The 54,160-nt window shown below is 66.8% G+C and carries 57 protein-coding genes and 1 tRNA gene (2 of these 58 running past the window's edge); 16 read left to right on the forward strand and 42 right to left on the reverse strand.

Annotated features, from left to right (window positions below; all coding sequences use genetic code 11):
* Positions 1-342, forward strand: partial view of an ATP-binding protein gene (locus AC3A5N_RS13270; RefSeq protein ID WP_487737795.1) — the 3' end only. It extends 1,278 nt beyond the left edge of the window; 342 of the gene's 1,620 nt are visible here — the last part of the coding sequence; its start codon lies off the left edge, out of view; its stop codon occupies positions 340-342.
* A 10-nt stretch (positions 343-352) separates the two neighbouring features.
* On the opposite strand, the gene lepA is transcribed toward AC3A5N_RS13270, so the two are convergent.
* Both lepA and AC3A5N_RS13280 read right to left on the reverse strand, forming a co-directional pair.
* Positions 353-2,170, reverse strand: a complete 1,818-nt coding sequence (lepA, locus tag AC3A5N_RS13275) for a translation elongation factor 4 (protein ID WP_487737796.1) — start codon at positions 2,168-2,170, stop codon at positions 353-355.
* 96 nt (positions 2,171-2,266) lie between these two features.
* Positions 2,267-4,774, reverse strand: a complete 2,508-nt coding sequence (locus AC3A5N_RS13280) for an EAL domain-containing protein (RefSeq protein WP_487737797.1) — start codon at positions 4,772-4,774, stop codon at positions 2,267-2,269.
* Positions 4,775-5,232: 458 nt separating this feature from the next.
* On the opposite strand from AC3A5N_RS13280, the gene AC3A5N_RS13285 reads away from it, so the two are divergent.
* Together AC3A5N_RS13285 and AC3A5N_RS13290 are read left to right on the forward strand one after the other, a co-directional pair.
* The gene (locus AC3A5N_RS13285; RefSeq protein WP_487737798.1) at positions 5,233-6,549 is read left to right on the forward strand and encodes an FAD-dependent oxidoreductase; all 1,317 of its coding nucleotides are present in this window, start codon (positions 5,233-5,235) and stop codon (positions 6,547-6,549) included.
* Positions 6,550-6,611: 62 nt separating this feature from the next.
* On the forward strand, positions 6,612-8,366 hold the full coding sequence (locus AC3A5N_RS13290) for an N-acyl-D-amino-acid deacylase family protein (protein ID WP_487737799.1): 1,755 nt from the start codon (positions 6,612-6,614) through the stop codon (positions 8,364-8,366).
* Positions 8,367-8,416: 50 nt separating this feature from the next.
* Here AC3A5N_RS13290 and dnaN read toward each other — a convergent pair whose 3' ends face one another.
* The 4 genes from dnaN to AC3A5N_RS13310 all read right to left on the reverse strand — a co-directional run bounded on the left by dnaN (position 8,417) and on the right by AC3A5N_RS13310 (position 12,267).
* On the reverse strand, positions 8,417-9,544 hold the full coding sequence (gene dnaN / locus AC3A5N_RS13295) for a DNA polymerase III subunit beta (RefSeq protein WP_487737800.1): 1,128 nt from the start codon (positions 9,542-9,544) through the stop codon (positions 8,417-8,419).
* Positions 9,545-9,727: 183 nt separating this feature from the next.
* Complete coding sequence (fabG, locus tag AC3A5N_RS13300; protein ID WP_487737801.1) at positions 9,728-10,480, reverse strand: 3-oxoacyl-[acyl-carrier-protein] reductase; 753 nt, start codon at positions 10,478-10,480, stop codon at positions 9,728-9,730.
* Complete coding sequence (gene fabD, locus AC3A5N_RS13305) at positions 10,480-11,418, reverse strand: ACP S-malonyltransferase (RefSeq protein WP_487737802.1); 939 nt, start codon at positions 11,416-11,418, stop codon at positions 10,480-10,482. The genes fabG and fabD overlap by 1 nt, the downstream gene beginning before the upstream one ends.
* Before the next feature lie 24 nt (positions 11,419-11,442).
* Entirely contained in the window at positions 11,443-12,267 is an 825-nt protein-coding gene (locus AC3A5N_RS13310; protein ID WP_487737803.1) for an LD-carboxypeptidase, read from the reverse strand.
* A 54-nt stretch (positions 12,268-12,321) separates the two neighbouring features.
* Between AC3A5N_RS13310 and AC3A5N_RS13315 the strand changes: the two genes are divergently transcribed.
* On the forward strand, positions 12,322-13,749 hold the full coding sequence (locus tag AC3A5N_RS13315; protein WP_487737804.1) for a glutamate ligase domain-containing protein: 1,428 nt from the start codon (positions 12,322-12,324) through the stop codon (positions 13,747-13,749).
* Positions 13,750-13,771: 22 nt separating this feature from the next.
* Here AC3A5N_RS13315 and AC3A5N_RS13320 read toward each other — a convergent pair whose 3' ends face one another.
* The 5 genes from AC3A5N_RS13320 to rpsF all read right to left on the reverse strand — a co-directional run bounded on the left by AC3A5N_RS13320 (position 13,772) and on the right by rpsF (position 17,148).
* Entirely contained in the window at positions 13,772-14,296 is a 525-nt protein-coding gene (locus AC3A5N_RS13320; protein ID WP_487737805.1) for an N-acetyltransferase family protein, read from the reverse strand.
* Positions 14,293-15,732 carry an AMP nucleosidase gene (locus AC3A5N_RS13325; protein ID WP_487737806.1) on the reverse strand — a complete coding sequence of 480 codons (1,440 nt, stop codon included), beginning with the start codon at positions 15,730-15,732 and terminating at the stop codon, positions 14,293-14,295. Before AC3A5N_RS13325 ends, AC3A5N_RS13320 begins: the two co-directional genes overlap by 4 nt.
* Positions 15,733-15,915: 183 nt before the next feature.
* Entirely contained in the window at positions 15,916-16,545 is a 630-nt protein-coding gene (gene rplI / locus AC3A5N_RS13330) for a 50S ribosomal protein L9 (protein ID WP_487737807.1), read from the reverse strand.
* A 13-nt stretch (positions 16,546-16,558) separates the two neighbouring features.
* Positions 16,559-16,783, reverse strand: coding sequence for a 30S ribosomal protein S18 (gene rpsR / locus AC3A5N_RS13335; RefSeq protein ID WP_487737808.1), 225 nt, complete (start codon positions 16,781-16,783; stop codon positions 16,559-16,561).
* Positions 16,783-17,148 (reverse strand): 30S ribosomal protein S6, encoded by a 366-nt coding sequence (gene rpsF / locus AC3A5N_RS13340; RefSeq protein ID WP_487737809.1) that lies wholly within the window; start codon positions 17,146-17,148, stop codon positions 16,783-16,785. The genes rpsR and rpsF overlap by 1 nt, the downstream gene beginning before the upstream one ends.
* A gap of 216 nt (positions 17,149-17,364) precedes the next feature.
* Here rpsF and AC3A5N_RS13345 point away from each other — a divergent pair, with 216 nt between their 5' ends.
* Positions 17,365-18,309: a DUF808 domain-containing protein gene (locus tag AC3A5N_RS13345; RefSeq protein WP_487737810.1), complete on the forward strand. Its 945-nt coding sequence runs from the start codon at positions 17,365-17,367 to the stop codon at positions 18,307-18,309.
* Between the two features lie 74 nt (positions 18,310-18,383).
* Here the strand turns inward: AC3A5N_RS13345 and rimK are convergent, their stop codons facing one another.
* The 10 genes from rimK to trmD form a co-directional block, all read right to left on the reverse strand.
* Positions 18,384-19,289: a 30S ribosomal protein S6--L-glutamate ligase gene (gene rimK, locus AC3A5N_RS13350; RefSeq protein WP_487737811.1), complete on the reverse strand. Its 906-nt coding sequence runs from the start codon at positions 19,287-19,289 to the stop codon at positions 18,384-18,386.
* The gene (locus AC3A5N_RS13355) at positions 19,286-19,750 is read right to left on the reverse strand and encodes an ATP-dependent zinc protease family protein (RefSeq protein WP_487737812.1); all 465 of its coding nucleotides are present in this window, start codon (positions 19,748-19,750) and stop codon (positions 19,286-19,288) included. Before AC3A5N_RS13355 ends, rimK begins: the two co-directional genes overlap by 4 nt.
* The gene (locus tag AC3A5N_RS13360; RefSeq protein WP_487737813.1) at positions 19,747-20,736 is read right to left on the reverse strand and encodes a YncE family protein; all 990 of its coding nucleotides are present in this window, start codon (positions 20,734-20,736) and stop codon (positions 19,747-19,749) included. The genes AC3A5N_RS13355 and AC3A5N_RS13360 overlap by 4 nt, the downstream gene beginning before the upstream one ends.
* A 147-nt stretch (positions 20,737-20,883) precedes the next feature.
* A complete protein-coding gene (locus AC3A5N_RS13365; protein ID WP_487737814.1) occupies positions 20,884-22,737 on the reverse strand; it encodes a M2 family metallopeptidase in 1,854 nt (617 codons plus the stop codon).
* 72 nt (positions 22,738-22,809) lie between these two features.
* Positions 22,810-23,571, reverse strand: a complete 762-nt coding sequence (locus AC3A5N_RS13370; protein WP_487737815.1) for an alpha/beta fold hydrolase — start codon at positions 23,569-23,571, stop codon at positions 22,810-22,812.
* Positions 23,572-23,682: 111 nt separating this feature from the next.
* Positions 23,683-24,414: a DUF4336 domain-containing protein gene (locus AC3A5N_RS13375; RefSeq protein WP_487737816.1), complete on the reverse strand. Its 732-nt coding sequence runs from the start codon at positions 24,412-24,414 to the stop codon at positions 23,683-23,685.
* Positions 24,411-25,061 carry a DsbA family protein gene (locus tag AC3A5N_RS13380; RefSeq protein ID WP_487737918.1) on the reverse strand — a complete coding sequence of 217 codons (651 nt, stop codon included), beginning with the start codon at positions 25,059-25,061 and terminating at the stop codon, positions 24,411-24,413. Before AC3A5N_RS13380 ends, AC3A5N_RS13375 begins: the two co-directional genes overlap by 4 nt.
* A 49-nt stretch (positions 25,062-25,110) precedes the next feature.
* Positions 25,111-26,136 (reverse strand): aspartate-semialdehyde dehydrogenase, encoded by a 1,026-nt coding sequence (locus AC3A5N_RS13385; protein ID WP_487737817.1) that lies wholly within the window; start codon positions 26,134-26,136, stop codon positions 25,111-25,113.
* Positions 26,137-26,281: 145 nt separating this feature from the next.
* A complete protein-coding gene (rplS, locus tag AC3A5N_RS13390; RefSeq protein WP_487737818.1) occupies positions 26,282-26,656 on the reverse strand; it encodes a 50S ribosomal protein L19 in 375 nt (124 codons plus the stop codon).
* An 11-nt stretch (positions 26,657-26,667) separates the two neighbouring features.
* Positions 26,668-27,492, reverse strand: coding sequence for a tRNA (guanosine(37)-N1)-methyltransferase TrmD (trmD, locus tag AC3A5N_RS13395; protein WP_487737819.1), 825 nt, complete (start codon positions 27,490-27,492; stop codon positions 26,668-26,670).
* A gap of 29 nt (positions 27,493-27,521) precedes the next feature.
* Here trmD and AC3A5N_RS13400 point away from each other — a divergent pair, with 29 nt between their 5' ends.
* Complete coding sequence (locus AC3A5N_RS13400; protein WP_487737820.1) at positions 27,522-28,457, forward strand: NAD(P)/FAD-dependent oxidoreductase; 936 nt, start codon at positions 27,522-27,524, stop codon at positions 28,455-28,457.
* A gap of 3 nt (positions 28,458-28,460) precedes the next feature.
* Here the strand turns inward: AC3A5N_RS13400 and AC3A5N_RS13405 are convergent, their stop codons facing one another.
* The 6 genes from AC3A5N_RS13405 to AC3A5N_RS13430 form a co-directional block, all read right to left on the reverse strand.
* Complete coding sequence (locus AC3A5N_RS13405; RefSeq protein ID WP_487737821.1) at positions 28,461-29,390, reverse strand: LysR substrate-binding domain-containing protein; 930 nt, start codon at positions 29,388-29,390, stop codon at positions 28,461-28,463.
* A 271-nt stretch (positions 29,391-29,661) separates the two neighbouring features.
* Entirely contained in the window at positions 29,662-30,099 is a 438-nt protein-coding gene (gene rimM, locus AC3A5N_RS13410) for a ribosome maturation factor RimM (RefSeq protein WP_487737822.1), read from the reverse strand.
* Between the two features lie 146 nt (positions 30,100-30,245).
* Positions 30,246-30,782, reverse strand: a complete 537-nt coding sequence (gene rpsP / locus AC3A5N_RS13415) for a 30S ribosomal protein S16 (protein WP_487737823.1) — start codon at positions 30,780-30,782, stop codon at positions 30,246-30,248.
* 40 nt (positions 30,783-30,822) lie between these two features.
* Complete coding sequence (gene ffh, locus AC3A5N_RS13420) at positions 30,823-32,253, reverse strand: signal recognition particle protein (protein WP_487737824.1); 1,431 nt, start codon at positions 32,251-32,253, stop codon at positions 30,823-30,825.
* Between the two features lie 185 nt (positions 32,254-32,438).
* A tRNA-Ala gene (locus AC3A5N_RS13425) sits at positions 32,439-32,514 on the reverse strand.
* A gap of 102 nt (positions 32,515-32,616) precedes the next feature.
* Positions 32,617-32,940 carry a TIGR02300 family protein gene (locus AC3A5N_RS13430; protein ID WP_487737825.1) on the reverse strand — a complete coding sequence of 108 codons (324 nt, stop codon included), beginning with the start codon at positions 32,938-32,940 and terminating at the stop codon, positions 32,617-32,619.
* A gap of 185 nt (positions 32,941-33,125) precedes the next feature.
* Here AC3A5N_RS13430 and aroA point away from each other — a divergent pair, with 185 nt between their 5' ends.
* The 5 genes from aroA to gloB all read left to right on the forward strand — a co-directional run bounded on the left by aroA (position 33,126) and on the right by gloB (position 38,815).
* Positions 33,126-34,511 (forward strand): 3-phosphoshikimate 1-carboxyvinyltransferase, encoded by a 1,386-nt coding sequence (aroA, locus tag AC3A5N_RS13435; protein ID WP_487737919.1) that lies wholly within the window; start codon positions 33,126-33,128, stop codon positions 34,509-34,511.
* Complete coding sequence (locus AC3A5N_RS13440; protein WP_487737826.1) at positions 34,508-34,822, forward strand: CBU_0592 family membrane protein; 315 nt, start codon at positions 34,508-34,510, stop codon at positions 34,820-34,822. Before aroA ends, AC3A5N_RS13440 begins: the two co-directional genes overlap by 4 nt.
* On the forward strand, positions 34,819-35,445 hold the full coding sequence (locus tag AC3A5N_RS13445; protein WP_487737827.1) for a (d)CMP kinase: 627 nt from the start codon (positions 34,819-34,821) through the stop codon (positions 35,443-35,445). The genes AC3A5N_RS13440 and AC3A5N_RS13445 overlap by 4 nt, the downstream gene beginning before the upstream one ends.
* Positions 35,446-36,248: 803 nt before the next feature.
* Complete coding sequence (gene rpsA, locus AC3A5N_RS13450) at positions 36,249-37,949, forward strand: 30S ribosomal protein S1 (RefSeq protein WP_487737828.1); 1,701 nt, start codon at positions 36,249-36,251, stop codon at positions 37,947-37,949.
* A 110-nt stretch (positions 37,950-38,059) separates the two neighbouring features.
* Positions 38,060-38,815: a hydroxyacylglutathione hydrolase gene (gene gloB / locus AC3A5N_RS13455; protein WP_487737829.1), complete on the forward strand. Its 756-nt coding sequence runs from the start codon at positions 38,060-38,062 to the stop codon at positions 38,813-38,815.
* A gap of 40 nt (positions 38,816-38,855) precedes the next feature.
* Here gloB and AC3A5N_RS13460 read toward each other — a convergent pair whose 3' ends face one another.
* The 9 genes from AC3A5N_RS13460 to AC3A5N_RS13500 all read right to left on the reverse strand — a co-directional run bounded on the left by AC3A5N_RS13460 (position 38,856) and on the right by AC3A5N_RS13500 (position 46,159).
* Positions 38,856-39,464 carry a flavodoxin family protein gene (locus tag AC3A5N_RS13460; RefSeq protein ID WP_487737830.1) on the reverse strand — a complete coding sequence of 203 codons (609 nt, stop codon included), beginning with the start codon at positions 39,462-39,464 and terminating at the stop codon, positions 38,856-38,858.
* A gap of 66 nt (positions 39,465-39,530) precedes the next feature.
* On the reverse strand, positions 39,531-40,094 hold the full coding sequence (locus AC3A5N_RS13465; RefSeq protein WP_487737831.1) for a F0F1 ATP synthase subunit B family protein: 564 nt from the start codon (positions 40,092-40,094) through the stop codon (positions 39,531-39,533).
* Complete coding sequence (locus AC3A5N_RS13470) at positions 40,087-40,581, reverse strand: F0F1 ATP synthase subunit B family protein (protein WP_487737832.1); 495 nt, start codon at positions 40,579-40,581, stop codon at positions 40,087-40,089. Before AC3A5N_RS13470 ends, AC3A5N_RS13465 begins: the two co-directional genes overlap by 8 nt.
* 92 nt (positions 40,582-40,673) lie before the next feature.
* The gene (locus tag AC3A5N_RS13475; protein ID WP_047805836.1) at positions 40,674-40,901 is read right to left on the reverse strand and encodes a F0F1 ATP synthase subunit C; all 228 of its coding nucleotides are present in this window, start codon (positions 40,899-40,901) and stop codon (positions 40,674-40,676) included.
* Positions 40,902-40,948: 47 nt separating this feature from the next.
* A complete protein-coding gene (locus tag AC3A5N_RS13480; protein ID WP_487737920.1) occupies positions 40,949-41,707 on the reverse strand; it encodes a F0F1 ATP synthase subunit A in 759 nt (252 codons plus the stop codon).
* A 71-nt stretch (positions 41,708-41,778) separates the two neighbouring features.
* Positions 41,779-42,114, reverse strand: coding sequence for an AtpZ/AtpI family protein (locus tag AC3A5N_RS13485; RefSeq protein ID WP_487737833.1), 336 nt, complete (start codon positions 42,112-42,114; stop codon positions 41,779-41,781).
* 141 nt (positions 42,115-42,255) lie between these two features.
* Positions 42,256-42,654, reverse strand: a complete 399-nt coding sequence (locus AC3A5N_RS13490) for a YdbL family probable chaperone protein (RefSeq protein ID WP_487737834.1) — start codon at positions 42,652-42,654, stop codon at positions 42,256-42,258.
* Between the two features lie 26 nt (positions 42,655-42,680).
* Positions 42,681-42,890, reverse strand: a complete 210-nt coding sequence (locus AC3A5N_RS13495) for a YnbE family lipoprotein (protein WP_487737835.1) — start codon at positions 42,888-42,890, stop codon at positions 42,681-42,683.
* A gap of 47 nt (positions 42,891-42,937) precedes the next feature.
* On the reverse strand, positions 42,938-46,159 hold the full coding sequence (locus AC3A5N_RS13500) for an intermembrane phospholipid transport YdbH family protein (protein WP_487737836.1): 3,222 nt from the start codon (positions 46,157-46,159) through the stop codon (positions 42,938-42,940).
* Between the two features lie 35 nt (positions 46,160-46,194).
* Between AC3A5N_RS13500 and radC the strand changes: the two genes are divergently transcribed.
* A complete protein-coding gene (radC, locus tag AC3A5N_RS13505; protein ID WP_487737837.1) occupies positions 46,195-46,938 on the forward strand; it encodes a RadC family protein in 744 nt (247 codons plus the stop codon).
* A gap of 25 nt (positions 46,939-46,963) precedes the next feature.
* Here radC and AC3A5N_RS13510 read toward each other — a convergent pair whose 3' ends face one another.
* The 6 genes from AC3A5N_RS13510 to AC3A5N_RS13535 all read right to left on the reverse strand — a co-directional run bounded on the left by AC3A5N_RS13510 (position 46,964) and on the right by AC3A5N_RS13535 (position 50,015).
* Complete coding sequence (locus AC3A5N_RS13510; protein ID WP_487737838.1) at positions 46,964-48,187, reverse strand: mechanosensitive ion channel family protein; 1,224 nt, start codon at positions 48,185-48,187, stop codon at positions 46,964-46,966.
* Positions 48,188-48,298: 111 nt separating this feature from the next.
* Positions 48,299-48,667 carry a DUF1801 domain-containing protein gene (locus tag AC3A5N_RS13515; protein ID WP_487737839.1) on the reverse strand — a complete coding sequence of 123 codons (369 nt, stop codon included), beginning with the start codon at positions 48,665-48,667 and terminating at the stop codon, positions 48,299-48,301.
* 13 nt (positions 48,668-48,680) lie between these two features.
* Positions 48,681-49,088 carry a DUF1801 domain-containing protein gene (locus tag AC3A5N_RS13520; protein WP_487737840.1) on the reverse strand — a complete coding sequence of 136 codons (408 nt, stop codon included), beginning with the start codon at positions 49,086-49,088 and terminating at the stop codon, positions 48,681-48,683.
* A complete protein-coding gene (locus AC3A5N_RS13525) occupies positions 49,085-49,282 on the reverse strand; it encodes a hypothetical protein (protein ID WP_487737841.1) in 198 nt (65 codons plus the stop codon). The genes AC3A5N_RS13520 and AC3A5N_RS13525 overlap by 4 nt, the downstream gene beginning before the upstream one ends.
* Positions 49,282-49,692, reverse strand: coding sequence for an SRPBCC family protein (locus AC3A5N_RS13530; RefSeq protein WP_487737842.1), 411 nt, complete (start codon positions 49,690-49,692; stop codon positions 49,282-49,284). The genes AC3A5N_RS13525 and AC3A5N_RS13530 overlap by 1 nt, the downstream gene beginning before the upstream one ends.
* Positions 49,689-50,015 carry an ArsR/SmtB family transcription factor gene (locus AC3A5N_RS13535; protein ID WP_487737843.1) on the reverse strand — a complete coding sequence of 109 codons (327 nt, stop codon included), beginning with the start codon at positions 50,013-50,015 and terminating at the stop codon, positions 49,689-49,691. Before AC3A5N_RS13535 ends, AC3A5N_RS13530 begins: the two co-directional genes overlap by 4 nt.
* A gap of 198 nt (positions 50,016-50,213) precedes the next feature.
* Here AC3A5N_RS13535 and AC3A5N_RS13540 point away from each other — a divergent pair, with 198 nt between their 5' ends.
* The 4 genes from AC3A5N_RS13540 to pyrF form a co-directional block, all read left to right on the forward strand.
* Positions 50,214-51,815: an ABC-F family ATP-binding cassette domain-containing protein gene (locus AC3A5N_RS13540; RefSeq protein WP_487737844.1), complete on the forward strand. Its 1,602-nt coding sequence runs from the start codon at positions 50,214-50,216 to the stop codon at positions 51,813-51,815.
* 32 nt (positions 51,816-51,847) lie between these two features.
* Positions 51,848-53,158: an adenylosuccinate lyase gene (gene purB, locus AC3A5N_RS13545; RefSeq protein WP_487737845.1), complete on the forward strand. Its 1,311-nt coding sequence runs from the start codon at positions 51,848-51,850 to the stop codon at positions 53,156-53,158.
* 79 nt (positions 53,159-53,237) lie between these two features.
* Positions 53,238-53,588: a DUF1049 domain-containing protein gene (locus AC3A5N_RS13550; RefSeq protein WP_487737846.1), complete on the forward strand. Its 351-nt coding sequence runs from the start codon at positions 53,238-53,240 to the stop codon at positions 53,586-53,588.
* Positions 53,585-54,160: the 5' portion of an orotidine-5'-phosphate decarboxylase gene (pyrF, locus tag AC3A5N_RS13555; protein ID WP_487737847.1), read on the forward strand. The gene runs 111 nt beyond the window's last position; only the first 576 of its 687 coding nucleotides appear in the window; the start codon lies at positions 53,585-53,587; the stop codon falls past the right edge of the window. Before AC3A5N_RS13550 ends, pyrF begins: the two co-directional genes overlap by 4 nt.

The raw sequence follows: 54,160 nt of genomic DNA on the forward strand, positions 1-54,160 counted from the left end.
ATCGATCAACACGTTCGACGCAGCGGCAAGCTTGAAGATGTCAAGGAAATGGTCTTCAATAAGCAGGAGAAGGAGGGGCGTCCTTTTACAGACGATCAGAAGGACAATTTTGATCCGACACTGAGAAATGTCATTGACTGGTTGAAGAAGAACAAGACCTATTTTCCAAGCTCTGTTCGTTCAGATTGTCATCAGAGCTTGTCGAAGTTCGCGAATAATCTTCAAACGATCAATGGGGTGATGCATCGAGCAAACCTCGTCGGCAAGCCGGAGCTTTCTACAATGCGGAATGAGCTATTTCCATTGTTGGATTTTCTGGCGTCCACTCCGCCAGGAAAGTAAGCATCCGAGCCTACTCCTCCCCCATCCGCAACGCCGCAATAAACGCCTCCTGCGGAATGCTCACATTCCCATACTCGCGCATCCGCGCCTTGCCCTTCTTCTGCTTCTCCAGCAGCTTCTTCTTGCGGGAAATGTCCCCGCCGTAGCACTTGGCGGTCACGTCCTTGCGCAGCGCGGCGATGGTCTCGCGGGCGATCACCTTGCCGCCGATCGCGGCCTGGATCGGGATCTTGAACAGGTGGCGCGGGATCAGGTCTTTCAGGCGCTCGCACATGCCGCGGCCGCGCTCTTCGGCGACATTGCGGTGGACGATCAGGCTCAGCGCGTCGACCGGCTCGTTGTTGACCAGGATGTTCATCTTCACCAGGTCCCCCTCGCGCAGGCCGATCTGCTCGTAGTCGAAGCTGGCATAGCCGCGGCTGATCGATTTCAGGCGGTCGTAGAAATCGAACACGACTTCGTTCAGCGGCAGCTCGTAAGTCACCTGCGCGCGGCCGCCGACGTAAGTCAGGTCGGTCTGGATGCCGCGCCGGTCCTGGCACAGCTTGAGGATCGAGCCGAGGTATTCGTCGGGCGTGTAGATCGTCGCCTTGATCCACGGTTCCTCGATCCACTCGATCCGGTTGGGATCGGGATAGTCGGCCGGGTTATGCAGCTCGATCGTCTTCCCCTCCTCGCTCTTCGTCTTGCCGAGGCGGATGCGGTAGACGACGCTGGGGGCGGTGGTGATGAGGTCGAGGTCGTATTCGCGGGTGAGGCGTTCCTGGATGATCTCCAGGTGCAAGAGGCCGAGGAACCCGCAGCGGAAGCCGAAGCCCAATGCGGCCGAGCTTTCCATCTCGTAGGAGAAGGACGCGTCGTTGAGGCGCAGGCGGCCGATGGATTCGCGCAGCTTCTCGAAGTCGGCGGCGTCGACCGGGAACAGGCCGCAGAACACCACCGGCTGGACTTCCTTGTAGCCGGCGAGCGCCTTGTCCGCCCCGCCCTTCACCGTGGTGATCGTGTCGCCGACGCGGGCCTGTTCGACTTCCTTGATCTGCGCGGTGATGAAGCCGATCTCGCCCGGGCCGATCTCGGGCAGGTCGACGCGCTTGGGGGTGAAGGCGCCGACGCGGTCGATCAGGTGCTGGGTGCCGCCCTGCATGAATTTGACCTGGAGGCCCTTCTTGAGCACGCCGTCGATCACGCGCACGAGGATGACCACGCCGAGGTAGGGGTCGTACCATGAGTCGACCAGCATGGCCTTGAGCGGCGCGTCGCGATCGCCCTTGGGAGGCGGGATGCGGGCGACGATGGCTTCCAGCGTGTCCTCGATGCCGATGCCGGATTTGGCGCTGGTGAGCACCGCTTCGCTGGCGTCGATGCCGATGATGTCCTCGATCTCCTTGCGGACCATTTCGGGTTCGGCCGCGGGGAGGTCGATCTTGTTGATGACGGGGACGATCTCGTGATCGTGCTCGATCGACTGGTAGACGTTGGCGAGCGTCTGCGCCTCGACCCCCTGCGCGGCGTCGACCACCAGCAGCGCGCCTTCGCACGCGGCGAGGGAGCGGCTGACCTCGTAGGCGAAGTCGACGTGGCCGGGGGTGTCCATCAGGTTGAGCTCGTAAGTTTGCCCATCCTTCGCGGTATAGTTCAGGCGCACGGTCTGGGCCTTGATGGTGATCCCGCGCTCGCGCTCAATGTCCATGTTATCAAGGACTTGCTCGCTCATCTCGCGGTCCGTCAGGCCCCCGCAATGCTGGATCAACCGATCGGCCAGCGTCGACTTGCCATGGTCGATATGCGCAATGATGCTAAAGTTCCGGATACGTGCAAGATCGGTCATCATAATTCCGCTGAGGGATACTTGGTGCAATGCAGCACCGTTCGCCTCGCCCCTTAGCCGTGGCGGAGCGGCCTGTCAGCCATCTGAATTGGCTGGCTAGCCGGCAGCGGCGCGCCGTTCGTTCATGTCGTCGGGGAGTGGGCGATCGTTGAAGGGCATGCTGGCCGGACCGCCGAGATCATCGGGAAGCGCCTGGTCGAACTCGACGCCCATGCGATTGTCGACACACCAGCGCGTAGTCGCCTCCGCGACCAGCGTGTCGGAGATCGCGATGCGGAAGCGCGTCCCCTCGGGCACGTTCCAAAGCCCCTCGATCAGCGCCCCCCGCGCCGAGACGTTACGGATGGTCCCGGCGTAGTGCTGCCCCGCGTGCTCGAGCACGATCTTGCGCAGCATGGTCCGGCGCGGAGCGCGGGCAGAGCGCGGGCCAACAGCCTCCATTGCCAGGCCGGCGGCGAGGCGTTCGTCGGCGTCCTGCGGGCTCAGGGGCTTGGAGTAGATGTAGCCCTGGACATGCGTGCACCCGTGCGCCCGAACGAGATCAAGCTCGTCGAGCGTCTCCACCCCCTCGGCCGTGACGTCCATTCCCAGCGCCTGCGCCAGGCTCGTGATCGAGGCGATGATCGCACCGTTGCGGCTGCCCGGCTGGGTCGCGCCGCGCACGAAGCTCTGGTCGATCTTGATCTTGTCGAACGGCGCCTTCTTCAGATAGCCGAGCGAGGAATAGCCGGTCCCGAAATCGTCCAGCGCCAGCCGCACTCCGATCCGCTTGAGAGCCGCGAACATGGCCTCGTTGTCGGCATCGTCGTCCAGGAACACGCTCTCGGTGATCTCCAGCTCGAGCCGCGAGGGCGCGATGCCGGCCTGGGCGACGGCGTTGGTGATGATCGCGGGCAATTGCGGGTTGGCGAACTGGAGCGGCGAGACGTTGACCGCACAGCGTACTTCCTCGGGCCATTGCGCCAGCGCGCTGCAGACCGTGCGGATCGCCCATTCGCCGATCGTTCCGATCAGGCCCGTGTCCTCCGCGATCGGGACGAACTTCTCGGGCGAGAGCCACCCCCGGCGTGCGTGGTTCCAGCGCAGCAGCGCCTCGAAGCCGGTGATCCGCGCTGTCGCGGCGTGCACGACGGGCTGATAGAACAGCTGGAGCCCGCCGTCGGCGATCGCATCCCGCAGATCCTGCTCCAGTGCACTGCGCTCTTCGGCGACGGTGTGCAGGTCGTTGGAATAGAAGTGATACCGCCCGCGCCCGGCGTCTTTGGCGGCATAGAGCGAGAGATCGGCGTTGCGGATCAGGGACTCGCTCGAAACCCCGTCGTCGGGGCAGATCGCGATCCCGACCGAGGAGCCGATCACGACCCGCTGCCCCTCGACCGAATAGGGCTGCGAGAGGGCGTGGATGATCTCCTGCGCCAGATGCGCGAGCTTCTCGCGGGCGACGCGGCCGGGCAGGATCACCTCGAACTCGTCCCCGCCGAGGCGCCCCACCCGGCCCGCCTGGCCGACGGTGCGCTCGAGCCGCTGCGCGACCTGTTTCAGCAGCGCATCGCCGGCGGGGTGGCCGAGCGTGTCGTTGACATGCTTGAAGCGGTCGAGGTCGAGCAGAAGGATGGCGCACTCCCGCTCGCGTTCCTGCGGGCTGCCGATGATCTTCTCCAGCGTCTGCGACATCTGGAATCGGTTCGCGAGGCCGGTGAGGGAGTCATAGCGCGCGAGCCGGGTGGCGTTCTCCTGACTGCGCTTCTTCTCCGTCAGATCGGTTCCGGAGCCGCGGAAGCCGCAGAAATTGCGGAACCCGTCGTAGACCGGCCGGCCGTTGATCGACCACCAGCGCTCGCCGCCCGTCACGGCCGCCTTCACGGCCAGCTCCTGAAACGAGGACCGGGCGGACAGATGGAAGGTCAGCGTCCGTTCGCCTTCGCGGTTCTCGTCGCCTAGGTCGAACAACTGCGAGAACGGGCGCCCGACCAGCTCTGCCTCGGCCCGCCCAAGCGTCACGGCGACCGACGGGGAAAGGTAGGTCAGATTGCCGCGGCGGTCGGTTTCCCAGAACCAGCCCTGCCCGGTTTCCTCGTAGTCCTTGAGGATGCTTTGCGCACGGTCGCGAACGCGGGCAAGCGCCTCGCTCTCCTCCGCCTTCGCCCGCTCGAACCGGATCTGGTAAGCCGCGACGATCGCTCCCGCGATCGCGGCTATCGCCAGGCCGGCATAGGCGAAGAACGAACCGTCGACGATCGCGGCGGGCGCCCAGCAGCCGATCTTGCTGACGAAGACCAGCACGATCCGGCCGCTCATCAGCGCAGCGAAGAGGATGTTGACGGTCACCAGCCCGGCAACGCCGATCCGCCAGTCGAGCACGCCGTAGTACATCCAGTCGGCCAGGCCGAGCCCGACCCCGGCAGCGGAAAGGCCGACGAGCGCAATGCCGAGCGTCCGCTTCAGTCCGGGTGATCGTTCGGCGGCATCGCCCCAAGCATTCAATGCCTTGCCGGCCGCAGCGCAAACGACGGCAACCACGCCGCAGATCACCGCGAGCAGCGTCGGCGGCGTCAGAGTGACTACACCGGCGAGCGCGAATGTGGACGCGATCGCGACGGCCATCCATGTCAGAGCCGGTGGAACCGCTGGAGGAGCCGCCGCCAATGCGGAAACCTTCGCGCGCTTTGTCTCGCGCCGGTCGCGCTCGACACGGCGCTCGGGGTCGGAGGAGATTTCGGGTGTTTCGCTCCGCGCCTCGCGGGGTGCCCCAAGGGGCGAGCGCCGCCGCGCGGCCCCGTTTGGTTCCGTCCCCCTCTTGACTGGCGCTCCACCCATATGGGGAAGATACCGCGAATCCCTTGAAAAATCGGTTAACCGTTCGCCTGTCGAAACCCGACGAGCGTACGGCCGAGTCTCCTTGCCAAGGCAATTGTGGCCGGGCATGAGTCTGCCGGCGAACATTGCTGCAGCGGAGAAGAGGATGGCAGGATCCAGAACCGCGCCCGGTCCCGGCTCGCCGCCGCTCGGGAACGCGGTCCGACGACAGCGGCTCCCCTTTCTTGCCGGAGTGCGACGCTGACATGCACCACATCGCGATTATCGGTTCGGGCCCCGCCGGGTACTACACCGCGGAAGCAGCGCAGAAGCATTGGGGCGATGACGTCCGCATCGACATTTTCGACACTCTGCCCGTCCCTTACGGGCTGATCCGCACCGGCGTCGCGCCCGATCACCAGTCGATCAAGGGCGTCAGCCGCCGCTACGAAGCGACCGCGCTCAACGAGAACGTGCGCTTCGTCGGCAACGTCACCGTGGGCAGCGACGTCAGCATGGACGAGCTGCGCGAGCTCTACGATGCGGTCGTTCTCGCTACCGGCGCGCCCAACGATCGGCCGCTCGGGCTCGAGGGCGAGGATCTCGGCAACATCTTCGGCAGCGCGGCGTTCGTGGGCTGGTACAACGGCCATCCGCAGTTCGCCGGGCTCGACCCCGACCTGTCCGGCAGGAACGCCGTCGTCATCGGCATGGGCAACGTCGCGCTCGACGTCGCGCGCATTCTCGCCAAGACCGAAGCCGAGTTCGCGGGGGCCGACATCGTCGCGCATGCGCTCGATGCGCTGCGGGTCTCGAGCCTGCGCACGATTACGATCGTGGGACGGCGCGGCCCCCACCAGATCATGATGACGCCCAAGGAACTGGGCGAGCTCATGCACCTCGACCGCGCCACGCCGCGCGTCGATCCCGGCGACCTTCCGGACGAGGCGGAAGATGCGATCCTCGAACCGGGGCTGCGCAAGTCGGTCACGCATCTGCGGAGCTTCGCCGCAATCCCCGAGAGCGAGCGCGCCGACAAGGCAATCGAGATCGACTTCGACATGTTCGCCTCCCCGCTCCGCTTTCTCGGCGAAGGCAAGGTGACCGGGCTGGAGGTGGAACGCACCAGGGTCGAGACCGGCCGCGCGACCGGCACGGGCGAGACATATGTAATCCCCGCCGATCTCGTGGTCAGTTGCATCGGCTACCGCAGCTCGCCGATCCCCGGCGTCCCGTTCGACGAACGCGCCGGACGCTTCGCCAACGACGAAGGGCGCATCCTGCCAGGCATCTACTGCGTCGGCTGGGCGCGGCGCGGGCCGACCGGCACGATCGGCACCAACCGCCCCGACGGCTTCGGCGTCGTCGAGAAGATCGCCGAGGATCTGACCTCAGGCGCCCTCGGCGCGGGCGGCAAGGAAGGCCGCACGGGCTTCAACGCGCTCGCCGAGAAGCGCGACCTCGACGTCGTCACCTTCCGCGACTGGAAGAAGATCGAGGAAGCCGAAGCCAAAGCCGCCCGCGAAGGCGCCCCGCGTGAGAAGTTCGTCGACATCGAGGCAATGATCCGGGCGCGCGGGTAGGCTCGCCACTGGACTCACCAGTTGCGATATGAGACCTTCCTCCCTGGAGAGAGGAGGCGCAAATGCCCGCATTCGACCTGATCATTCGCAATGGCACCATCGTCGACGGCACTGGCGCGGAGCGCTTCACCGGCGACGTCGCGGTCAGGGATGGCCTGATCGTCCAGGTCGGCACCGTCCAGGGTGACGCCGCAGAGGAGATCGACGCTGCCGGCACGATCGTGACGCCCGGCTTCGTCGACATTCATACCCACTATGACGGGCAAGCGACGTGGGACCAGGAAATGGCCCCCTCGAGCTGGCACGGCGTCACCACCGTGATCATGGGCAACTGCGGCGTCGGCTTCGCGCCGGCGCACCCGGACCGCCATGAGTGGCTGATCGGCCTGATGGAAGGGGTGGAGGACATTCCCGGCACCGCGCTCGCGGAGGGTATCACCTGGGAATGGGACACCTTCCCCGAGTATCTCGACGCGCTCGAGAAGCTGCCGCGCACCGTCGATGTGGGAACGCACGTGCCCCATGGCGCGGTGCGCGCCTATGTGCTCGGCGACCGGGAACAGCCCGGTGCGGTTCCGACCGAGGATGACATCGCCGCCATGGCCCGCATCGTGGAGGAAGGCGTGCGCGCCGGTGCGCTCGGCTTCTCGACGAGCCGCACGGTGATCCACAAGTCGGTCGATGGCGAGCTCGTCCCCGGCACGACCGCGACGCCCGAGGAACTGGTCGCGATCGGCCGTGCCATGGGCCGTGCCGGTCACGGCGTGTTCGAAATGGCGAGCGATCTCAACCGCGAGTGGAACGAGTTCGACTGGATGGGCCGGCTGAGCCGCGAAACCGGCCTCCCGGTCACGTTCGCCGCGCTCCAGTCGATCGCCAAGGAACTTCCGCTGGAAGAGCAGATCGCGACCATGCGGGCCGAGAACGACAACGGCGCCAACATCGTCGCGCAGATCGCCTTGCGCGGCAACGGCATCATCATGGCCTGGCGCGGCACCGTCCACCCGTTCCGCTTCCGCCCGAGCTGGCAGGCGATCATGGCCCTGCCGTGGGAGGAGCAGAAGGCGAAGCTGCTAGACCCGGCCTTCAAGGCGCGGCTGCTGTCCGAGGCGAACGATTTCTCCGGCGCGCCGCAGGACATGCTCGGCCTGCTGATGATCGTCGTCGCGGGCTGGACGATGCAGTTCGAGATGGACGAGAATTTCGACTATGAGCCCGGCCCCGAGGCGAGCGTGCAGGCGCGCGCCGCCGCAGCCGGAATGAGCTGCGAGGAATATGCCTACGACATGCTCTGCCGCGACCACGGCACGGGGTTCATCTACCTGCCGATCCTCAACTACGCCGACGGCAACCTCGACTTCCTCGAGGCGCTGCAGCAGGCGGACGACACGGTGAACTCGCTCTCCGACGGCGGGGCGCATTGCGGCACGATCTGCGACGCGGCGAGCCCGACATTCATGCTCCAGCACTGGGTGCGCGATCGCAAGCGAGGCGGGCGTATCGGGCTGGAGCACGCGATCAAGCGCCAGTGCGCGGACACGGCGCGTCTTTACGGGCTGGAGGACCGCGGCGTGATCGCACCCGGTTACCTGGCCGACCTCAACGTGATCGATCTCAACCGGCTGAAGCTCGGCAAGCCCTGGCTCGCCTTCGACTTGCCGGCAGGGGGCAAGCGCCTGCTGCAGAAGGCCGAGGGCTACGTGGCAACGATCAAGGGCGGCGTGGTCACCTTCCGCGACGGCAAATGGACCGGCGCGACGCCCGGCGGCCTCATCCGCGGCCCGCAGCGCGCCGCCATGCTCGAAGCGGCGGAGTAACCGTTTCAACCTTCACGTCATCCCAACGAAAGCTGGGATGACGGAAGCCTCTAAACCCGCATCGGCATCAGCACATAGAGCGCCGGGCTGTTCGCATCCTGCCGGATCAGCGTCGGCGCGCCGGCGTCTGCCAGGTGCAGCTCCACCGTGTCGCTGTCGATCTGGCTCAGGATGTCCTTGAGGTAATTGGCGTTGAAGCCGATCTCGAACCCTTCGGCAGTGTAGTCCGCCGGGACTTCCTCGGCCGCGGTGCCGTTGTCCGGCGAGGTGACCGAGAGCGTCACTTTGTCCGCCTCCAGCCCCATCTTGACCGCGCGGGTCTTCTCCGTCGCGATCGTCGCGACGCGGTCGACGCCTTCGTAGAAGCTCTTCGGATCGATCTTGAGCAGCTTGTCGTTGCCGGTCGGGATCACGCGGCTGTAATCGGGGAACGTGCCGTCGATCAGCTTGCTGGTCAGCACCACCCCGCCCTCACCGCCGAGCGTGAAGCGGATCTTGCTCGCCGACAGATCGACCTGAACGTTGCCGTCGAGCGACTCCTCGAGCAGCTTGCGCAGCTCCGCGACGGCTTTCCGCGGCACGATCACGTCGGGCATGCCCGCCGCGCCTTCAGGCTGCGCGATGGTGAAGCGCGCGAGGCGGTGGCCGTCGGTCGCCGCCGCCTTGAGCACCGGCTTGTCCTCGTCCGAGACGTGGAGGAAGATGCCGTTGAGGTAGTAGCGCGTCTCCTCGGTCGAGATGGCGAACCGGGTGCGGTCGATCAGCTCGGCCAGGGTTTTGGCGGGAATCTCGAAGCTCGTCGGCAGGTCGCCCTCGACGATCATTGGGAAGTCGTCGCGCGGCAGCGTGGGGAGCTGGAAACGGCTGCGCCCGGCCTTGACCGTCATGCGGTTGTCGGCGGTCTCCAGGCTGACCTGGCTCCCGTCGGGCAGCTTGCGCGCGATGTCGAACAGCAGGTGCGCCGAAACCGTGATCGCGCCCGGCGCATCGACGGAGGCTGCGGCCATGTTCTCCACCACCTGCAGGTCAAGGTCGGTCGCCATGACCTTGAGCGCTCCGCCCTCTCCAGCCTCGATCAACACGTTCGAGAGGATCGGGATGGTGTTGCGCCGCTCCACCACGGACTGGACGTGGCTGAGGCACCTCAGGAGCGTGGCACGTTCGATAGTGGCCTTCATCGCGTATCAATTCCCCCATGCGCGCCCGCCGAAAGGTTCGGGGCCGGAATCGCCCGCGAGCGCCGGAAAGTGGCGATTATCCTTAGTGACGAGGCGTGACGGGGCAAGAACGAATGGCCCTGCGCGCCGATTCCTTGGGGATAAATCCGTGATCCGGGGCTTACGTCGCGTGCCGGCCGGCGGTCAGGACATCATCGCCATGCCGCCGTTCACGTGCAAGGTCTGCCCCGTGATATAGGTTGCCTCGTCCGAAGCGAGATAGGCGACCGCCGCGCCGATGTCCTCGCCCTCGCCCATGCGTCCCATCGGAATGCGGGCGTTGAGCGCGTCCTTCTGCGCATCGGGAAGCTGGTCCGTCATCGCAGTGCGGATGAAGCCGGGGGCGACGCAGTTAATGGTGATCCCGCGGCTCGCAAGCTCCTGCGCGAGGCTCTTCGACATGCCGACGAGCCCCGCCTTGGCCGCGGCGTAGTTCATCTGGCCCGGATTGCCCGTCGCACCGACGACGCTCGTGATGCTGACGATACGGCCGTGCCTCGCCTTCATCATCGGCCGTGCGGCAGCACGCATCAGACGGAACGCGGCTTCGAGATTGATCCGCATGACCGCGTCCCACTCGTCGTCCTTCATCCGCATGGCGAGGTTGTCGCGCGTCACCCCGGCATTGTTGACCAGAATGTCGATCTTGCCGAGTGTATCGACCGTTGCGGGGATCAGCTCCTCGACCTGCGTCGTGTTCGAAAGATCGCAGGTTATCTCGACATGGTCGCCGCCGACCTCTTCGTTGATCTGCTCACGAAAGCTGCGCAGCTTTGCGCTGTTCGACCCGCTGAGCGCCAACCGTGCACCCTGGCGTGCCAGCGCATAGGCAATCGCCGACCCGATCCCGCCGCTGGCGCCGGTAACGAGGGCGGTCTTTCCTTCGAGCGAAAACATTATCCGATCTCCTTCGCGAGCGCTTCGATGTCCGCCATGGTGATGGCGCTGGTGGTCCGGGCTTCCTTGTCGATCCGGCCGATCATGGGGGCGAGGACTTTGCCGCCCAACTCGACGAATTGCTCGACGCCGGCGCGGCGCATGGCGAGCACGCTTTCGCGCCACCGGACCCGGCCCGTGACCTGCTCGACCAGCAGCCGCTGCTCCTCTGCCGGATCCGTCACCTGCGCCGCGGTGACGTTGGCGTAGAGCGGCAGAGTGAAAGCGCCGGGCGCTGTCTTCGTCAGCGCCTCGGCCATGGCGTCCGCCGCGGACTGCATCAGGTCGCAGTGGAACGGCGCGGAGACCGGCAGCAGCACGCCGCGCTTGATCTCGAATTCCTTCACCATGCCGACCGCGCGCTCGATCGCGCCTTTGTGGCCCGAGAGCACGACCTGCCCCGGATCGTTGTCGTTGGCGACCTGGCACACCTCGCCTTCTGCAGCCGCCTCGGCCAGCGCCTGCGCCTTCTCGAGGTCGGCGCCGAGCAGAGCACACATCGCGCCCTCGCCCACCGGCACAGCCGCTTGCATCGCCTGTCCGCGCAGCTTGAGCAGCCGCGCGGTATCCGCCAGCGAGAACGCACCCACGGCGCAGAGCGCGGTGTATTCGCCGAGCGAGTGGCCAGCGACGCAATCGCCCTTGCCCGCCAGCGCGACGCCGAATTCGCGCTCCAGTACCCGCAGGGTCGCAATGGCGTTCGCCATGATCGCCGGCTGCGCGTTCTCGGTCAGCGTCAGCGCGTCCTCCGGCCCTTCGCGCATGATCTTCGACAGGCCCTGCGACAGCGCCTCGTCGACTTCCTCGAACACCTCGCGCGCGGCGGCGCTGGCGTCGGCGAGCTCGGCACCCATGCCGACTTTCTGGCTCCCCTGTCCGGGAAAAACGAATGCACGCATGTCAGTCTCCTTCGGCGGCGCGGCTTATGAGCGCAGGGCGCCGCCCGCAAGGCCGAACGGCACGATCTTGTTGTCGGCGTCGTGCCCGATATCGGCGAGGCCGAGGTAGGGGATATCCGCCTTCGCGCACCAGTACTCGGCAATATCCTCCGCGCTTCCGCCGAACGGCCGGTCGTTCTCCGGAACTTCCGAAACGCGCCCCAGGCGCAGGCCAGCGATTCCGCGCAAGTGCTGGCTGATGTGGAAGAACAGCCGGTCGACGGCGTAAAGATGCTCGGAAACCTCCTCCACCATCACCACGTGGCCGGCGAGATCGGGCATCAGGTCGGTGCCGCAGAGCATCGCCAGAGTCATCAGGTTGAACGCCGTAGCGGGCCGCCCGTCGAGCTTCCCTTCGAGCCCCACGTCACCGCCGGCTAGCCAGTCCAGCGCACGCCGCACTGCCGTCGCGCCGCCCTCCCGCCGCACGTCGGCAACCATCGGGCCGTGGGCCGGGCGCCCGATCCCGGCACGATAGAGCGCCGCCAGCAGGTAGCCGGTGTCGGAGTAGCCGAGGAACGGCTTGCCGCGCGCCGCGGCTTCCATCTGCGAGACCGCCTCGGCCGCGATCCGGTTCGAGCCATAGCCGCCGTGGGCGAACCACACGGCGTCCACCGCGGGATCGTTCGCGCAGTCGAGCAGCGCGGCGAGCCGCGCCTCGTCGTCGCCGGCAAAGTGTCCGTGACGGGCGAAGCATTGCTCGTGAAACCGAAGCTCCACGCCTTCGAACTCCTCCGCGATCGCGAGCACAGCATCGGCATGCTCGCGCTCCAGCGGCTTTCCGGGGGCGCAAATGGCAACGCGTGTCATGCACACGACCTAGCGAGCTTGTGTCCGCCTGCACAACTGAATACGCAGCGGGCAATGGACGATATCCCCACAGCCGACGAACTCTTCGCCCGCCCGTTCTTCTTCTGCGGGATCGGCGGGTCCGGCATGCTGCCGCTCGCGCAGATCGTGCATGGGCGCGGCGCTGAGATCGCGGGAAGCGACCGCAGTCGGGACCAGGGCCGCACGCCGGAGAAGTTCGCAGCGATCGAGGCGCAGGGCGTCGCGCTCCATCCGCAGGACGGCAGCGGGATCGTGTCGGCGGAGCAGATCCTCGTCGCCTCGGCCGCGATCGAGGACACCGTGCCTGAAGTGGTACGAGCCAAGGAACTGGGCTGCCTCAGGATGTCGCGGGCCGAACTCAATTCGATCCTGTTCAACACCAGCGGCGCCGGCCTCGCGGTGGCGGGCACGAGCGGCAAGTCGACCGTGACCGGCATGCTCGGCTGGATCATGCACGCCGCGGGCCGCGATCCGACGGTAATGAACGGCGCGGTGATGAAGAACTTCGTCTCCGCCGGACGCCCGAACGCCAGCGCGCTCGTCGGCGGACGCAGCATCTACGTCAGCGAAGTGGACGAGAGCGACGGGTCGATCGCGCTTTACCGGCCCGCGGTCGGCGTGCTGCTCAACGTCAGCCTCGACCACAAGGGAATGGACGAGCTGCGCCAGCTCTTCGGCGATTTCCTCGCCCGCAGCCGCATCGCCGTGATCAATGCCGACGATGCCGAGGCGCTTGCCCTCCTCCCCCACGCGAACGAGGTCATCACTTTCGGCATCGATCAGGAGAAGGCGCAGATCGGCGTCGTGCCCGGTTCGGTCGCCGAAGGGCCGCTGCGGCAGGCCGCGATGATCGTGGACCGACACGATGGCAGCGAGCACGCGCTCACGCTGGCCATGCCGGGCAAGCACAACCTCTCGAACGCCCTCGCGGCCATCGCCGCCGCGGCCGCTGCGGGCGTGCCCGTCGCGGCTTCGGTTGCGGCGCTTGCGGAGTTCAAGGGGCTCGCGCGGCGGTTCGATCTCGTCGGCGTCAGTGCCGCCGGCATCGCCGTGATCGACGACTTCGGCCACAACCCCGAAAAATGCGCCGCGACGCTGCGCACCCTGAAGGCGCACGAGGGGCGGGTGATCGCATTCTTCCAACCTCACGGCTATGGCCCTCTGCGGCAGATGGGCACCGAACTGGCCGAAACGTTTGCGCGCGAGCTCGGGCCCGATGACTGCACGATCCTGTGCGATCCAGTCTATTTCGGCGGCACCGTCGACCGCAGCGAAGGCAGCGAGCGGATCGTGCGGCTGATCGAGGCCGCCGGCGGTCATGCCGAATACATCCCCACTCGCAAGGCCTGCGGCGACCGCATCGTCTGCCTCGCGCAGCCGAACGACCGGATCGTAATCATGGGCGCACGCGACGACACGCTGACGACTTTCGCACGCGAACTGCTGGAGCGGCTGGGCTAACAGACGGACCCTGGCGCCCGCGTTAGAGCGCCTGAAACATCACCAAAGCGTCGATGTATCCGAGTTCCGGATGGTCGAACGCCAGCGGCAGGCGACCGACGATGTCGAAGCCCAGCGACTGCCACAGCCGCACCGCGCGCTCATTCGAGCTGACGACGAAGTTGAACTGCATCGCCCGGTAGCCTTGGCCCCGCGCATGGTCGAGCGAGTGGAGGCACATCAGCCGCGCGACGCCGCGACCGGCCGCATCGGCCGCGGTCACGTAGCCGCAATTGCAGACATGGCCGCCGCCGCCCGCCCGGTTCGGGCGCATATAATAAGTCCCGAGGATGCGGCCCTCTTCCTCGGCGACGAAGGTCTCGGTATCCGCCCGGGTCCAGTAGGCGAGCGCCGCTTCCTGGTTCATGTCGCGGTCGAAGGCGTACGTCTCGCCCGCGCGGATCACGGGCTCGAGCACGCTCCAGATGGCCGGGCGGTCCTCTGGCCCGGCGGGGCGTATGCCGATCGAGCGCACGGACGTTTCCGACCCCGCAGCGGCATTCGTCACCGGAACGGCGGCTCGTTGAACGCGCGCAGCTTGCGCGAGTGCAGGCGATTGCCCTCCTGGCGCAGCAGGCGGCAGGTCGTGACGCCGATCTGCATGTGCGCGGCGATCGCTTCCTCGTAGAACTTGTTCGCCTGCCCCGGCAGCTTGATCTCGCCGTGCAGCGGCTTGTCGGAGACGCACAGCAGCGTGCCGTAGGGGACGCGGAAGCGGTAACCCTGCGCGGCGATGGTCGCGCTTTCCATGTCGATCCCGACCGCCCGGCTGAGCGAGAGGCGGCGGGCGGACTGGGTATAGCGCAGCTCCCAGTTGCGGTCGTCGGTCGTGACGACGGTGCCCGTGCGCATCCGGCGCTTCAGGTCCGCGCCGTGGGTGCCGCTGACTTCCTCGGCCGCCTTGGCAAGCGCCTGCTGCACCTCGGCGATCGCGGGCAGCGGGATCTCGGGCGGCAGCACCGGATCGAGCACGTGATCGTCGCGCAGATAGGCGTGGGCGAGCACATAATCCCCGATCTTCTGGCTCGGGCGGAGGCCGCCGCAGTGACCGATCATCAGCCACGCCTCGGGCCGCAAGACGGCGAGGTGGTCGCAGATCGTCTTGGCGTTCGAAGGGCCCACGCCGATGTTGACCAGAGTGATCCCGCCGCGGTCCTTCCCCATCAGGTGGTAGGCCGGCATCTGGTGGCGCCGCCATGCAGTGTCCGACAGCTCCGAGCGCGCATTCTGGCGTGGCGTCTCGAGGTAGAGCCCGCCGGCACCCGCGAGCGCGGTGCACTCGTCGTTGCCGAGCTGCTCGCCCGCCCAGTCGACGAACTCGTCGACGTAGCGGTGATAGTTGGTGAAGAGGATGAAACGCTGGAAGTGCGCCGGGTCGGTGCCGGTGTAATGCGCGAGCCGTGCGAGGCTGAAGTCGGTCCGGAGGCCGTCGAACAGCGAGAGCGGGATCGGATCACCGGGCGCGCCGAGCTCGATCCCGTCGGCCAGCTCATCGCCGATGTCGGCCAGTTCGGTCGAGGGGAAATGGCGTGCAAGTTCCTGCGGGCTGATCCCGGCGAGCTCCGCCCCCGCCTCCCCGTCGAGCACATACGGAAAGGGGATCTCCTGCCGCGAGGGGACGACTTCGAGATCGACGTCGTAATCGCTGGTGATCAGCCGCAACTGCTCGCTGAGGTAATCGGCGAACAGGCGCGGACGGGTGACCGTGGTGGTGTAGGTGCCGGGTGCGTTGAGCCGGCCGTAGGCGCGGCTGCGGTCTTCCGGCCGGGCGCCGCCGCGGAAGCGCAGGCGCAGTTCCGGATAGGCATAGCTGCCGTCGCTGCGCTTCTCCGGCTTCGGCAGGGTGCCCTCGCGGCCGAAAGCGATGATGTCGGCCCGCAGGCGTTCGACCGCCTCGTCATAGAGGCGGGTGAGGTCTTCGATGATCTTCTCGGGTGATTCCATCGATGGCCATTAGCGCCTGTTGGATGGCGATTCCAAGTCCCCCTCTGGTCAAGGGTGTCGGTCAAGGCCGGGTTTCAAGACCTTCCTCATCCCAGAGTTTGTTGCCGCAAGCGCCTCCGCGTCAGGCACAAAAAAAGGCGCGGCCCTCGCAGGCCGCGCCCTCTTTTGTCCTGTCGGTGCGGATCAGCCGTTGGCTTCGTCCGCAGCCTCGCCTTCGGCTGGGCCTTCGAGCATGTCGGCCGGGATTTCACCCGGTTCGAGCGTCGGATCGACGGCGTTGGCCTGAGCCATTTCCTCGATCTCGGCCTGCTCGTCGGCGAAGATCTGCGCGAGCACGTCGACGCCCTGGCGCTGCAGTTCGGCCTCGTCTTCCGAGCGGGCGACGTTCGCCTTCACGGTGACGTGGACTTCCGGGTGCAGCGCGATCGTGACGTCGTGCATGCCGAGCGTCTTGATCGGGTGACCCATGATGACCTGGCGCTTGTCGATCTCGTGGCCCTTCTCGGCCAGACCGGCGACGACGTCACGCACGTTGACCGAGCCGTAGAGATGGCCGGCGTTCGACGAGGCGCGGATCAGCACGATCTCGACGCCGTCGACCTTCTCGCCCTGCGTCTGGGCATCGCCGCGACGTTCCGCATTTTCCTTTTCCAGGCGTTCGCGGTTGGCTTCGAAGACCTGCTTGTTCGACTCGTTGGCGCGCAGCGCCTTCTTCTGCGGCAGCAGGAAGTTGCGGGCGTAGCCGTCCTTGACGGAAACGACGTCGCCGATGTTGCCCAGATTCCCGATGCGTTCGAGGAGGATGATGTCCATGTTCTGTCTCCTCTTACTTCACGATGTAGGGCAGCAGGCCGATCTGGCGCGAGCGCTTGATCGCCTTGGCGAGCTCGCGCTGCTTCTTGGCACTGACGGCGGTGATGCGGCTGGGGACGATCTTGCCCCGCTCGGACATGAAGCCCTGAAGCAGGCGGACGTCCTTGTAATCGATTGTCGGCGCGTTCTTGCCCGCGAACGGGCAGGACTTGCGACGGCGGAAAAACGGGCGGGCCATCAGTCGCGCTCCTCACGTTCCGAGCGACGCTTCCGGTCGCGTTCGTTCTTGCGCATCATCACGCTCGGACCGCTCTCGTGCTCGTCGACACGGATGGTCATGTAGCGGATGACGTCTTCGTTGATGCGGGTCTGGCGCTCGAGCTCTTCCACCACGGCACCGGGGCCTTCGATGTTGAGCAGCACGAAGTGCGCCTTGCGGTTGCGGTCGATCTTGTAGGCGAGGGACTTGAGGCCCCAGGTCTCCGTCTTGGTGACCTTGCCGTCGTTCTTCTCTACGATTTCGGTGGCGGCTGCCGCCAGCGCGTCGACCTGGCTCTGGCTCAGATCCTGACGCGCGAGAAAGACATGCTCGTAAAGAGCCATGCTTCGCTTCCTTCACTCTGTAATGCCGATCGCTGGCTGATCCGCGGGATTGCGGGGCCCCTCCGGCTTTCTTCCATTTCCCACCGGTTCGACTGGATCGGCCGCAGGGAAGGCGCGCACATAGCGGCATCGGTGCAGAATGCAAGGCATAGCTGGGGCTTGTGCGGCAGGAACGGAGGCGGCAGGGCAGCGTAAAGCTGCGAAACAGGAGATTCCATGCCCGGCGGATTGGTAGCGCTTCTCGACGACGTTTCCGTGATCGCGCGCGCCGCTGCGGGCTCCATCGACGACGTCAGTATCGCGGCCGGCAAGGCCGGCTCGAAAGCCGCCGGCGTGGTGATCGACGATGCGGCGGTGACCCCGTCCTACGTCACCGGCCTGTCGCCTGCGCGCGAGCTGCCGATCATCTGGAAGATCACCAAGGGCAGCCTGAAGAACAAGCTGCTGATCCTGCTCCCCGGCGCGCTGCTGCTGAGCGAATTCCTGCCCGCGGCGATCATCTTCATTCTCATGCTCGGCGGCGGCTACCTCAGCTACGAGGGCGCCGAGAAGGTGATGGAGAAGCTGGGCGGCGAGAAGCACGGCAAGACGCTGGAGGATCCGATCGAAGATCCGGCCGCGTTCGAGCAGCAGCGCGTTTCCGGCGCGATCCGGACCGACCTGATCCTCTCGGCCGAGATCATGGCGATCACGCTCAACGAAGTCGCGGTCGAAACCTTCCTCGTCCGCGCGGGCGTGCTCGCGCTCGTCGGCGTGGCAATCACGTTCGTGGTCTACGGCGCGGTGGCGCTGATCGTGAAGATGGACGACGTAGGCCTGCACTTGTCCGAGAAGAGCTCTGCCCTTGCGCAAACCGTCGGCCGGTTCCTGCTGCGCGCGATGCCTCGTTTGCTCACGGCCTTATCGCTGATCGGCACGGTGGCGATGCTATGGGTCGGCGGGGGAATCGTCCTCCACGGCCTGGCGCAGCTCGGGATCGCGCAGCCGGAGCACCTGGTCGAGGACATCCGGCACGGCGTCGAAGCAGCGACGGGCGCTCTGGCCGGCGCGGCAGGCTGGCTCACCTTTGCCGGACTTTCCGCGTTGTTCGGCCTGGTCCTCGGCGCGGCGATCGCCTTCGTCCTGCATAAGGTGCTGCGGATCGGAGCGAGCGGGCAGTAGAACCGGAGGAGGTTCACATCCCATTAGAAGCTGGATGAGCTCTCAGGACTGAAGATCAGCCGGCGCCCGCACTCTCAGCCTTTCCCCTTGGTCTTCGTCTTGCCCGCCTGTGCATTGGCGGCAATGAAATCTATGATCATTCCGGCGATGTCCTTACCGCTCGCGGCCTCGATGCCTTCCAGACCCGGGGAGGAATTGACCTCCATGATCACCGGCCCGTGATTGCTCCGCAGCATGTCCACGCCGCACACGTTCAGCCCCATGCGCTTGGCCGCACGCACGGCGGTCGAGCGTTCCTCGGGCGTGATCCGGACCAGTTCCGCGCTGCCGCCGCGGTGGAGGTTGCTGCGGAAGTCGTCGGGGGCACCGGTGCGTTTCATCGCGGCGACGACTTTGTCGCCGATCACCAGCGCGCGGATGTCGGTGCCGCCCGCCTCCTTGATAAATTCCTGCACAAGGATGTTGACGTTGGCGCCGCGGAAGGCCTCGATCACCGACTTGGCGCTCGCCTCGGTCTCGGCGAGGACGACGCCGATCCCTTGCGTGCCTTCCAGCAGCTTGATGACCACCGGCGGCCCCTTGACCGCACGGATGATCTCGCTCGTCTGCTTGGGATCGTGCGCGAAGGCCGTCAGCGGCAGACCCAGCCCGTGCTTGGCGAGGATCTGCATCGAGCGCAGCTTGTCGCGGCTGCGGCCGATCGCGACGCTTTCGTTGAGCGGCCAGACGCCGCTCATCTCGAACTGGCGCAGGATCGCAAGACCGTAGTGCGTGATCGAGGCGCCGATGCGCGGGATCACCGCGTCGTAGCCGGTCAGGGTCTCGCCATTGTAGGTCACCGTGGGCCGGTGCGAGGCGATCTGGACGTTGCAGCGCAGCGTGTTGAGCACGTCCAGCGCATGCCCCCGCGCCTCCGCCGCCTCCACCAGCCGCAGGTGCGAGTAGAGGTTCGGGTTGCGGGCAAGCATGGCGATCTTCATGGCACGCGATCTTTCCTCGGCATGCGCCCTGGCGACTGGAGCCATGAGCTGCCCGAATCAACGACGAACCGGCGGCGGAGTGCCGTGCGGCCTATCAGCAGGGGAAATTGCATGTCCGAGCGGTCGGCAAGACTGATCTCGGCACGGAATTCGACGGCGCCGATACGCATCGGCGTCTTCACGATCAAGCGCATTTGCGTCTCGCCGTTGGAGCTGGTGATCCCGCGCCGGTCGACCTGGACCGCCTCGCACACCTGGCGCACGTGCTGGCGCCCGAAATCGACCGCAAAGCGTACGTAGTTTCGCCCATTGCGCTCGAACCGGTCGAGCACGGTCGCGTGGAGCGACGAGGTGCGCGCGCCGGTATCGATCTTGGCCGGAACGGCCGTGAGGCCCAGCTCGGGCAGCGCGACGAGTTCGCGCCAACCCACCGCCGGCAGCGGCTCTTTCTTCGCGCTCAACCGACGATCGCCAGCCCGTCGCCCCCGTCGCCGGTGACCAGCCGCCGCAGCACCTTGCCGCTGGCGAAGTCGACTTCGGCGATCGTGTCGCTCCCCGTCTCGGCGACGTAGATGCGCTCCCCGTCTTCGGACCAGACGATCGTGACCTGCTGGCGCGCTTCGGCCTCCTCGCGTCCGGAGACGGTGATCGTACGCACCGCACGCGCCGCGGCCAGATCGATCACCGTCAGCGAACCGTCGGCTAGGTTGGACGTTACCGCAACGTCTCCCTGCGGGCGGATCGCCAGACGCAGCGGGAAGTCGCCGGTCGCGACCTCGTGCCGCACTTCCAGCGTCTGCGGGTCGAGCGCGAAGGCCTTGTCCGAACCGCGCGCGGAGACCCACAGCGTCTCGCCGCCCGGCGCGAGATCGATCCCTTCCGGCTCGATACCGACTTCGACCGAACGTGGCGCGCGGCGGGTCAACAGGTCGACCAGCGTGACGGTCTTCGATCCCATGTCGACCGTCCACGCATGCCGCGCATTTGGCGCGACGGCGAGCATGTGCGTGCCTTCCTGCCCGGTCGAGAGCTCGAAGGTTTCGGCATTCTCGCTCAGCGGATTGCGGATCCAGAAGATCGACCGGCGCCCCTCGGCGCTCGCATAGAGGTCGCCGTTCGCATGCCAGACGATCCCGTGCGGCCGCGCATTCTCGCCCAGCTCGATCCGCTTGACCCGCGAGAGGTCGCTCGCACGGAACACATCGACGCTTGTGCCGCCATAGCAGGCGAGCGCGACGTGCGTGCCGTCGGGCGAGGTGGCGAGCTCGTGCGGATTGGCGCAGCTATCGACCCGCGCGACCTTCTCGCCGCTTTCGAGGTCGATCTTCGACAGCGAGTTGCCAAACTTGTTGGCGACGAACAGCGCGGCGCCATCGCCAGTGGGCGTAGCGCCCGCAACCGGCGCGCAGGCGGCCGCCGCCAGGCATAGAAGCGATAAAACCCGCATGATGTCCTCCGAGCAGCCCTCTGCTGTGGGAGAAAGGATAGCCGACCTTGCCGCCTTCTCCGAGTCCCCGCGAAGGCGGGGACCTCAGGATATCGGCGGAGCGCCAGTGGCATGAGGCCCCCGCCTTCGCGGGGACTCACACCTGTTTCACCACCCGGTCGGCTTGCCCGCGTTCTGCTCGTCGAGCCATGCCTTCAGCGGTGCGAAGTATTCGAGCATCGGCTTGGCGCTCATCTCGCGGGTGCCGGTGAACGCCTCGAGCGCGTCGGGCCACGGCTCGCTCGCGCCCATCTCTAGCATCTGGGCCAGCTTCGCTCCGACCTCCTTGTTGCCGTAGAAGCTGCAGCGGTGGAGCGGCCCTTCCCAGCCGGCCTGGTCGCACGCGGCCTTGTAGAACTGGAACTGCAGGATTCGCGCGAGGAAGTAGCGCATGTAGGGCGTGTTGCCCGGGATGTGGTACTTCGCGCCCGGATCGAAGGCGTCGGCCGGCCGCTCGACCGGCGGCGTGATGCCCTGGTACTCGCGCCGCAGCTCGGTCCAGGCGGTGTTGTATTCGGCCGGCGTGATCGAGCCGTCGAACACGCCCCAACGCCACTTGTCGACCAGCAGGCCGAAGGGCAAGAAGGCGACTTTGTCCATCGCTTGCCGCAGCAGCAGGCCGATGTCCTTCTCCTCGCCCGGCACCTGGGCACGGTCGAGCAGGCCGATCTGGACCAGGTATTCGGGCGTGATGGAGAGCGCGACGAAATCGCCGATCGCCTCGTGGAACCCGTCGTTCGCGCCGTTGAGGTAGAGGTACGGCTGCTCGTTGTAGGCGCGCTGGTAGTAGTTGTGGCCGAGTTCGTGATGGATGGTGACGAAGTCGTCCGCGTTCACCTTGATGCACATCTTGATGCGGATGTCGTCGACGTTGTCGACGTTCCATGCGCTCGCGTGACACACCACTTCGCGGTCGGCCGGCTTGGTGAACAGGCTGCGGTCCCAGAAGGTCTCGGGCAGCGGCTCGAAGCCGAGCGAGGAATAGAAGCCCTCGCCGACCTTCACCATGTCGAGCGGCTTCTTCCCCTGAGCTTCCAACAGTTCGCCGATGTCGTAGCCGAGGTCGCCCGAACCCTCGGGCGCGACGATCGGGTAGATATTGCCCCATTCCTGCGCCCACATGTTGCCGAGCAGGTCCGCACGGATCGGCCCGGTCGTCGGCTGCACCGCGTTGCCGTATTTCTCACTGAGCTGGTTGCGCACGTAGGTATGCAGCGCCTCGTAGAGCGGCCGGGTTTCCTGCCACAGCCGCTCGGTCATGGCGGTGAATTCCTCGGGACTCATGTCGTAGCCCGAGCGCCACATCGCCCCTACGTCGTCGAACCCGAGCTCGGTCCCGCCGGCATTGGCGATCTCGACCATGCGGACGTATTCTTCCTTCATCGGCGCGCCGACGTTGTCGTGCCAGCTCGCCCACATCTCGGCATATTCCTCGGGCGTGTGCTCGAGATTGCCCATCTCGGCCTCGATGTCGGAGCCGGATATCTCCTGCCCGTTCAGCGTGCCGCGGCCCTTGCCGTACTGGCTCTGCAGGCTGGTTGCGATCTCGTTGAGCTCGGTCGCGGCGCCCTCGGTGGTGGGCGCGGGCAGGACGATGCCATTACGGAGGATGTTCAGCTTGCGCGCGACGTCGGGGTCGAGGCCCTGGACCTGCGCGTACTTCGCCGCCTCCAGCGCGTACTTGACCGACTTCTCGGTTCCTTCCGCGCCGGCTTGCGCGGCAAGCGCGTCGGTGTCGTCGGTGATGTAGGTCGAGTTGACCCAATAGACCCGGCTCGCGTCGACCGAGTAGTCGAACAGGTCCTTCTCTACCATCGCCACCCAGGCGGCCGCACCTTGCGGCGTCATCGGATATGCCTGCTGCGCGGTCTGCTCGCTGGCGGGCGGGCTGGTTTCCTGCGCGTGAGCGGGAACGGCAAGCGAGACGGCAAGCGCGGCAAGCGCGACGGGTGCGAACTTCATGATCTGGGGCATCCTCTCATGCGGGAACCGGTTTCGGCAGATACCGGTTTCTGAACCTCCGCAGGACGCGAATCAAGCGGTTGCGCCGAGAAACTCCACCAGCGCATCGCCCAGCGCGCCTTCGGTGACCGAGCTCATGTGCGTGCCGGGTATCTCCACATGGCGCGCGTCGGGCAGCGCCTCCGCGAGTTTGGTCGCCGAGCCGTTGTCGTCGTCCTTGTCGCCGCACAGGACCAGGGTCGGCATGGTGATCTTCGCCAGCTCCTCGGGATCGGTGTCGTCCACAGCCTGGAGCAGCAGCCGCGCCGCCACGCGGTCGATCTTCATCGTCTTCATGAAGCTGACCGCCATGAACGCCGGATCGCCGCGCTCGATCTCCTCGAAGCGGTCGATCGCGTCGATGAAGAAGGCCGAGCGCCCGCTCCAGCCGGCCAGCCCTTCGAGCCCCATCCCGCCCAGCACCAGCCGCCGCGGACGGAGCCCCTCGATCACCGCACGCGCCGAGGTACGCGCGCCGAGCGAGAACCCGACGAGATCGTAGTCCTCCAGCCCCAGCGCCTCGACCAGGGCCGCCGCATCCTTCGCCAGCACGCCCGGCGGATAGGCCTCCGGCTCGTGCGGCTTGGCGCTGTCCCCGTGCGCCCGCAGGTCGGGCATGATCGCCTCGAACCCGGCATCCGCCAGCTTCCGCGCATGCCCGAACCGAACCCAGTTCATCTCCGCGCTCGAGAACAGCCCGTGCAGCATCAGCACCGGCCTGCCCGCGCCCATGCGGCGGACGGCCAGCTCCACTCCGTCGAAGGAGGCGATGCGTTCGTTCCTTATCTCGGTCACCACGTTTTCCATCCTCAGGCGACTACCCGATGGGGAACGACAGGCAAAGCCGCTTGAGTGGCAAGCCCGCCTGTTGGAGATACGCCGCTCGACTCCACGACATGCTAGACATCAGGCGCGCACCGCCCAACTCAGCGCACGCCGCAACTCCGCCGCTCCGTTCCGCTCATACGGGCGGCCGTGCGCCACCACCACTTTCTCTGCCGGCCATTCCAGAACTTCGCCGACCGCACGCGCCACCTGCCGGCGGCGGGGCAAGTAGGTCGCCCGCATGTCGAGGGGTGTGGAGCCGTCCGCCCTGCCCAGCCGGATGAGCCAGCGCAGCCAGATCTTGCGAATTCGCGCAGGCTCGAAATTCTCGATCAGGTCCGTCAGCACGGCGACCCGGGCGCCTCGCACGAAGAATACCGCCTCGGTCACCGCGGTGCCCGGCACGAGGACCCAGGCGATCTCGTCCTCCCACATCATGCGCTCGCCGGAAGACAGCATCCGGTCGATGCGGAAGCGGCGCTTCGCCTTCTCCAGCCCCGGCACGGCATGGCTGGTCGCCTCCGGATACCGCTCGAGCCAGTCGCTCATATACCAGTAGTGCAGCGAATTGGGCGCGACGAGGTATCGCACGCACCCGAGCGCCTCGACCCGCTCGAACAGCGCCGGATCGGGTGCGATCGGCGAGTGAACCCACAAGTCGCCCGAGCCGAGCCGCACGACAGTCATCCGCGTGGGGAAAGGCAGGCTTGCCGGGCCGTAGTCCATTCGGATTTCCGGTCCGTCGACGATCCACACGCCCTCCGCGAACGCCTTGGGCGTGTTCAGCGGTTCGTAGGGCGTGAAAGAGCTCATGTCCGGGCGGCAAGCCCCTTCTGCTCCATCCGCCATATCGCCATGTCGATCCGGTCCTGCCCGAAGAATGGCTCTCCGTCCAATACCAGCGTCGGCACACCCCAGTGGCCCGCGGCCTCGAGCGCCTGCTGGTTGGCCGCGATCTCGGCGTCGAGTTCGCCCGCCTGCGCTGCCACCTCGGCATCGAGCTCCGCAAGGTCGAGCCCGGCCCGCTCGGCCGCGCCCGCGAGGTGCTCGCCCTCGTTCCAATTCTCGGCCCCGCCCCAGATCAACATGCCCGCCTCGTGCGCGAAGGCGAGGCCCCTTCCCCGCCGCGCCGCCACCTGCCCGAGCCGGGTAATTCGGCGAATGTATGGCTGCTCCGCCGCGATCGTGCGCGTGGCGATGTCCTGCACGATCGGATCGGGCCGCGGCGGACCGAACGGAATCCCGTGAAACTGCGCCACGCGCATCATGTCGAGGAACGTGTAGCGCAGCCAGTTCGGGTCACTGCGTTCGAAGAAATCCGGCTGGCGGATCGCCAGCGGATAGACCGGCCGCAAGGCGATCTCGAGGTCGTGCGCCTCCGCCAGCGCCCGGTACCGCCCCACCGCCAGATAGCTGTAGGGACTGCGGAAGCTGAAATAAAGATCGGCAGCGAGGGTCATGCGGACCTTGTGCCGCAAGCCCTCTCCCCCGTCACCCATTCTTCAGGCGTCACCCCTTCTTCAGGTGCCGCCGACCGAGCAGCTCCGCGATCTGCACCGCGTTGAGCGCCGCGCCCTTGCGCAAGTTGTCGGAGACGCACCACAGGGTCAGGCCGTTCTCCACCGTCGGGTCTTCGCGCACGCGGCTGACGTAGGTGGCGCCGTCGCCCGCGCTCTCGACGGGAGTGACGTATCCGCCGTCCTCGCGCTTGTCGACGAGCATCACGCCCGGCGCCTCGCGCAGGATGTCCTGCGCCGCTTCGGCCGAAAGCTCATGCTCGAACTCGATGTTGACCGCTTCGGAGTGGCCGACGAACACCGGCACGCGCACGCAGGTGGCGTTGAGCTTGATCTTCGGGTCGAGGATCTTCTTGGTCTCGACGACCATCTTCCACTCTTCCTTGGTCGAGCCGTCGTCGAGGAACACATCGATGTGCGGGATCACGTTGAAGGCGATCTGCTTGGTGAACTTCTTCGCCTCGACCGGATCGCCGACGAAGATCGCGCGGCTCTGCTCGAACAGCTCGTCCATCCCCGCCTTTCCGGCGCCGGAGACCGACTGGTAGGTGCTCACCACCACGCGCTTGATCGTCGCCGCGTCGTGCAGCGGCTTGAGCGCGACGACGAGCTGCGCGGTCGAGCAGTTCGGGTTGGCGATGATGTTGCGCTTGGCATAGCCGTCGATCGCATCGGGGTTCACCTCCGGCACGATCAGCGGCACGTCGGGCTCCATGCGGTAGAGCGAGGAGTTGTCGATCACCACGCAGCCCGCCGCGGCCGCCTTAGGCGCATATTCCTGGGCCGGGCCGCTACCGGCCGCGAACAGCGCGATGTCCCACCCGGCGAAATCGAAATGCTCGATGTTCTTGCACTTGAGCATCTTGCCGGTGTCGCCGAATTCGACCTCGGTGCCGATTGAGCGCGAACTCGCCACCGCGGCAATCTCGTCGCAGGGGAATTCACGTTCGGCGAGAATCTGCATTATCTCGCGCCCGACGTTCCCGGTCGCCCCGACGATTGCTACGCGATAACCCATCTGCAACTCCTAGCTTGTTCGATCGCGTGCCTAGCGCCCCTGGGCGGCGCCGCAACCGCATATGATTTTGTATCGGGCAAAGCAAAAGGGGCGCCCCGACCCGTGCCGGAGCGCCCCTCGCTTGTCTCGTTCCCGATTGAGGCGTTCAGGCCTTGTCGGTCGGGCGATTGTCGCGGCGCTCGGCGATGCGGGCCGATTTACCGGTGCGGCCGCGCAGGTAGTAGAGCTTCGCCCGGCGCACGACGCCGCGGCGAACCACGGTAATCGAGTCGACGATCGGCGAGTAGAGCGGGAACACGCGCTCCACGCCTTCGCCGAAGCTCATCTTGCGCACGGTGAAGTTCGAACCCATGCCGCGGTTCGAACGGGCGATCACCACGCCTTCGAAATTCTGTACACGCTCGCGCGTGCCTTCGATAACCTTCACGCCAACGCGCAGGGTGTCGCCGGCGCGGAATTCGGGAACGTCTTTCCCGAGGTTCTCGATGGCTTCGGCCTCGAGCTGCTGAATCAGGTTCATGACCTGCGTCCTTACCTTTTTTGCCGCGCGCCAGAGGCAGACTGGTCCCGAGCGCCACTGTAGCGCTCCCAAAGGTCCGGTCTGCGTGACCGTGTGTCTTCCTCGCTGCGTTGCTTGCGCCACGCCGCGATTTTCGCATGATCCCCCGATCGCAGCACTTCAGGGATCGTGCGCCCTTCCCATTCCTGAGGTCGGGTATATTGCGGATACTCGAGAAGCCCTTCCTCGAAGGATTCCTCGGCCCCGCTCGAAGGCGCGCCCATTACGCCGGGAAGCAGGCGAATGCAAGCATCGAGAATGGCCAGCGCGGCGGGCTCTCCGCCCGAGAGGACGACGTCGCCGAGACTGACCTGCTCGATCTGCGGCCGCGCCTCGAACAGGCGCTCGTCGAACCCCTCGAACCGGCCGCACAGGATCACCACGCCCGGCCCCGCCGCCAGCTCCCGAATCCGCGCCTGCGTGATCGGCTTGCCCCGCGGCGTCATGGCGAGGATGGGTCTCTCCCCCTCCCCTTCAGGGGAGGGGGTCGGGGGGAGGGGATTGTCGGTCGGATGCACCACGTCCCCCTCTCCCAACCCTCTCCCCTGAAGGGGAGAGGGCTTCGCCAGCACCGAATCCAGCGCCGCCGCCATCACGTCGGCCTTGAGCACCATGCCCGCCCCGCCGCCGGCCGGCGTGTCGTCCACTGTCCGGTGCCTGTCGGTCGCGAAGTCGCGGATCTGCACCGCCTCGCAGGCCCAGTCCCTCCGCTCCAGCGCTCGCCCGGCAAGCGAAATGCCAAGCGGCCCGGGAAACATCTCGGGATAGAGCGTTAGGATGGTAGCGGCGAAGGTCATGCCCTCGCCCATGCGCAAGAGGGGGTCGAATGGCAAGCGACACACATGCGAGCGAAACCGACGACTGCATCATCATCGGCGCCGGCCCCGCCGGCCTGACCGCTGCGATCTATCTCGCGCGCTATCATCTCTCGATCCGACTGTTCGACTCCGGCACGAGCCGTGCGGCGTGGATACCCTGCACCCACAACCACGCCGGCTTTCCCGACGGCATCGAGGGCAAGGAGCTACTGCGCCGGATGCACGAGCAGGCCCGCAAGTACGGCGCCCTGCGCGAGGAGAAGCGGGTCGAGCATCTGGCGAAGGCCGGCGAGCGCTTCACCGTCGGCACCGACAGCGGCACCTACACCGCGCGCGCCGTCCTGCTCGCCACGGGCGTCGTCAACCGCCGCCCCGATGCCTTGGCCGACGAGGTTCACGACGAGGCGCTCTCACGCGGGCTGCTGCGTTATTGTCCGGTCTGCGACGGTTATGAGGTGACCGACCGCCGGGTGGCGGTGATCGGCACCGGCAAGCACGGCACCACCGAGGCACTGTTCCTGCGCGGCTATACCGCGGACCTGACGCTCGTCAGCCCCCACGGCGATCACGATCTCGACCGCGAATGTTCGGCGCAGCTCGAGGAAGCGGGTATCGCCCGCGTCGCCGGCCCCTGCGGTGGCTTCGCGATCGAGGGCGAGCGGCTTGCGTTCGACACCGCCGACGTGCGCATGGCGTTCGACAGCGTCTATCCCGCGCTCGGCACGACCGTCCGGTCCGAGCTGGCGCAGCTCGCCGGGGCGAAGACGAGCGAGGACGGCTGCATCGTGGTCGACGAACACCTGGAAACCACCGTCCCCGGCCTCTTCGCCGCGGGCGACGTGGTCGTCGGCCTCGACCAGATCAGCCACGCCATGGGCCAGGCCGGCGTCGCCGCCACCACAATCCGCAACCACCTGGCGAAAGAACAGCCGATCAGGCGGTAGGCGCTACTCCGGCGGAGTCAGCAGTGGCTCGGGCAGAAGGTCGGAGTCGTGATCGAGTTCCTCGCGAATCCATTCGCGGAAGCGCTCGATCTTGCGCACGCCGATCCGGCCCGCAGGGTGGACGATCCAGTTCGAGCCGCCCGGCTGGTAGAGCGTGTCAAAGGGCTGGACGAGCCGGCCGCTCTCGAGCTCGGCGCGCCACAACAGCGGCGTCATCAGTGCGATGCCGAAGCCGGCCTGGACCGCATTGGCTTCCTGCGACTGGGTGTCGAACATGATGCCCCGGCGCGGCGCCGGCGCCTCGCTCACGCCGGCCGCGGCGAACCAGCCGGCCCACCACGGATCGTTCGGACCCAGGCGCTCCACGTGCAGCACGTCCTCCGGCCGCTGTATGCCATGCCGCTCGAGAAACTCGGGCGAACAGATCGGCGTGACGTGCGCGCGGTAGAGGAACTCGCGCCGAAGCCCGTCCCACTCTCCGGACCCGATGCGGATTGCCAGATCGAAATCGTCCCGCGCGAAGTCGATCAGACCGTTGCTGAGCGAGAGCCGCACCGCCAGGTCGGGGAAGCGCAGCTGGAAGCTGCCGATGCGCGACGAAAGCCAGGTGGCGCCGAAGGAAACGGGGGCGCTGATCGCCAGCACTCCGGCGGCTTCCTCGTGCAAGCCGGCGAAGGCCTGGCGCAGTTCGGCAAAGGCGCCGCTGACCGCCGGCAGCAGGCGCCGCCCGGCATCGGACAGGCGCACGCCGCCCTTCTCGCGGATGAAGAGCTGCTGGCCGATCCGCTGCTCGAGCTGGCGGATCTGATAGCTGACCGCGGCCTGGGTCATGCCCAGCTCCTCGCCCGCGCGGGAGAAGTGTTCGAGCCGGCCGGCCGCTTCGAACGCCCGGATCGCGGAAAGGGGCGGCAGGTTCTCCATCGCCGCATCCATAAGTTTTCCTTATGACCTGCGCCAGCCCTTTTGTTGGTCTTTGCCGCCTTCCCAGGCCATTTTCGGGCCATCGAATGAAAGGGCAGACCAATGCAGGACGAATTCCTCATGCGCCTCTGGAACAGCGACCACGAGCGCGCTTCACACGATCTCACGCGGCGCCTGCGGGCACCCGCAGCGAAGCGCTCCGCACGCCGTGCGCCAAAAGCCTGGCTTTTCGGAAAGGCCGACCCGGAACGGTGAGGCTGACGCCCGGCTGCTCGCCTCCGGATTACTCGACGAAGTCGCGGCTCACGACCAGCCGCTCGCCGTTCCACTCGGGCACGGCGGCCTCGATCATCGGCACGAGGAAGCGCTTCCCATCGGGCTTTTCGATCTCGACCAGGTCGGTGGCGCCGTAGTTCTCGACCGAGACGACCGTGCCGACCGGTTCGCCCACGTCGGTCACGGCGGAAAGGCCGATCAGGTCCGCGTGGTAGTATTCGCCCTCCTCCAGCGGAGGGAGTGCGGCGCGCGGTACGGTGAGCGTGGTGCCGCGCAGCTTCTCGGCCGCGGCGCGGTCGGTCACTTCGGCGAAGCGGGCGATCGCGCCGCCCTTGTTGTCGCCGCGCACTTTCGACAGCGTCAGCGCGCCGCCGTTGTAGGCCTTGTGGGCCTTCAGGTTCTCCAGCCCCTCGCCGAAGAGCTTGAGACGGACTTCGCCCGTCACGCCATGCGCGCCGATGATGGCCGCGAGCGTGACAGCCCTCTCCCCTTCAGGGGAGAGGGTTGGGAGAGGGGGAGTGGCGGGCCGCGGCGGTTTCGCGCGGCCCCCTCTCCCCGGCCCTCTCCCCTCCAGGGGAGAGGGAGTTTTCATCAGCCCTCGGCCTTGTCTTCGCCGCCCTCGGCGGGCTCGTCCGTGGTCGACTCGACCGCGGCCTCGTCGCCGGTCGCCGAGGTCTCGCTGCCCTCGGCCGGCTCGTCGGTGGTCGGCGCCGGAGCTTCAGCGGTCGCTTCCTCGGCGGGAGCGGGCGCGCTCGCTTCTTCCTTGGCCGCCTTCGCGGCTTCCTCGGCTTCGGCGGCCTTGGCGGCCTTCTCCTCGGCGCGCTCCTTGGCCTTGTCGCCCGGCTCGGCCTTGTTCGGGTTGTTGCGCGCGGCACGCTCGCGGACACCGGCGGCGTCGAGGAAGCGGGCGACGCGGTCGCTCGGCTGCGCGCCGACGCCGAGCCAGTAGCGGGCGCGATCCTCGTTCAGCTGAACGCGCTTCTCGTCGTCCTTGGCGAGCAGCGGGTTGTAGGTGCCGATCTGCTCGAGATACTTGCCGTCGCGCGGCTTGCGGCTGTCGGCCGCAACGATGCGGTAGTAGGGGCGCTTCTTCGCGCCACCGCGCGAGAGACGAAGGGAAATTGCCATGAGTAGTTACCTTTCCAACTTAAATATCTAAAACCAAAATCTATTTCTTCGAACCGGGAAGACCGGGGAGCCCCGGCGGCATGCCGCCCGCGCCCGGCCCGCCGAGCCCGGGCATCGCAGCCCCGAGCCCGCCGCCGCCGAACAGCGCGCCGAGGCCCTTGAGGCCGCCCATCTTCTTGATCTGCTTCATCGCGCGGCTCATTTCCTGGTGCATCTTGAGCAGCTTGTTCACGTCCTGCACCTGCAGGCCCGAGCCCGCCGCGACGCGCTTCTTGCGCTTGGCGTTGAGCAGCGCGGGGTTGGCACGTTCCTTGGGCGTCATCGAGCCGATGATCGCATCCATGTGGACCAGCACCTTGTCGTCCGCGCCCGACTGCGACAGCGCCGCCTTGGCCTTCTTCATGCCCGGCAGCATGCCCGCGAGCATGCCGAGCCCACCCATGCTCTGCATCTGGCGGAGCTGCATGCGCAGGTCGTTGAGGTCGAACTGACCCTTCGCCATGCGCTTGGCGAGCGCTTCGGCGTCTTCTTCCTTGATCGTCGCCGCGGCCTTCTCGACCAGGCTGACGACGTCGCCCATGCCGAGGATGCGGCCAGCGACGCGCTTGGGATCGAAGGCCTCCAGCGCATCGAGCTTCTCGCCCGTGCCGGCGAACTTGATCGGCTTGCCGGTGACGTGCCGCATCGAGAGCGCCGCGCCGCCGCGCGCATCGCCGTCCATCCGGGTGAGCACCACGCCGGTCAGCGGCACTTCCTCGGTGAAGCTGCGCGCGACGTTGACCGCGTCCTGACCGGTCAGCGAATCGACCACCAGCAGCACTTCGTTCGGCGAGGAGATGCCGGCGACCGCCTTCATCTCCGCCATCAGCGCCTCGTCGACGTGCAGGCGGCCGGCGGTGTCGAGCAGCAGCACGTCGGCGGACTGCAACTTCGCGGCTTCCATCGCCCGCCGCGCGATGTCGACCGGCTGCTGGCCCTGCACGATCGGCAGGGTCGCGACGCTGACCTGCTCGCCCAGAACCGCCAGCTGCTCCTGCGCGGCCGGGCGGTTGACGTCGAGCGAGGCCATCAGCGCCTTCTTGCCGTGGCGCTCCTTCAGGAACTTGCCGAGCTTGGCCGTGGTGGTCGTCTTGCCCGAGCCTTGCAGGCCGACCATCATGATCACGACCGGCGGCCTGGCGTCGAGGTTCAGGCCCTCGACCCCTTCCCCGCCCAGCATCTCGACCAGTTCGTCGTTGACGATCTTGACGACCTGCTGGCCCGGCGTGACCGACTTCAGGACTTCGGCCCCGATCGCCTTCTCGGTGACCGCGTCGATAAACCGGCGCACCACGGGCAGCGCGACGTCCGCCTCGAGCAGCGCGACGCGCACTTCGCGCATCGCCTCGCGCACTTCCTCTTCGTTGAGCGCACCGCGCCCGCGCAGGCGGTCGAATACGTTGCCGAGCCGGTCGGACAGATTGTCGAACATCGCCTGGTCAATTCCTTCGAAGCGCTGCCGCCCCATCAAACGCGAAAAACGCCGGCGGACGAAACCTCGTCAGCCAGCGGGCAAATCGGCATTCCAAACCATGCGAAAGGCACGGCGTATTTCGATCGTAGCCCGGTTTGCCGGATTTCGGTTCATGGGCCGAAAGGCGGTAAACCGGAGGATGGTGGTGGAGCCTAGCGGGATCGAACCGCTGACCTCCTGCATGCCATGCAGGCGCTCTCCCAGCTGAGCTAAGGCCCCGTGTCATCCATTTGCGGCGCATCCCGGGAGATGCACCAGACCCCGCCGGTAAGCGGGAGGGCCGCCCTTTATTCAGGGCGGCCCCGCTTGGCAAGAGCGGATTTAGGTATCTTCTTCCTCGTCGTCGCCCTTGCCCTTCGCCACGCCGAGATCGTCGTCTCCGCCGAGATCCACCTCGTTGTCCGGCGAATCGTCGTCGTCGTCGACGATGTCTTCCAGATCGTCGTCGGCAAGGTCGCTGTCGGGCTCCTTGTCCTTCTTCTCTTCTTCCTCGAACGGAATCGGCTGCTTCGACTTCAGCACCGGCTCGGGATACCATTCCTCGCCGCATTCGATGCAGGCGACGGGTTCGTCCTTGCCGAGGTCGTAGAAGCGTTCACCGCATTTGGGGCAGGAACGCTTGGTGCCCCATTCTGGCTTGGCCATTGTCAATCCTTATCATTCCCCGCCGCCCCGGCAGGGTTGAAACTTGTGAGAACGTGATGGGTGTGCTCGCCCCCGGAATCAAGAGCGCACCGCAGGCGGCGCGCGCCTTGCCATAGGGCAATGCCGCTGTCAAAAGCCGCGGCCGATCCGCCCCCTCCCGGTGAAGGACCCCTTCCTTGAACGACATGCCCCGCCCCCGCCGCTTTCTGCCGTCCGGCCCCTTGCGCGGACGGATTCGCGTGCCCGGCGACAAATCGATCAGCCACCGCGCGCTGATGCTCGGCGCGCTGGCTGTGGGCGAGACGCGCGCCAGCGGATTGCTCGAGGGCGAGGACGTGCTCGCGACCGCCGCCGCGATGCGCGCGATGGGCGCGGCCATCGAACGTGACGACGCCGGCACCTGGTCGATTCACGGCGTCGGCGTCGGCGGTTTGCTCCAGCCCGGTCAGGCGCTCGAGATGGGCAACTCGGGCACCTCCACGCGCCTCCTCATGGGCCTGATCGCGAGCCACGGGATCACCGCGGCCTTTACCGGCGACGCCAGCCTGTCGAAGCGCCCGATGGGCCGCGTGATCGAGCCGCTCAGCCGGATGGGCGCGAGCTTCACCCCGTCCCCCGGCGGCACGCTGCCGCTGATGATGGAGGGGCTGTGCCCGGCGGTGCCGATCGAGTACCGCCTGCCCGTCGCCAGCGCGCAGGTGAAGAGCGCGGTGCTGCTTGCCGGACTCAATGCGCCGGGCGTGACCACGGTGATCGAGCCGGTGCCGACGCGCGACCACTCCGAACGCATGCTGCGCGGCTTCGGCGCCGAGCTGGAGGTCGAGGAACTGGGCGGCGAGCGGATCATCCGCATCCACGGCGAGGCCGAACTGCACCCGCAGACGATCGAGGTGCCGGGCGATCCCTCGTCCGCGGCATTCTTCCTCGTCGCCGCCAGCCTCGCCGAAGGAAGCGACCTCGTGATCGAGAACGTTGGCCTCAACCCCACACGAGCCGGACTGGTCGAGGTGCTGCGCCAGATGGGCGCGAGCATCGAGGAACTGGACGCGCGCCAAGTCGGCGGCGAGCCGGTCGCGGACCTGCGCGTGCGCCACGCAGCCCTCACCGGGATCGAGGTCGACCCGGTCGTGGCGCCGAGCATGATCGACGAGTTCCCGGTCCTGTTCGTCGCCGCCGCGCTCGCGCAGGGCCGCACGGTGACGCGCGGGCTGGAGGAACTGCGCGTCAAGGAAAGCGACCGCATCGCCGCCATGGCGGCCGCCCTCACCGCCGCCGGCGCGCGCGTGGAGGAGACCGAGGACGGCCTGATCGTCGAGGGCACCGGCGGCGACCCCCTGCCCGGTAACGGCGAAACCGCACCGGTCGTCACCCACCTCGACCACCGCATCGCGATGAGCATGGCCGTGGCCGGCCTCGCCAGCCGCGCCGGAGTGGAGGTCGACGACACCCGCCCGATCGGCACGAGTTTCCCTAATTTCGTCGACCTGCTCGAAGGCGCAGCCAATCCCCTCTCCCGCCTGCGGGAGGGGTCCGAGGTGGGCCCGTCGGGCCATGTCGGAGCGGGAGAGTGACAGGTCTCGACACAGCGGCGATGGTCGGCTTCGCCGGCATGTTCTGCATCATCGCCGCCTATGCCTACCTGACCTGGAATCCCGCGCCCAACCCGTTCATCCTCCACGGCACCAACCTGCTTGGCGCTGGACTGCTGACGGTCTCGCTGCTCGTCCACACCAACTGGCCAAGCCTGGTGCTCGAAGGCTTCTGGGCCTCGATCGCAATCTACGGCCTGGTCAAGGCGGCGCGGGAGCGCAGATCCCGCGCGCGGAGCGCGGCGCAGGAGCCTGCAGCCCCCGCGCCCGCCAGCGGGAGGGAAGATCGGTGATCATCGCCGTCGACGGTCCCACCGCCAGCGGCAAGGGCACGATCGCCCGCGCGCTGGCCGAGCATTACCGGCTGCCGCATCTCGACACCGGCCTGCTCTACCGCGCGGTGGGGCGGCAGGTGTTCCTCGACGGCGGCAATCCGGACGACCCGGTCGATGCGCTCGCGGCAACGAGCTTTCCCGAAGCGCTGCTCGCCGATCCGCACTTGCGCAGCGAGGAGACCGGCGGCCTCGCCAGCCGCGTCTCGGTCCACCCGATCGTGCGGCAGGCGCTGTTCGAACGGCAGCGGACCTTCGCCACCCGGCCGGGCGGCGCCGTGCTCGACGGGCGTGACATCGGCACCGTGATCGCGCCCGAGGCGCAGGTGAAGCTGTTCGTCACCGCCAGCGTCGAGGCGCGCGCGCAGCGCCGCTGGCAGGAAATGCACGACCGCGGCATCCCCGCCTCGCTCGACGCCATCGCCGAAGACCTCCGCCGCCGCGACGCCCGCGACACCCAGCGCAAGGACGCCCCCCTGCGCGCGGCAAGCGACGCGATCATGCTCGACACCTCCGCACTGGGGCGCGACGAGGCCATTGCCGCCGCGATCGAGGCGGTCGAGGCTGTGCTGGGGAACAGATAGAAAGCTGACGCGCGGACGTCCCGGCCCCGTCATCCCAACGAAGTATCCGTCATCCCAGCGAAAAGCTGGGATCGCGTGCAGCACCGTACGACCTGGCGGATAGCGATCCCAGCATTCGCTGGGATGACGAGATGGGTTCACACGAAGACACGAAGATGTCGTGCCTGCGGCGCAGCCGCCTTCATCCATCGTTGGGAAGGGATAGTTGGCTTTGGCAATGCGCCTGCGCCGCAGGACAGCATCTTCGTGTCTTCGTGTGAAAAATCACCTTCGCACCCCGCGCGAAAATCCAATCCGCCCAACCCCCGCAAGAAACCATTTTCCTACATGCCTCGCGCTGTGCCACGACCCCTCTCATGCGCACCGCGACTCGCCTTCTCCCGCCCAGCTCGCCGCGCAAGGTGACACCCTGCCGCGAGTGTGGCTTTCACACTTTGGAAGTCCACACACCGGCCCCCCGGAAAGGTCTCTCCACCGAGGGCGGAGAGCACAAGGTGACACCTTGGTAAAACTCCGCGGAGCGTCAACACCGCTGCGCGGTTTCGCTTGCTTTCCGGCCCGCTTTCGCCTAGGCGCGCGCCCGTTCGACGGACGTGTGAGTCCGGTCGGAGGCAGGCTTCCTTTTGCCATTTGCCGGTCTCGTGCGAGCGGTTCGTCCGCTCCGGCCTGCATTCCCGCCCCGGCTCTCGCCGCGTGTCCCGAGAACCTCCGCCACGGCATTCGGCCCGGCGGGGAGCCTGGCCAGAAGACCAGCGGACACAACCGCTTGGCCGGAAATAACGTGAAGTAGGAACCACCACACAATGGCAACTTCCGCCAACCCCACACGCGCCGATTTCGAGGCGCTGCTCAACGAACAGCTCGGCGGCGCCGGCGAAGACGGCTTCGAAGGCCGCGTCGTCAAGGGCACCGTCACCGCGATTGAGAACGGCCTCGCCGTGATCGACGTCGGCCTCAAGAGCGAAGGCCGCGTCCCCCTCAAGGAATTCATGCGCGTCGATAACGAGCACGGGCTCGAAGTCGGCAGCGAAGTCGAAGTCTTCGTCGATCGCGTCGAGAACGCCGACGGCGAAGCCATGCTCAGCCGCGACCGCGCCCGCCGCGAAGCCGCGTGGGACAAGCTGGAAAGCGAGTTCGGCGAAGGCAAGCGCGTCGAAGGCCGCATCTTCGGCCGCGTCAAGGGCGGCTTCACCGTCGACCTCGACGGCGCCGTGGCCTTCCTCCCCGGTTCGCAGGTCGACATTCGCCCGGTCCGTGATGTTACCCCGCTGATGGACATGCCGCAGCCGTTCCAGATCCTGAAGATGGATCGCCGCCGCGGCAACATCGTCGTCAGCCGCCGCGCGGTGCTGGAAGAGACCCGCGCCGAACAGCGCAGCGAGCTGATCGACAAGCTGGCCGAAGGTCAGGTGATCGAGGGTGTCGTCAAGAACATCACCGACTACGGCGCCTTCGTCGACCTCGGCGGCATCGACGGCCTGCTCCATGTCACCGACATGAGCTACAAGCGCGTCAATCACCCGAGCGAAGTGATCAACATCAGCGACACCGTCACGGTGCAGATCATCCGCATCAACGAGGAAACCCAGCGCATCAGCCTCGGCATGAAGCAGCTGGAGAGCGATCCGTGGGATGGCGTTGGCGCGAAGTACCCGGTCGGCGCGAAGCTGACGGGCACCGTCACCAACATCACCGAATACGGCGCCTTCGTGGAGCTGGAGCCGGGCATCGAAGGCCTGGTCCACGTCTCCGAGATGAGCTGGACCAAGAAGAACGTGCACCCGGGCAAGATCGTCTCGACCTCGCAGGAAGTCGAAGTTATGGTGCTCGAGGTCGACAGCGAGAAGCGCCGCATCTCGCTCGGTCTCAAGCAGGCCCAGCGCAACCCGTGGGAAGAGTTCGCCGACAAGCACCCGATCGGTTCGAAGGTGTCGGGCGAAGTCAAGAACGCCACCGAGTTCGGCCTGTTCGTGGGTCTCGACGGCGACGTCGACGGCATGGTCCACATGTCCGACATCGCCTGGGGCATCTCGGGCGAGGACGCGCTGGCGCTGCACCGCAAGGGTGAGGAGGTCGAAGCGATCGTGCTCGACGTCGACACCGACAAGGAGCGCATCAGCCTCGGCATGAAGCAGCTCGAGAAGGGGGCGCCGAGCGAATCGGGCGCTTCCGGTGCGCTGCGCAAGAACGAGATCGTCACCGTCAGCGTGCTCGAAGTCCGCGACGGCGGGCTCGAAGTGCAGGTCGGCGAAGACGGCGCGACCGGCTTCATCAAGCGCTCGGATCTCGGCCGCGACCGCGACGAGCAGCGTCCGGACCGGTTCCAGACCGGCCAGAAGATCGATGTCATGGTTATCGGCTTCGACCGTTCGAAGAAGCCGAACTTCTCGATCAAGGCACGCCAGATCTCCGAGGAGAAGGAAGCCGTGGCGCAGTTCGGCTCGTCCGACTCGGGCGCCTCGCTCGGCGACATCCTCGGCGAAGCGCTGAAGAAGAAGGACTGACGCCGCCGGCGCAGTCACCCGGCGGAAGCTGGAGGAGACACGGAAGGCCCGCTTGCCCACCCGGCAGGCGGGCCTTTCCACTATCGGCCCTGGCGGGTAGGATGCACGCCATGCTCCAAGTCCACCAGTTCCCCTGCCTCGGCGACAACTACGGCTATCTGCTCCACGACCCGGAGAGTGGGGAGACCGCGGCGATCGACACGCCCGACGGCGCCGAGTACCTGCGCCAGGCCGAAGCCCAAGGCTGGCCGATCACCCAGATCTGGAACACGCACTGGCATCCCGACCACGCAGGCGGGAACAAGGCGATCGTCGAGGCGACCGGCGCCAAGGTGACCGGCCCCAGGGAAGTCGAGAAGATCGCGCCCGTCGACCGCGTGGTCGCCGACGGCGACACCGTGGCGCTCGGCCGGCTCGAAGCGCGGGTGATCGATGTCGGCGGGCATACCGAGGGGCACGTGGCCTACCACTTGCCCGAAGCCGGCATTGCCTTCGTCGGCGACAGCGTCTTCGCGCTCGGCTGCGGGCGGATGTTCGAAGGGTCGCCCGAACAGTTCTGGGCCAGCCTCGAGCGGATCAAGGCCCTGCCGCGCGAGACCACGCTCTACTGCGCGCACGAGTACACCCAGGCCAACGCCCGCTTCGCGCTCCACGCCGATCCAGACAACGCCGAGCTCCAGCTCTACGCCCGCGAGATCGACGAGCGCCGCGCCCGGGGCGAACCCACGGTCCCGATGCCGCTGTCCCGCGAGCTCGCGACCAATCCCTTCCTGCGGGCCGACACGGACGTCCTGCGCGGCCGCTGGGGCGGGAGCGCCCCGCACGAAACCTTCGCAGCGCTCAGGGTGGCGAAGGACAGCTTCTGACAGAAGCCCCCTCCTCTGAAGAGGACGGGGAGATATCCAATCAACCCGGGTAGGGACTTTCCTTCAGCAGCCCTGCGAGATGCGCGGCGTTCGCGGCGACCATCTTGGCGGTCTCCGCCACCTTATCCGGCGTCTGTTCGAGGTCCTTGAAGTCGGTGGAACCCATTGCCTCTCCGACCCAGTAGCAGGCGGCGGCTGCCGGGATCGTCCAACCGAGATCGTTGAGGCTCTGGAACAGTTGCGAGGTCGACCAGTGCGCGCCGTCCTCGTTGCCGACGATCGCAGCGACGGCCACTTTCGAATAGCTCGGCATCCGCCCCTTGTCGTCGGTTTCGCCGAGGAACGCGTCCATCCGCTCCAGCACGCGCTTGGCGAGCGAGCTTATCTGGCCGAGCCAGATCGGGCCGCCGAAGACGAGGATGTCGTGCGCGAGGATCTTCGCCCGCAGTTCGGGCCAGTCGTCGCCGTCACCCTCGTCCGACGTGACGCCGGGCAGCACGTTGTAATCGGCGATGCGCAGCGGCTCGGAGATGGCGACACCCCGCTGGGAGAACGCCTCGCCGAGAACGCGGATCATCGCGTCGGTGGAGCTCTGCTCGTCTCCGGACGACTTGAGCGTGCAGTTTATCGCTATTGCGGAAAGGGCCATGCGATTCTCCTGTTCACAGGAGAAAGCGCACGGCCCCTCTCGATCGTTCCGCGAAAGCGGACGCGGTCAGATGCCCGCGATCAGCTCGTCCGCGAGCTTGCGGTCGGCATCGGCGTCGTGCTTCTCGGCGATCAGCTTGCGCGCAGCGGCGGCAGCGGCGCTCGCCGCATGGGCACGCACGTTCTCGACCGCCTCGCGCTCGGCAGCGGCGATCTTGTCCTCGGCCATGCGCTTGCGGCGCTCGACCATCGCCTTGCTGTCTTCTTCCGCCTTGGCGACGATCGTGTCCGCCTCGCGCTGGGCGTTAGCGAGCATGGCTTCCGCGTCCTTCTCGGCACCGGCGACCTTGCGGCGATATTCGTCGCGCAGCGCCTCGGCCTCGGCGCGCAGCGCCTTGGCCTCGTCGAGCTGGCGCTTGATCCCCGCGATCTTGTTGTCGAGCCCGCCGACGATCATGCCGGGGACCTTCTTCCAGATCGCGATCAGGATCAGCACCGTCATCGCCACGGCGACGACCTGAAACGGGGCCAGGCCGAACAGCTCGGGCTCGACGTGCTCCACGGAACCGTGCTCGATCACCGCCTCGGTCTCGGCGGCATCGGTGGCGAAGACTTCGGGTGTGTTAGCCATTGCTCATGGCCTCCTTGACGGCCTTCTTCGCGCTGGCGGCGGTGACGCTGACGCCAGCCAGCCGCTGGACGATGTCCTGCGTGGCTTCGGCCGCCACGCCTTCGATCTCAGCCATGGCCGACGTGCGCGCAGCGGCGACCGCGGCTTCCGCATCGGCCAGCTTCTTGTCGAGCCGCTTCTGCGCGGCAGAGAGCTTCTTCTCGTTGCTGGCGGCCGCTTCGGCCTTCGCCTTGGCAATGAGCGCCTGGGCGGCGGCGCGATTTTCATTCTCACGCTTGCGCCAGGCTTCCTCTTCCTCGTCCGCCTGCGCACGCGCGGCCTCGGCGGCGGCGAGATCGCTGCCGATCTGGCTGTCGCGTTGGGCCACGGTCCCCATTACCTTGGGAACCATCCCCCGACCGATGACGAAGAACACGATCCCGAAGAACACCAGCAGCCAAAAGATCTGGCTGGAGAAGGTTTCTGCGAGCTGGGCTATCTGGGGCATCGAAGCACGTCCCGGAAGTCAGGCGCCGGAAGTCAGGCGGAAGGAAGCGTGCCGGCCGGGCGAACCCCGGCCGGCGACGGATAGTCGGTCGATCAGGCGACGAAGATCAGGATCATCGCCACGACGAACGCCAGCAGGCCGAGAAGCTCGGCAGCGGCGAAGCCGATGAACAGGCGGCCCTGCTGGCCGTCGGCAGCGCCCGGGTTGCGCAGCGCGCTCTCGAGGAACGAGCCGAACACGTTACCCACGCCGATCGCGGCCATGCCTGCACCGATCGCGGCGAGACCAGCGCCAACCAGCTTTGCAGCTTCTACGTCCATGTTAAAAACTCCTTTGGATCGAATTCGTTAATTCGGGTTGGTAAAGCTCAGTGAAGGTTTTCCGCGTCGTTGATATAGAGCGACGTCAGAAGAGCGAAAACGTAGGCCTGGATGCCCGCGACCAGGATCTCCAGCGCGCAGATGCCGATCATAAGCAGGAAGCTGGGAAGACCGACCAGCAGGCCGAAGTGCGCGCCGGCGTTGGTGCCGTCGATCACGAAGCTCGACAGCACTTCGAGCAGAACGTGGCCGGCCATCATCGCGACGAACAGTCGCAGCGCGAGGCTGAAGGGGCGCACGGCGAAGCTGACCAGCTCGATCAAGAAGATTGCCGGGATCATAGGCAGCGGCGTGCCGTGCGGCACGAACAGGCTGAAGAAGTGGAAGCCATGCTTCCAGAAGCCAACGATCAGCACGATCGAGAAGCTGATCGCGGCGAGCACGCCGGTGATCGTGAAATGGCTGGTGAAGGTGAACGGGTGAAGCCCGACGATGCCGAGCGGCAGCAGGCCGAGGATATTGGCGAAGAGGATGAACATGAACAGCGAGAACACGTAAGGCACGTACTTGCGCCCCGCCTGGCCCACGTTCGCTTCCAGCATGTTCTCGACGAAGCCGGTGAAGGTCTCGACCGCCATCTGCCAGCGGCCGGGGACGAGCTCGCGCTTCATCCCGCCCCACACGAAGACGCCCAGCACCACGGTGGTGATGAGCATCCACATCGCGCTGTTGGTGAAGGCGATGTTGAAGCCCGCAATCTCCCAGTTCGCCGAGCCGAACAGCGGCTCGATCGTGAACTGGTACATCGGGTCGACCTTGGCCGGTTCGGCTGCCACGGCTGTCTAAGTCCCTACCTCATGAACATCCGCGCTCGCGGCTACCCCTCGGGAGAGGAGTCGTCGGAGCGCGTGTTCGCCATCCTGAAAATGTTCCTGAAGGCCACCACTATTCCGAGGAACAGGCCGACCATCAGACCCCAGGGCGACGTGTCGGCGAAGGTATCGACCAACCAACCGAGCACGAGACCGCCGAGAATACCGCCGAGCAGATCCGCGAGCACCCGGTTGCCGCTGCGATAGTTCGCATCGGCCCCGGTCGCCTGCGGCCGGTTGCGCTCGTCTTCTCGCTCGCGTGCGGCCTTGAGCCGCTCCTCGAGCGCATCGATCCGCGCATCCTCGGCGATAGGTTCTCGTGCGGGCTTGTCGTCGCTCATGCCATGCTCCTTGAACGGGAAGGCGAGGCACGGGCAACTACTGCCCGCCGAGGGCGCCGCCCCCTTAGGCGGCGCCTATGATCGAGTCAATCGGCGGGTTGCTGCATTGCGGGAGAAGTTTTCGCCGCCCCGGTTCGCACGCTAGGCCGGGCAGCGGCTGTCGCGCTGCGGCGGCGCACTGGTACGCGTCTGCCACGAACCGTCCGGCGCCTGGTACTTTTCGCCCGGCTTGGTCCGGGCAATCGCGATACAGCCGGCGGTCAGCGCATATTCCTCGAGCGTAGCGTTGGCGGTTTGCGCCTTCTGGGCATAGACCGCGCGCCGCTTGATGTTGATGTCGTTGACCATGCGCTGCAGCTCGGGCGTCGAGGCGGTGACGATGCCCAGATAGCCGTCCATCTTCTCGCCCACCTTGCCGCTCTCGCGCGCAGCCTCGTAGGCCGGGTCGCGCTGGGCATAGGCGGTCCCTGCGAGCCCGCCCGCAGCAAGCGCGAAGCCGGCGGCGGCAAGCGCCATCTTGCGAACGAATTTCCTGTTCATGCCAAAGCCCTTCACAACGCTCTCCATCAGAAGATTTCTGCGTTCTCTTCGATCGTGTTGCCCGCGTCTTCCGCGAGCCGGTAAATCACTTCCTGCCGGATGTTGATGTTGAGTTCGATAACGATCGGCTTGTCGGGCGCTTCCACGGAAATGCACCCTGCCAGCGTCACCAAACCCGCCATCACCAGCGGCAGCGAACGGATCGCCCGCTTCGGCGCTGTCGCATTCCCCTGCATGGGCAGGGTTCTCGCAGCCGCGCGGCGGGCAGTCAATTCGGCTGACGTCATGGCATGGTCTCGCTTTCGTGGGTCTGAACGGGCGGTTCGTCTGGAATCAGGTCTTCGGGCCTGATCACTTCCGGCGGCGGACGAACCTGGCGCTGCAGGCGCGTGCCGTCGTCGGAGAGCAGGCCCAGCTCGCGCGGATCGCGCACGAAGGCGGGATCGTAGAGCGAGCGCAGATTGGTGAGGAGCTGCGCGAAGGCCGCGCGAATATTGACTCTGAACTCGAGCGGCAACCCGGCGATCTGGCGGGTGATGAAGTTCTCGCTCGTGCCCTCGCCCTGACTCACTCCTTCGAAGCGCACTTCGGTGATGATTTCGCCGGAGAGGCTGCCGTTCATGTCGATCGTCATCCGGCGATAGTCTAGCGAGCGCAGCGCATCGAAGGCGAAGTTGGCGATCGGCGACAGGTCTTCGTAAGTCAGCTCACCGACATAGGACAGGTTGCCGCCCGGCGCGCGCGAGATCAGGCGGCCGCCTTCGATCCTGCCGTTGCCCTGCTCGTCGAACACGATCGGCACCTCGCCGTCGAACGTGCCGGTGGCGTTGATATTGCCGAGTTCGAGCTGCTGGATGAAGGTCGCCGCGTCCAGTCCGGTGATCTCGAAAATGTAGGATCGCTGCTCGCTCGCCCCTAGGTTGAGGTCGACCGGCCGCAGCGTCAGCGTGCCGCCCATGAAGGGCCAGGTGCCGCCCACGACCGAGAGGAACTGCCCCTCGCGCAAGGCGAACTCGACTTCGCCGTCCAGCACCTCGATGCCCGGATTGACCGAGGCGACGCGCAGCGTCTGCCCCGGCGCGGTGGTAAGGTTAATGAGATCGCTGAAGACGATCGTGCCCGATGCGCCGCGCACCGGCCCGAATGCTGCAGCGAAGTCGAGGCTTTCGCTGGAGAACTGCCCCGAGCTCGTCACCCCTTGCGCGTTCCAGTCGATCCGCCCCGTGCCCGTCACCGTGCCGCGTGTATTGGCGATCACGCCCAGCGCGAGCGGGCTCAGCATGTCGGGCTGGAGCGATTCGTCGAGCAGCAGGCCATTCACCGCAAGGTCCGCATGGCCCGTGCCGCTGGCCAGATCGTGGACGATCGCAATCTCGGTTACTTCGCGCTCGCTGGTCGGCTCGCGCAAAAGGGCATCGGCGCGGATGACGTTGTTCTCCAACGTCAGGGTCGCGCCGCGCGCCATCAGCGGATTGAAGCGGTCCGTCTCGCTGCGGTCCTCGAGGACGAAGTTGCCCTGATCGATCGCGAACACCCCGCCGGCATAACGCCAGTTGCCCGCCGTCTGCCGCAAGTCGAGCGGAACGGCAAAGAGCTCGACGTCGGCATCGGCGAAAGTGCCGGCAATCTCGCTGCCGAGCGTCGCCTGGATGTCGCTCACGCGGAACCGGTTCGCCTCCCGATCCGGGCCGAGCGCAATCACGACGTCGCGCGCCGAGAGATTGCCGGGATAGGCGAAGCCGACCGCTCCGGTGCGGAGCGCGATCGGCGTCCCCGCCAGCTCTCCGGCGAGATCGAGCGAAGGCGCGCCGGCCGCGAGGCGGAGCCCACTGTCTCCGTAGGCGAGAATCGGTGCGCCCCGACGCGGGCACAGCGTCAGACCGCGTTCGAGCGCCAGATTGGCAAGTTCGAGCCGGTCGAAGCGGAACTCGGTGCAACTGCGCCACAGCGCCAGCCCGCCTGCGCTCGACCAGGCGCCGTCGAGCGGCACGACCAAATCTTGCGCCGAACCGCCCGGGAGCGCGCCCGTCGCGACCGCGCTTCCCGAAAAGCCGAGCGCTCCGCCCGGTCCCTGGGCCAGCACGAGCTCCGGAATCGCCAGACGCGAATCGCCGGCCGCATATTCCGCCATCCGCAGCCGCAGCACGGCGTCGCGCCCGGGCAGCCGTTCCATCCGGCCCACGATCTGCGGTAGCCCTTCCCCGCCCGTGCTGAAATTCCCGGTCAGGCGCGCGGCGCCCCCCGCCGGGCTGCTGAAGTGGACCCGCGAAAGCGCCAGCAGCGTCGCGCCGCTGCCGCCGCGCAGGGCCGCACTGGGGACGACGAGCGACAGGGCCTCGCCGTCTTTGCGCAGCCGCAGGTTGCCCGCGAGCCGGCTGCCGCGAGCCTCGCGCTGGAGAGCGCCGGCAAAACGTTCGAGCAGCGGCGCAAGCAGCGTGTCGCGCCCCGCCTGCGCCAGGCCGCCGAGCTGGCCGGCGAATCCATCGCCCATGCGCAGCCCGTTGCCCTCGATCTCGGCATCTGTCTCCGCCTGATCGAAGGAGTCGCGCGTGCGCAGGAGGCCCTTGGCCGTGAGGACGGCAAACCGCGCCTGCGGATGCGCCACCCCGCGCCCGACCAGCGAATAGCGCGCGGTCAGCCGGTCGTCCCGCCAGGTCGCGCGGACGGTGCCGTTGATTCCGTCCGCCGCAAGGCTGGGCAGCGCGGTTCGCCCGCTCGCCAGCTTGGCCGTTCCTTCGTAGCCGCTCAGATCGGCATCGGCGGTTGCATCGAGCTCGACCCATGCGTTCGCCAGGCGCAACCCGGTTTCCGGGCAGGCCAGCGCGCCGAGCCGCGCCGGCCCCGCGAAGCGCGGCTTTCCGGCGCTCGTCGTGATCCGGCCGTAGATGGTCGTATCGCGCGCAGCGCAGCCGCCGCCGGCAAGCTCGGGTGCGGTCGCCGCCATGATACCCGCGAAGCCACTTTTCAGTTGGCCGGCTCCCTCGGCCTTGATGCCGACCGGCCCGAAGTCGGTTTCCAACAGCGCGCGGCCATCGACGAGCTTCAGATCGAGATCGGGCAGTCCCGGCGGCGCTCCGGTGTCGCGGAACAGCACGCGGTCGAGACTGCCGAAACTGAGTTCACCGCCGCGCAGCCGGCCGAACAGGCGCGGCCGTTCGAGCACGACGCGGCCGATGGTGGGCGTCCCGAAGCCGTAGCGCATGTTCACGGTCACGCGCTCGATCGTCAGGTCTGGCAGCAGCGGATCGCCGATCACCACGTTGCGGAGCACCTGCCGCTCGGGTCCGATGCTCTCGATCTCGTACTCGGCGGCGAGATCGTAGTCCTCGAGCATTCCGGCGATGACATCGCCCGCGATCCGCTCGCGCGAGAACCACGCAGCCGCGAGCACGGCCCCGATCAGCAGGAGAAGCGCGAGCGAAACCCGCCAGCGCCACCTCATCGGGCGCCGGCGCGGCGCTTCGGCCTCGACCTCGTCAGCATTGTCGTCTTCGGCCAGCGCCATCCCGCCACACTTGCGCGCATCGCCCGGCAAAGGCAATGCATCCTCGAACGCGACGACCGGGGGGAAAGTTGCCGCAGGAGGGTGAAAATCCGGACGAGGGTGCCGCTCCGCACGCCGGCGCGGGCCACCGCGCGCGGCTGCGGCAGCGGCTGCTGACCGGCGGCGCGGAGGCGCTCGCGGATTACGAAGTGCTCGAATTCCTGCTCTTCGCCGCCAACCCGCGCGGCGACACCAAGCCGCTCGCCAAGGCCCTGCTCGCCCGCTTCGGATCGCTGCCCGCGGTGCTCAACGCCGAGCCGGGCGCGCTGCGCCAGGTCAAGGGCATGGGCGAGACCGGCGCAGCCACGCTCAAGGCCGTCGCCCTTGCCGCGCGGCGCATGGCGCGCGGGCAAGTCGCGCAGAAGCCGGTGCTGGGAAGCTGGCAGGCGCTCCTCGACTACCTGACGATCGACATGGCGCACCTCACGGTCGAGCGTGTTCGCGTGCTCTATCTCGACACGCGCAACCGGTTGATCGTCGACCACCACGTCGGCGACGGTTCGATCGACGAAGCGGCGATCCATCCCCGCGAAGTGGTGAAGAAGGCGCTCGATGTCGGCGCGAGCGCGATGATCCTGGTTCACAACCACCCGAGCGGCAATCCCGAACCGAGCCGCGCCGACATCCGGATCACCCAACGCATTGCCGAAGCCGGACGGCTGCTCGGCATCGTCGTGCACGATCATGTCATTGTCGGGCGCGAGGGGCACACCAGCCTGAAGGCCAAGGGGCTGATCTGAGAGCGCGCTCGCCGCGGCGAGCGCGCTACTCGGAAAACGCCCGCTGGAAATCCAGTCCGCTCGGCTCCTGGAATATGCGGAGGCCGAACTCGGGCATGATCGCCAGAAGATGATCGAAGATGTCGGCCTGGATAGTCTCGTACTCGCCCCAAGCCGTGGTATCGGTGAAGCAGTACACTTCGAGCGGCAGGCCCTGCGCGGTAGGTTCCAGTTGGCGCACGAGCAGCGTCATTGCCGGCGTGATCCTGGCGTGCGCGCGCAAGTATGCGACGACGTAAGCGCGGAAGGTCCCGATGTTCGTGGCCCGCCGGGCATTGACCGGCTCCCGCCCGGCTTCCCCGAGCCCGGCGTTCCATTCGCCGATCTCCCGCTCCTTGTCGGCGAGGTAGCCCTCGATCAGCTTGAAGCGGCGGAGCCCGGCCTTTTCCTCCTCGTCGAGGAAGCGGATGGAGTTCTGGTCGATGTTGATCGCGCGCTTGATCCGGCGGCCGCCCGATTCGGACATTCCGCGCCAGTTCTTGAAGCTGTCCGAGATCAGCCGGTGCGTGGGAATGGTCGTGATCGTCTTGTCGAAATTCTGCACCTTCACCGTGTGCAGTGCGATGTCGATCACGTCGCCGTCGGCGTTGAGCTCGGGCATCTCGATCCAGTCGCCCACCCGCAGCATGTCGTTCGACGTGAGCTGGACCGAAGCAACCAGCGAGAGGATCGTATCCTTGAACACCAGCAGCAACACCGCCGCCATCGCACCGAGGCCGGATAGCAGCAGCAGCGGCGATTGCTCGATCAGCGCGGCGACCATCAGGATCGCGGCGGCGGCGTACACCACGATCTTGAGCACCTGGATGTAGCCCTTGATCGGCCGGTTCGCGGCATCGGGGCGCCGATCATAGAGATCCTTCACGAAGCTGAGCCCCGCACTGATCGCCATCGCGATCACGAGAATGATCAGCGCGGCCGCGACGTTGGAGACGACCTCCTCGACGGCGTAGGGCAGGTGCGGAACGAGCCTTATGCCGTGGGAGACGATGAGCGCCGGAACGATGTTGGCGAGGTATGCGACGACCTTGCCCGGATTCGGCCCGTCCTTCGGCAACAGCCGGGCCATCAGCAGGCGCAGGATGATCTTCTTGGCGATAAAATTGGCCAGCCAGGCGATTGCCACCAGCACGCCGAGCCCGATCAGCGCTTCCGCAGCAGGGGCGAGGCCGGTGAGGCCCAAGTCTTCGTAGGTCGGGAGGTCCATCATGGGCGTGTCGTGCTGCCAGTCCGTGCGGGCGGCTGGTTCCTCTGTTCGCGATCGATGAAGGCCGCCTAGGTGCCCGTCAGGTACCGCTGTGTCAAATCAAGCGGGGCCCCCTTACCGCTTCTTTTTTGCGAGATTGAACGCCACCGCCTCGCGCACGAGCGCCTGCAAGGCAGGCTCGTCGATCGCGTCCTTTTCGAACATATCGATCGCGCGCCGCACGTTGCCGTCGAGACTGGCGTTGAACAGGCCCGCCGGGTCGTCCAGCGCGGCGCCCTGTGCGAACGTCAGCTTGACCTTGTCCTTGTAGGTCTCGCCCGTGCAGATGATGCCCTCGCGGCTCCAGGTCGGCACGCCGGCGGGGTTGGAGGGCTTGCGCCACTTGGCCTCCTCGACGATCTCGGGATCGGCACCCATGATGACTTCGCGTGCCTGCGCGAGCCTCGCGCGCCGCCAGTCGCCCTCTTCGTTTTCCTGCGCCAAACCGCGCCTCCTGCTACATCTTCTCGCCGGGCAGCTTCGCCGCCTGCTTCACCCACTCGGTGAACTGGTCGCCCGGCATTTCGCCTTCGTGAATGTGGTAGTAGCGCACCTCGGGATACTTCGACTTCTCGGGCGGCGGCGGTTCGAGCGAGCTGCCGCGGAAGAACGTCACCTTCACGTAGCGGTCGAAGCAATGGAACGAGGCGAACCAGCGGCCCTGCTCTTTGCCGTAGAACGGACTGTTCCACTTCACCGCCTTCTCGACACCGGGAACCGCGCTGACGATTGCGGCGTCCAGCGCCTCGCCGACCGCGCGCTTCCAGCCGGGCATGGCGGCGATATACGCCTGCACCGGCGCATCGCCCTCCCCCTTCGGGATCTGCGGATTGCCGCCGGACAGCAATTTGGGCTTGCCCGTCATAACCGGGCGGGCCTGCGGTAATGGCGAACGAACATGTAAATGCCCGTCAGCATGAGGAAGAACAGGAACGGCAGCGGCGTGTAGTAGAGCCATTCCGGCGGCATCGCGAACGCCTGGAAGGCGAATATGCCCACGACGATCAGGGTGAAGACGATCGAAGTCCAGCGATGCAACTGCCTTATCCGGTTGCTCATCAGTCCATCCTTTCCAGCAGGTTCTCGAGTGATTTGAGGAAGCGCGGCCAGCCCGCCCGCGCGCCGTGATACGCCATCTTTTCCTCGGGCCGGAAGCCGGTCTGCTCCATCCGCAGCCGCGTGCCGGAGGGCGTGGGATCGAGCGTCCAGTTCACCACGCTTTCAAGGCCGGGACCGTTCCAGCGGTAGCTCAGGGAGCGCAGGGGCTCGATCGCCAGCACCTCGCCTTCGACTTTGCCCCATTCGGCTACCATCTCGAACCGCTCGCCCACCTCGGCGCGGAAGTCGTTCGGCATGATCCATTCGGCGAGCAGATCGCTCTGCGTCAGCGCGCGCCAGAGCCGCTCGGGCGGATGGGCGAACTCGCGCTCTACGACGAGCGTGCGGATTTCGTTTAAGGTAGCAGTCAATTGTCCATCCTCGCCAGCAGATCGTCGAGATCATCGAACCGCGCTTCCCAGAACGTCCGCATCTGCCCGGTCCAGTCGTCGAGCGGTGCCAGCCGCGCCGGCAGCGCGCGATAGTACGTAGAGCGCCCCGCCCGCCGCCCTTCGACCAGCCCGCCCTCCCTCAGCACGCCGAGATGCTTGGAGATCGCCGGCTGCGAGATCCCCGACCCGCGGGTAAGGCCGCCCACGGTCAGTTCACCCTCGCGGCACAGCCGTTCAAAGATCGCCCGGCGGCTCGCGTCGGCGAACATTCGGAAAAGGGGATCGGGGTCAGGCATTGCCATCCACAAATTCATAACCCGTGAGTTATGAGTAAGTCAATCGCCGAGCTCTCGTGCGCGCTGCCTCGCCCGCAGGGGGAGAGCGGCGGTTGTTTTGTATGCTGCCCGCCTCTATTTCGGTTCTCTCCACTCAAAGGACCCCGACAATGAACGACACGGCTTTGGATCACGTCTCCCGTTTCCAGCCAGTCGAGTATTCATATGTCCGCCCTTCTTACGATCGATCGCCTGTCCGCAGCCGCGCCTGACGGCGCTCCCCTCTTCTCCGAACTGACGCTTTCGCTCGACCACGAGACGGTCGGGCTGGTCGGCCGCAACGGCTCGGGAAAATCGACCTTGCTGGCCATACTTGCCGGCGAACGCGAGCCGGCCGCCGGCACCGTCACCAAGACGGCGCGGATCGCCATCTTGCAACAAGTGCAGCCGGACGACGGCAGCGTGGCCGAGGCGCTGGGCGTCGCGAAGGACCTTGCGCGCTTGCGCAAGCTCGAGGCGGGCGAAGGCTCGGTCGAGGATGCGGGTCTGGCCGACTGGACACTCGAACAACGCCTGGCAGACGCATTCGCCCGCGTGAAGCTCTCAGGCATTGTCCCGGACCGCGCGGTCGCATCGCTCAGTGGCGGCGAGCGGACGAGGCTCGGCTTGGCCGCAATGTTGCTCGGCGAACCCGAGGTGTTGCTGATGGACGAGCCGACTAACAATCTCGACGCCGACGGGCGTGAAGCGATCGGCGAACTCCTCGCCGGGTGGCCGGGCGGAGCTCTCGTCGCCAGCCACGACCGGTCGCTGCTCGAGGGTATGGACCGGATCGTGCAGCTTTCGCCGGTGGGCATCTTCTCGTTCGGCGGCGGATGGAGCGGCTTCGCCGCGTCGCGCGATGCCGAACGCGAGCGCGCCCAGGGTGAGCTCGACCGCGCCGCGCGCGATCTCAAGCAGCAGACTCGAACCATCCAGCGCCAGGCAGAGAAGAAAGCGCGGCGCGACAAAGCTGGGCGGGCCAAGGCGGCGAAGGGCGATATGCCCCGCATCCTTCTGGGCGCGATGGCCGAGCGGGCGGAGAACACCGGCGCACGCGACCAGCATCTCGCCGGACGGCTGCTGGAAGAGGCCGGCGCCGCAGTCGATGAGGCGCGCCTGCAGGTGGAAATCGTCACCCCGATCCGCATCGAGGTTCCGCCCGCCGGCCTCCCCGCGAACCGCCGCCTGCTACGGTTCGACGCGGTGACTCTCGAACGCGGTGACGAGCGTCTGTTCGGTCCGTTGTCCTTCTCGATCACCGGGCCGGAGCGCGTCGTGGTCAGCGGAGCAAACGGCAGCGGCAAGAGCAGCCTGCTGCGAATTGCGACCGGCGATCTAGAACCTAGCACCGGCACGGTCGCGCGTGCCGAAGATGCGCTGGCGATGCTCGACCAACATGTCGGCATGCTCGACCCAGCACTCGACCTGGTGACCAATATGCGTGCTCGCCATCCGGCGATGACCGCGCGCGAAGCACACGAAGTGCTCGCCCGCTTCGCCTTCCGAAACCGCGACGCCCTGCGCCCGGCGGCAACGCTGAGCGGCGGCGAGAAGCTGCGCGCGGGTCTCGCTCTGGTGACGGGCGGCCCGGTGCCGCCGCAGCTTCTGGTGCTCGACGAGCCGACCAACCATCTCGATATCGATGCTGTCGAGATGCTCGAGCAGGCACTTGCCTCGTATGACGGCGCGTTGCTGCTGGTCAGCCACGATCGGCAATTTCTCGACGCGGTGGGGTTCGATTGCGAGATCGCGCTGCCCCTTGCTATCCCCGCTTCCGCCCCCTAGCGGCTGCGCCATCCAGCAACCCGGAGTCGAGAATGGTCCCCCGCTACGCCCGCCCCGAAATGACCGCGATCTGGGAGCCCGAGGCGCGTTACCGCATCTGGTTCGAGATCGAGGCGCATGCAACCGAGAAGCTGGGCGAGCTTGGCGTGGTGCCCGAAAGCGCGGCGAAGGCGCTGTGGGACTGGTGGGCGACCGACCCGAAGATCGACGTCGACGCGATCGACGCGATCGAGGCGGTGACCAAACACGACGTGATCGCCTTCCTCACCTGGGTCGCCGAACAGGTGGGAGACGAAGCGCGCTTCATGCACCAGGGCATGACCAGCTCGGACGTGCTCGACACGACGCTGGCCGTTCAGCTCGCGCGTGCCGCGGACATCCTGCTGGCCGATCTCGACCAGTTGCTCGCAGCCATCAAGCGTCGGGCGGAAGAGCACAAGTACACCCCCACCATCGGCCGCAGCCACGGCATCCATGCCGAACCGGTGACCTTTGGCCTCAAGCTGGCGCAGGCCTATGCCGAGTTCGCGCGCTGCCGCCAGCGGCTGATCGCCGCGCGCGAGGAGATCGCGACCTGCGCCATCAGCGGTGCGGTCGGCACCTTCGCCAACGTCGATCCACGGGTGGAGGAGCATGTCGCCGAGCGCCTCGGTCTCGCGGTCGAGCCGATCAGCACGCAAGTGATCCCGCGTGACCGGCACGCGATGTTCTTCGCCACGCTGGCGGTGATTGCCGGTTCGATCGAGCGCGTCGCGGTCGAGATCCGCCATCTCCAGCGGACCGAAGTGCTGGAGGCGGAGGAGTACTTCTCGCCCGGGCAGAAGGGCAGCTCGGCCATGCCGCACAAGCGCAACCCGATCCTGACCGAGAACCTCACCGGCCAAGCCCGCATGATCCGCGCCTATGCTCTTCCCGCACTCGAGAACGTCGCCCTGTGGCATGAGCGGGACATCAGCCACTCCTCGGTCGAACGCTTCATCGGCCCGGATGCGACGATCACGCTCGACTTCGCGCTCGCGCGCCTCACCGGCGTGATCGACAAGCTGCTCGTCTATCCGGAGCGGATGCAGAAGAACCTCGACCGGATGGGCGGTCTCGTCCACTCGCAGCGCGTGCTGCTCGCACTCACCCAGGCCGGCGTCAGCCGCGAGGACGCCTACCGCCTCGTGCAGCGCAACGCGATGAAGGTCTGGGAATCGGACGGCGCGCTGTCGCTGCTCGACCTGCTCAAGGGCGATGACGAAGTGACCGCGGCGCTCAGCCATGCCGATCTCGAAGAGAAATTCGACCTCGACTATCACTTCAAACAAGTCGACCGCATCTTCGCCCGGGTCTTCGGCTGACGGGCGCAGCGGCAGGCTTCCCTTGGGTTGCCAAGGCGTTTAGCATCCGGGCCGCCTTCAACGGGGAGCGAGACAGAGCATGCAAGTGATGAGAACAATCGTCTGGGTCCTGCTGCTGGCCGCGCTGCTGGTCTTTTCCGCCTTCAACTGGCGGCCGGTCGAGATAACGATCTGGCAGGGTCTGGTCCTCGAGACCAAGATCCCGGCACTGGTCGTCGTGTCCTTCCTGCTCGGCCTGCTGCCGATGTGGCTGCTGCACCAGGGTTCGAAGTGGCGGCTCAACCGGCGGATCAGTTCGCTCGAGATGGCGCACCGCACCGCGGTCGCCAATACGGCGGCGGCACCCCCGCCGCCCGAGACCGTGCATGAACCCGCACCGGCGCCCGTGACGACCGACATCGCGGACGACCGTCCCAAAGATCCCGCATGAGCAACCCGGTCTACCTCGCCCTCGATCTGCCGCAGCTCGACGCGGCCAAGGCACTGGCCGGCAAGGTCAAGGCGCATATCGGCGGCGTGAAGCTGGGCCTCGAATTCTTCTGCGCGCACGGGCACCACGGCGTGCACGAGATCGCGCACCTCGGCCTGCCGATCTTCCTCGACCTCAAGCTGCACGACATTCCCAACACCGTCGCCGGCGCGATGCAGGCGATCCATGTGCTCGAGCCGGCGATCGTCACCGTCCACGCCAGCGGCGGACGCGCGATGATGGAGGACGCCAAGGCCGCGGCCAGCAACGGGACGAAAGTCGTCGCGGTGACGATGCTCACCAGCATGGACGACCGCGATCTCGAACGCACCGGCGTGAAAGGCTGCGCCCACGATCAGGTCATGCGCCTCGCCGAGCTAGCCAAGGCGGCGGGCCTCGACGGGATCGTCTGCTCGGGGCAGGAGGTTGGCGCGGTTCACCGGCAGTGGAAGGACGGGTTTTTCGTCGTCCCCGGCCTGCGCCTGCCGGGCAATGGCGCCAATCACGCGAGGGGCGACCAGAAGCGCGTCGTC

It is taken from the genome of Pelagerythrobacter sp. Soil_C_18 (assembly GCF_057657235.1).

Excerpts from the sequence above, each read along its gene's own strand:
- lepA (WP_487737796.1), bottom strand. The coding sequence starts at position 2,170 with ATGACCGATCTTGCACGTATCCGGAACTTTAGCATCATTGCGCATATC.
- AC3A5N_RS13280 (WP_487737797.1), bottom strand. The coding sequence starts at position 4,774 with ATGGCCGTCGCGATCGCGTCCACATTCGCGCTCGCCGGTGTAGTCACT.
- AC3A5N_RS13285 (WP_487737798.1), top strand. The coding sequence starts at position 5,233 with ATGCACCACATCGCGATTATCGGTTCGGGCCCCGCCGGGTACTACACC.
- AC3A5N_RS13290 (WP_487737799.1), top strand. The coding sequence starts at position 6,612 with ATGCCCGCATTCGACCTGATCATTCGCAATGGCACCATCGTCGACGGC.
- dnaN (WP_487737800.1), bottom strand. The coding sequence starts at position 9,544 with ATGAAGGCCACTATCGAACGTGCCACGCTCCTGAGGTGCCTCAGCCAC.
- fabG (WP_487737801.1), bottom strand. The coding sequence starts at position 10,480 with ATGTTTTCGCTCGAAGGAAAGACCGCCCTCGTTACCGGCGCCAGCGGC.
- fabD (WP_487737802.1), bottom strand. The coding sequence starts at position 11,418 with ATGCGTGCATTCGTTTTTCCCGGACAGGGGAGCCAGAAAGTCGGCATG.
- AC3A5N_RS13310 (WP_487737803.1), bottom strand. The coding sequence starts at position 12,267 with ATGACACGCGTTGCCATTTGCGCCCCCGGAAAGCCGCTGGAGCGCGAG.
- AC3A5N_RS13315 (WP_487737804.1), top strand. The coding sequence starts at position 12,322 with ATGGACGATATCCCCACAGCCGACGAACTCTTCGCCCGCCCGTTCTTC.
- AC3A5N_RS13325 (WP_487737806.1), bottom strand. The coding sequence starts at position 15,732 with ATGGAATCACCCGAGAAGATCATCGAAGACCTCACCCGCCTCTATGAC.
- rplI (WP_487737807.1), bottom strand. The coding sequence starts at position 16,545 with ATGGACATCATCCTCCTCGAACGCATCGGGAATCTGGGCAACATCGGC.
- rpsR (WP_487737808.1), bottom strand. The coding sequence starts at position 16,783 with ATGGCCCGCCCGTTTTTCCGCCGTCGCAAGTCCTGCCCGTTCGCGGGC.
- rpsF (WP_487737809.1), bottom strand. The coding sequence starts at position 17,148 with ATGGCTCTTTACGAGCATGTCTTTCTCGCGCGTCAGGATCTGAGCCAG.
- AC3A5N_RS13345 (WP_487737810.1), top strand. The coding sequence starts at position 17,365 with ATGCCCGGCGGATTGGTAGCGCTTCTCGACGACGTTTCCGTGATCGCG.
- rimK (WP_487737811.1), bottom strand. The coding sequence starts at position 19,289 with ATGAAGATCGCCATGCTTGCCCGCAACCCGAACCTCTACTCGCACCTG.
- AC3A5N_RS13360 (WP_487737813.1), bottom strand. The coding sequence starts at position 20,736 with ATGCGGGTTTTATCGCTTCTATGCCTGGCGGCGGCCGCCTGCGCGCCG.
- AC3A5N_RS13365 (WP_487737814.1), bottom strand. The coding sequence starts at position 22,737 with ATGAAGTTCGCACCCGTCGCGCTTGCCGCGCTTGCCGTCTCGCTTGCC.
- AC3A5N_RS13375 (WP_487737816.1), bottom strand. The coding sequence starts at position 24,414 with ATGAGCTCTTTCACGCCCTACGAACCGCTGAACACGCCCAAGGCGTTC.
- AC3A5N_RS13380 (WP_487737918.1), bottom strand. The coding sequence starts at position 25,061 with ATGACCCTCGCTGCCGATCTTTATTTCAGCTTCCGCAGTCCCTACAGC.
- AC3A5N_RS13385 (WP_487737817.1), bottom strand. The coding sequence starts at position 26,136 with ATGGGTTATCGCGTAGCAATCGTCGGGGCGACCGGGAACGTCGGGCGC.
- rplS (WP_487737818.1), bottom strand. The coding sequence starts at position 26,656 with ATGAACCTGATTCAGCAGCTCGAGGCCGAAGCCATCGAGAACCTCGGG.
- trmD (WP_487737819.1), bottom strand. The coding sequence starts at position 27,492 with ATGACCTTCGCCGCTACCATCCTAACGCTCTATCCCGAGATGTTTCCC.
- AC3A5N_RS13400 (WP_487737820.1), top strand. The coding sequence starts at position 27,522 with ATGGCAAGCGACACACATGCGAGCGAAACCGACGACTGCATCATCATC.
- AC3A5N_RS13405 (WP_487737821.1), bottom strand. The coding sequence starts at position 29,390 with ATGGATGCGGCGATGGAGAACCTGCCGCCCCTTTCCGCGATCCGGGCG.
- rpsP (WP_487737823.1), bottom strand. The coding sequence starts at position 30,782 with ATGGCAATTTCCCTTCGTCTCTCGCGCGGTGGCGCGAAGAAGCGCCCC.
- ffh (WP_487737824.1), bottom strand. The coding sequence starts at position 32,253 with ATGTTCGACAATCTGTCCGACCGGCTCGGCAACGTATTCGACCGCCTG.
- AC3A5N_RS13430 (WP_487737825.1), bottom strand. The coding sequence starts at position 32,940 with ATGGCCAAGCCAGAATGGGGCACCAAGCGTTCCTGCCCCAAATGCGGT.
- aroA (WP_487737919.1), top strand. The coding sequence starts at position 33,126 with ATGCCCCGCCCCCGCCGCTTTCTGCCGTCCGGCCCCTTGCGCGGACGG.
- rpsA (WP_487737828.1), top strand. The coding sequence starts at position 36,249 with ATGGCAACTTCCGCCAACCCCACACGCGCCGATTTCGAGGCGCTGCTC.
- gloB (WP_487737829.1), top strand. The coding sequence starts at position 38,060 with ATGCTCCAAGTCCACCAGTTCCCCTGCCTCGGCGACAACTACGGCTAT.
- AC3A5N_RS13460 (WP_487737830.1), bottom strand. The coding sequence starts at position 39,464 with ATGGCCCTTTCCGCAATAGCGATAAACTGCACGCTCAAGTCGTCCGGA.
- AC3A5N_RS13465 (WP_487737831.1), bottom strand. The coding sequence starts at position 40,094 with ATGGCTAACACACCCGAAGTCTTCGCCACCGATGCCGCCGAGACCGAG.
- AC3A5N_RS13470 (WP_487737832.1), bottom strand. The coding sequence starts at position 40,581 with ATGCCCCAGATAGCCCAGCTCGCAGAAACCTTCTCCAGCCAGATCTTT.
- AC3A5N_RS13475 (WP_047805836.1), bottom strand. The coding sequence starts at position 40,901 with ATGGACGTAGAAGCTGCAAAGCTGGTTGGCGCTGGTCTCGCCGCGATC.
- AC3A5N_RS13480 (WP_487737920.1), bottom strand. The coding sequence starts at position 41,707 with ATGTACCAGTTCACGATCGAGCCGCTGTTCGGCTCGGCGAACTGGGAG.
- AC3A5N_RS13485 (WP_487737833.1), bottom strand. The coding sequence starts at position 42,114 with ATGAGCGACGACAAGCCCGCACGAGAACCTATCGCCGAGGATGCGCGG.
- AC3A5N_RS13490 (WP_487737834.1), bottom strand. The coding sequence starts at position 42,654 with ATGAACAGGAAATTCGTTCGCAAGATGGCGCTTGCCGCCGCCGGCTTC.
- AC3A5N_RS13495 (WP_487737835.1), bottom strand. The coding sequence starts at position 42,890 with ATGCAGGGGAATGCGACAGCGCCGAAGCGGGCGATCCGTTCGCTGCCG.
- AC3A5N_RS13500 (WP_487737836.1), bottom strand. The coding sequence starts at position 46,159 with ATGGCGCTGGCCGAAGACGACAATGCTGACGAGGTCGAGGCCGAAGCG.
- radC (WP_487737837.1), top strand. The coding sequence starts at position 46,195 with ATGCATCCTCGAACGCGACGACCGGGGGGAAAGTTGCCGCAGGAGGGT.
- AC3A5N_RS13510 (WP_487737838.1), bottom strand. The coding sequence starts at position 48,187 with ATGATGGACCTCCCGACCTACGAAGACTTGGGCCTCACCGGCCTCGCC.
- AC3A5N_RS13520 (WP_487737840.1), bottom strand. The coding sequence starts at position 49,088 with ATGACGGGCAAGCCCAAATTGCTGTCCGGCGGCAATCCGCAGATCCCG.
- AC3A5N_RS13525 (WP_487737841.1), bottom strand. The coding sequence starts at position 49,282 with ATGAGCAACCGGATAAGGCAGTTGCATCGCTGGACTTCGATCGTCTTC.
- AC3A5N_RS13535 (WP_487737843.1), bottom strand. The coding sequence starts at position 50,015 with ATGGCAATGCCTGACCCCGATCCCCTTTTCCGAATGTTCGCCGACGCG.
- AC3A5N_RS13540 (WP_487737844.1), top strand. The coding sequence starts at position 50,214 with ATGTCCGCCCTTCTTACGATCGATCGCCTGTCCGCAGCCGCGCCTGAC.
- purB (WP_487737845.1), top strand. The coding sequence starts at position 51,848 with ATGGTCCCCCGCTACGCCCGCCCCGAAATGACCGCGATCTGGGAGCCC.
- AC3A5N_RS13550 (WP_487737846.1), top strand. The coding sequence starts at position 53,238 with ATGCAAGTGATGAGAACAATCGTCTGGGTCCTGCTGCTGGCCGCGCTG.